Below are 52804 nucleotides of genomic sequence, written 5' to 3'. Positions count from 1 at the left end.
TCCATTCCGGATGGGTGCCGGTGTCGTAGAGCACGCGGGCCTCGCCGGTGTCGACCAGCTTGGCCGCCGTCGAGTCGGTCTCGACGATGGCATCGATGTCACCGCGCAGCAGTGCCGGCCCTGACGCCTCGAAGGGCAGGTTCAGCCCTTCGACGTCGCTCGTCGTCAGGCCGACGCTGTTCAGTGCCTTGCTGAAATTCGAATGCCGTACGGTGCCGGTGAGATAGGCGACCTTCTTGCCCCTGAGATCCTGCAACGTCCTTAGTGGCGAGTCGGCCTTGACGATGATGGAGGAGCCGCCAGCCTTCACATAGCTCGACAGGCCGATCAGCTTGACGTCGGCCCCAGAGGCCGCGACGCGCAGCGCTGGATTGTTGCCGGTATAGGTGACCTCGATCGCCCCGGTCGCCAGCGCTGTCGTCGCCTCGGAACCGCCATTGAAGGTCACCAATTCGACCTTGATGCCGTCCTTGGCGAATTCCTTCTCCCACCAGCCGTCCTGCTGGGCGAGGATGAATTTGAGGTGCCCGGGCGCTGTGCTGCCGATCCGGATGACCTCGGGCTTGTCCTGCGCAAAGGCGGGGACGCCACCGAGCCCGACGATCACGGCGATGGCGCCCTGCAAGAGCAACCTGCGAATTGCATCGAACGGTATTCTGGACATCTGAAATTCCTTCCGATTGGGATGAATGGCTGGCTTATTAAATGAGAGAGCTCTCCGACTGGCCCTTCCAGGCAGTTGCCCAGCGCTCGAACCAGACGAGCAGGTAGTTGACGGCAAGGCCGATGACGGTGAGGGTCAGGATGCCGGCATACATATCGGCCGTTTCCATCATCAGTTGCGAGTTTTGGATGAGGAAGCCGAGGCCGGATTTGGCGGCCAGCATCTCGGCGCCGATCACCGCGAACAACGAGGATTTCACGCCGAGCCGCGCGCCGGCGACGATCGAGGGAATACTGGCCGGCAGGATGATTTTCCGGAACAGGTCGAAGTCGGACGTGCCCATCGAGCGCGCCGCCTTGATCAGCAGCGGATCGACCGACTTAACGCCGCTGATCGTGTTTACGAGGAGGAAAAACACCGAGGAATAGAAGGTGATCGCCACCTTCGATTCCTCACCGATACCGAGCAGAAGGATGAACACCGGCAGCAGCGCGAACTGCGAGGTGTTGCGCAGCGTCTGCACCAAAAGGTCGGAGACCTTCTCGAACAGCGAATAGCGCCCCATCAGCAGGCCGAGCGGGATGGCCACGACCACGCCAAGCGCGAAGCCTATGGCCGCGCGCTGCAGGCTGATGCCGATATGCTCGACCAGCACGCCCGAGGCGAGCATATTCCACCACGCGACCAGCACCTCACTCAGCGGCGGGAAGAAGATGCGGTTCAGCCAGCCGAGCCGCGGCGCGATTTCCCAGGCGAGGAAGAACAGACCGAGCAGCGGCAGGCCATAGATGAAGGTGCCGAAGCTTGCTCCTCGCCTGCGCCTGACGGCGGGTGTAGCGCTTCGGGCCTTGATTGCCGGAACCCTGGCGGCTACCACCGCCTCACCGGCTCCGGCAAACGGATGAACGCCGCCGGCGGGGCCGAACTTTTCGGTCAGATAGGCCATGCCAAAAACTCCCTCAGTGGCTGAACGCCGGCGACAGCGTCCAATCCTTCTGCGCCTTGTTGACTTCGTCGCGCAGCACGTCCCAGACACGGGCGCGGTGATTGTTGAAGGCAGCACTGGCGCGGATGTCGCCGTCGCGCGGCCGCGGCAGGTCGATGTCGATGATCTCCTTCACCGTGCCCGGACGCGCGGTCATCACCACCACCCGGTCGGCCAGGAAAATCGCCTCGTCTATCGAATGAGTGACGAAGATCACCGTCGTCTTGATCTTACCCCAGATCCTGAGCAGTTCGCCTTGCAGGATTTCGCGGGTCTGCTGGTCGAGGGCAGCGAACGGCTCGTCCATCAGCAGCACTTCGGGATTGCTGGCCAGCGCCCGTGCGATCGCCACGCGCTGCTGCATGCCGCCGGAAAGCTGGTTGGGGAAGCGGTCCTCGAAACCGGCAAGGCCGAACAGCGCCAGAAGATGGCGGGCCGTGGCGGTGCGTTCGGCTTTGGCGACGCCACGCACTTCCAGCGCATATTCGATGTTGGCCAGCGCCGTGCGCCAGGGAAACAGCGCATATTGCTGGAACACGTAGCCGGTCTTGGGGTCGGGTCGGGTAATCCGGCTGCCGTCGAGCTGGACGCCGCCGCTGGTCACCTGCGTCAGCCCGCCGATAATGTCGAGCAGCACCGACTTGCCCGACCCGCTCGGCCCGACCAGAGTGATGAACTCGCCCGTGCGGATGGCGAGATCGACGCCGTCTAGCACGGTAACGCGGTCGGTCGCCTCGCCGTCGACGGTGACGAACTGTCCCGGCTTGAGCTGAAAGGTCTTCCTGATGTCGTTGACGACGATGCGGTCCATGCCTGTCTCCGATCGCTTTATTGCGCCACGCGGATGCGGTGCGTCGGGTCGAACTCGGAGCCGCCGGCCTTGCCGCGCTGCCAGCCGAGCGCGCGGGCATAGCTGCCGAACAGATGGCGCGCTTCGACCTCCATCTCGCTGATGCCGGTCGGCCCTTCGGCGACCTCGGCCACATAGAGCGCGTCGGTCGGGCAGTAGATCTCGCAGAGGAAACAGGTCTGGCAGTCCTCTTGGCGGGCGATTATCGGCGCGCCGTCTGTCGCGTCGAAGACATTGGCCGGGCAGACCTTGACGCAGATGTCGCATTCGACGCAGCGCGTGGCCGAGACGATCTCGATCATGACGCCAGCTCCGCCAGCCGCTCGGGCGCCCCGGCGACGCGGAAATCATCGACGCCGGTGATGACCAGCCGGTGCGCGAAGGCCGGGTTCTTGCCCGGACGATCCGTGCGGCGATGCATGCCGCGGCTCTCGCTGCGATGCAGCGCAGCCGCCACCGACCAGCGCCCGGCAGCAGCGATAGACGCCGCCTCGCGGGTGCGTATCCGCTCCAGCCCCTCGCCTTGCAGATGGTCGCGCACGTCGCGCCAAACGCTCTGCAGCCGCTCGCCGCTTTTTTCGAGACCTGCACTGCTGCGGAAGAAATTCTTGTCCAACGGCACGACTTCCGCGCGCACCGTCTCGATGATCTCGTTGGTGTCGATATCGGCACGCGGCGAAGCCGCCGGCCGCAGGCCGGCTTGGCCGAGCGGCTGGACCTCGCTGCGGAACGCCTTGCCGGCGCGGCGCCTGGCATGGGTCGAAGCGCCTTTGCCGGCCCACCAGCCGCTGGCCAGCGCCCAGGACGAATTGACGGCGCCGCCGCCCGAAACCGCGCCGGTCATGATCTCGCGGCTGGCGGCGTCGCCGGCGGCGTAAAGACCAGGCACGCCGGTGGCGCAGTCGTCGGACACGATGTCAATGCCGCCAGTACCACGCACAGTGCCTTCGGCGCGCAGCGTGACGCGGAACAAATCGTTGAAGGGGTCGATACCGGCGCGGTCATAGGGCATGAAGCAGTTCGGCTGGCCTTGGCGCAGCCAGCCTTGCAGCGCGAGCTCGGCCTGGTCGAGCCGCGCATAGACCGGCCCCTCGATCAGCGCGCGCGCCACTTCCTCCTCGCGGTCGCCGATGCCGTTGCGCAGCGGCTCGCCGGTCGGGCCGAGGATCGGCGAACCGTCCTCGCGGTGGAACGACGCCCAGCGGAACGGCAGGCCCTTGTTCAGCGACGAGCCATGCGGTGCCAGCGTGTACTTGCCGGTGAACTCCATGCCCGACAGGCTGGCGCCGGCTTCCGCCGCCATCAGATAGCCGTCACCGGTCAGCCCGGTCGAGCCGAGGATGCGTTCGCGGAAGGCGCAGCCGCCGGTCGCCAGCACGATCGCCTTGGCATTGACCCGCCAGTCGCGCTCGACCTGGCGGCCGACGCCGGCAGCACCGACGACCGCATCGCCGTCCGACAGAAGTTCGAGCGCAGGATGATGGTCGAGCACGGTGACGCCGGCCAGAAGCACCCGGCGGCGCATGAAGCGCATATAGTCCGGCCCGCGCAGATTGGCGATGTAGAGCCGCCCGTCATCCTCGCTCGGAAACGGATAGCCCCATTCGGAAAGTTGCAGCAGGTTGCGGTAGGCGGTGTCGACGCAGCGCAGCATCCAGCGCTGGTCGGCGAGTTCGCCGGTACGCTGCCAGCGGCGCTCGACCACCGCATGCCTGTTGTCGCCCGGCGGCACGCACCAGGTGCCGGTATTCGACGGTGCGGTAGCGCCGCTGGTGCCGAGATAACCCTTGTCGGCCAGCACCACGCTCGCGCCGTTTTCAGCCGCCGCGACGGCCGCCCAGGCGGCTGACGGACCACCTCCCAGCACCAGCACATCGGCATTGAGGTGCAGCGTTTCGGGCGCGGCGCGGACGGCTGTGACAATCTTCGGCATGAGCACTCGCGGAAAGGGGAATTAGCAGCTGCGACGGGTCAGGCCGCCTTGGAGAACCACACCGGCTCATTGCCGGCGCTCCACTTGATATTGCAGCCGATCGACGGCACCTGCTCGGCGGCCGGCGCCTCGCCCTTCAGCACCGTGTCGACCGCGGCGCGCAGATCCACCCCCGTCACCGGCCTGCCGTTGCCCGGCCGGGCATCGTCGAACTGGCCGTGATAGGCCAGCCGCCGATCGGCGCCGAACAGGAAGAAATCGGGCGTGCAAGCCGCGCCATAGGCTTTCGCCGTCTGCTGCGAAGCGTCCTTGAGATAGGGGAAGGTATAGCCGAATTCTTCGGCCTGCTCGCCGATGCGGGCCAGCGTCTCCTCGGGATGTGCTTCATGGTTGTTGGCGTTGATCGCCACCACCTGCAGGCCCTTGTCGGCATAGTCCCTGGCGAAGTCGGCGAACGCCCCGCGGATCAGCACCACGAACGGGCAACGGTTGGAGATGAAGGCGACCAGCAACGCCGGCTTGGCATCGAGATCGGCAAGCTTGTGCAACACGCCTTGCGCGTCGGGCAACAGGAAATCGGCGGCCTTGGTTCCGAGGTCGATCGGGTTGGATTCGGTTTTCGGCATCGACGCGCTCCCTTTGTGCCTTGGTTCTCTCGCAGTCCAGCCGCAAACGTCAACGCGTTTGCAGTTAGTCTATGAATTTAGTAGAATTATAGGCTGAAGACGCCGTTCGCGGTCAAGCTGGCGGGATAGAATATCGTGCCAATGTTTGTGCCGGTCCGGCAACTTTGTTTGGCCGGAAAGCGCCTCTGAGAAAAGAGCGCGCCGGCCGGGTAAGGGCAATCGGCGTGGCCTTCGTCGAGATCGCCGACGATGGCGAACGGCAGGTCATCGACAACGCGACCGGTATTGAGCTGCACTGGCTGCCGAGAAATGGCGTGCAGGCCGGCATCGACGACAGGCTGGCGCGCGCCATCCAGTCGGTCGCATGGCCGACCGGTTCGGCATTCGGCTGGTTCGCGGCCGAAGCAGCCGCCGCCAGGACGGTGCGCGAACACTGGCGCGGTACACCGGCGCTCGGCCGCAACGAGACACTGGCGGCAGCCGACTGGCGGCGGGGCGCGGCGGGACTGATGGCCGGCTAGAGCTTGCTCACCATCGCTTGCGCATCTTCGCCCAGACCGATTGCAATCCGGTCGCCGGAGACAATGCCTGACATGCCGCAGACGACCAGCGGCATGCTGATTTCGTAGAGGAATTCGGCAACGATGGCGCCGACGGCAAGGATCGGGTCCGGCCGCGCCAGGATAATGCCGGCCGGCGCCGTGCCTCTGCGGATCGCTTCGGCCAGAACCGAAGACGAGGACGACGACCCTCGCCCGCTCGGCATTATCAGGATCTTGCCAGCGATATTGCCGCCCAGGTCCGGATGCGAATGGTCGATGATGTCGCCCGTTTCGACGTCGATCCCGCCCCAGAAGCTGAGCGCCTGCGAAAGCACCAGCGCCGGGCCTTGTGCCGAGCCGGAAAGGTGGAATGTACCGGTTCTGGCCGGCGCCTTCATGGCGCGGCTCGCACGACGCGGCCGGCCGCAGCCGAGCGGACGCAGTCCTCCATGTCACCGAAGGCCACCGACACACCGATAATGCCAGGTGCGTAATGCGCCCATTTGCCCGAATTGGTCATCACCACGCCGTCGAGACGCTCGAGGATCGACGTGACATAGGTGCAAGTGTCGGTGACCGGAACGAGGCCGAAGGCTTCCATGCCGGCCAGTGCGCCTTCGTCCTGCAGCCGCGTCAGCGTCGCGCGCCCTGTGTTGACATAGATTGGGACGCCCTTGCCTGGACCGACTTCGCGCAGCAGCGGCAACAGGCGCATCCACTCGTCATAGGAGAAATGCGGCGTGCCTAACGACACGGCCGCCAAAGGCGCACCGTCAGCTACGCTCGACAACCTAGCCAGCGCATCGTCGAGGTCGGCACGCGTGATGCGGATTGTTTCCTCTGGCCCCATGCCATGAAACGCCTCTTCAAGCGTGTTCGCTTCCGGCGTGATACCAACCGCATGGAACAGCGCAACGGCCCCGGTCGTCGCGGCGGCGGCGCCTAGCGCTTTCAGCTGATCCTCATCGCGCGGTCTTGGCAGGCCCGAGATCACGGGGATGCGATCGCTGCTTGCTTGCCCGATGATAAGCCCGACGGCAACGAACAGGCTGTCGCTCGGTTCTGGGTCAGAACCGACCAGCTCGAACAGAACCTGGCCGCGCCGGTTTTCGCTCAAGTGCAGCCCCCAAGCCGGCGCGCGCCCGGTGATGGCGCAGCACAAATCGATGAAATCGCCATAGCGGTTGGTCCGCGCTCCGATCACCGAATTGGCAAAGACGATGGCGTTGGACTCACCCCAGGCGATCTGCTCGCCGAACCCTGGCCGGAACCGAGTCTGATAGGGTGCGCAGGTGAAGGTCGCCTGGCAGCCGAGTTCCAGATGGGCCTTCATTAGACGGCGCCCCGGTACTTCTTCGGCGGCCGGCATCTTCACCAATCCGGGATGGATCAGATCGAACGAGCCGACATTGAGCGTCGTCGGCACCCGAACGCGACCGCCGCCCTCGATCAGCCTTTCGACGAAATCGAGGCTGGCCTGGCCGTGATAGAGGCAGCCGTCGATATGGGCACCGGCAATATCCAACAATTTGTGCGCGCCGACCGCTTTCGAAAAGGCAACCAGGATCTTCATCGCAGCGGCCACGGCCGGACCCTGCTCGCCCTGCAGCATCGACTGGTCGCCCGCATTCAATTCAAGCGACATCGAGTATTCCGCTCACGCTTTGCCCGACCATGCTTTCCCCGATTGCGGACCGCCTGGCAAGACTGAAGGATTGGATCTGCTAGCTCGCGTCGATCAGCACCGTACTCTCCGACGACCAGCGCAGCACCACCTGTTGTCCTTCCGCCAGCTTTTCGATGCCGGTGTTCTGCACGATGACCTTGATTGTCTGGCCATCGCGATCGACAAAATACGTGCTGTTGTTGCCGGCGAAGATACGCTTGGAGACCCGCCCCGTGAGCATGTTGGCATGGGCTCGGTCCGGAACGCCGGCATTGGTGGCGATGCGGATCCGTTCGGGCCGCACGGCGCAGCTCGCCTTCATGCCGGCGACAAGCGTAGCCCCCGCGCCTGCGGCAATCCCTGTTCCGTCAGGCAGCCGGATGCCCGTACCAGTGGCGTTGCCGCGAAGGATGTTGGCGTCGCCCAGGAAGGTGGCGGCAAACTCACTCTTCGGCCGATCGTAGATCTCCTCGGGCGGACCTTCCTGCACCAGCTTGCCGTCGCGCAGAATGCCGATACGGTCGCTCATCGTCAGCGCTTCTTCTTGGTCGTGGGTGACGAAGATGGTGGTGATGCCGATCTCGCGCTGGATGCGCTTGAGCTCGATCTGCATGTCGACGCGCAGCGCCTTATCCAGCGCGCCGAGTGGCTCGTCGAGCAACAGCACGCGCGGGCGGATGACGATCGCGCGAGCGAGCGCCACCCGTTGGCGCTGGCCGCCGGACAGCTGGTGCGGCCGGCGGCCGCCGAGCCTGCTGAGCTGCACGAGGTCGAGTGCGCGCTGCACCTCGCTGGCAATCACCGCCTTGGGCTCGCCGCGCACCGACAAGCCGAAGGCGACATTGTCGGAGACGCTCATATTGGGAAACAGCGCGTAGTTCTGGAACACCATGCCGATGCGCCGCTTCTCCACCGGCACCCGCTCGACACTTTCGCCGCCTATGGAGATGCGGCCAGAGTCGGGAAAGTCGAAGCCGGCGATCTGGCGCAGCAGCGTGGTCTTGCCGCTGCCGGAAGGACCGAGCAGGGCGTAGAACCCGCCGTCGGGGAAATCGATCGAGACATCGTCCAGCGCCTTATGCGTGCCAAAACTGCGCGATACATTCGATACCTGCACGCCCGCCATTATTTCTCTCCGCCGAATTTGAAGAAACGCGCCGTCAGCAGCATCAGCGCCATCGACACGACAATGATGATCGTTGAGACAGCATTGATCTCGGGCGTGAAACCCTTGCGGATCGCGGCGTAGATTTCGACTGGCAGCGTCGTTTGGCCGGGCGTCGACAGAAAGTAGGAGACGACGAACTGGTCGAAGGACACGGCGAAGGCGAACAGCCCACCGGCAATGACGCCCGGCATGATCCAGGGCAGCGTGACGCGGTTCGTCACCTGCCATTGATTGGCGCCGAGCGAGCGCGCCGCCTCTTCCAACTCGGGCGCGAAGGTCTGCAGCCGGGCCGATACGACGACGATGACATAGGGCAGTGCAAGCGCGACGTGGCCGAGCAGGATGGCGAACAGGCCGCGCCCAATGCCGACGCCGAAGAAGAAGATCAACATCGCCGTGCCGGTGATCAGCCACGGAATGGCGATTGGCGGAAACAGCAGCACCTGCAGGAATTTCTTGCCGCGAAACTCATACCGGTAGAGCGCCAGTGACGCCGCCGAACCAAGCAAGACGCAGATGATGGTGGTGATGACTGCGATTTCGACGCTGTTCCAAGTGGCTGCGATAAGCTCGTCGTTCTGCCACAACGAGGCGTACCATTCCGTCGTCCATGCGAACGGCAGCTGGTAGAAGGGCGAAACGTTGAAAGACATCAGCGCCATGATGATGATGGGCACATAGAGGAAGGCGAGCAACAGCCAGATGTACAGTCGGCCGAGCCATTCGAGGACACGTGTCGTCGCCATCACGTAGCCCTACGCAGCACCGGCGAGGCAACCGCCAGGATGACGAGCACGACGGCCAACAGGATAAAGGAGAGCGCAGCACCCAGCGGCCAGTTGAACACAGCGACGAACTGGTCCTCGATGACAGTGCCATAAAAGGTGCCGGTACGGCCGCCGAGGATGCGCGGTTCCATGAACGAGCCAACGACCGGCACGAAGATGAGTGCTGCGCCCGCCACTAGGCCCGGCATCGACAGCGGAATGATGACCCGCTTCAGCACCTGCAGCCGCGAGGCGCCGAGCGAGCGCCCGGCCTCGATCAGCGAGTCATCGATGGCCTGCAGGGTCAGATAGCAGGTCAGCACCATGTAAGGCACGTAGGAGTGCACCAGCCCGATGATGACGGCCGGATAGGAATACATGAGATCAATGTTGATCTTGAATGGCAGCACGGCGTTGAGCGCGGTGTCGAGAATGCCCCCTTCACGCAGCACCATCGCCCAGGAGAAGATGCGCACCAGCCCGTTCGACCAGAACGGCAGGATGACAAGCAGGAAAATCGCCTCGCGGCTTCGCCCTTTCAGCACCTTGGCCAGCACATAAGCGGCGGGATAACCGATGACGATGCACCACAGCGTCACCTCGAGGCCGAGGCGCAGTGAGGCCACAAGCAATGTCAGGTAAAGGCTTTGTGAAAAGAAGGCGGCATAGTTTTCGAGCGTGAATGCCCACGGCTTTCCCGACAGCGGCAGGTCGGTCATGAAGGAAAAGAACACCATTGCAGAGAGCGGCAGGAAAATTGCAACCGTCAGCCAGAGATAGGCAGGCGCCAGCAGCGGCAGGGCCGATCTCAGCTCGTTGCGCGACGCGGCTGCAACCTGTACTGCCATGACAATCTCCTCCCAGGACGGGAAGGATCAGCCGACACGATGGTCGGCTGATCGCGGCTTTTGCTGTTACTTCACGTCGACCTTGAGCTGCTGCCAGAGCGACAGATAGGCTTCGCGCTGGGCGTCTGTGATCGGCGCCTGGAACTGGATGCGCTTGGCGACTGCCGGGTCACCCATCACCTTGCGGTTGAACGCATCCGAGGGAAGTGCTTCCACAGCCTTGGTGTTGGCGGATACGGGGGCTCCGACCTTGGTGACCCATTCGACATAGAACTTCGGGTCGATCATGTAGTTGATGAAGGCCTCGGCGCCGGCGACATTCTTGGATCCGACCGGAATGGAGAAGGCGTCGAGCCAGGCGACGGCGCCCTCCTGCGGGATCACGAGCGCGACCGGCAGCTTGAAATGGGTCTTGGCGCGGTCGGCCGAGCCGCTCCAATAGGTGCCGATGTCGATCTGGTTAGAGGCAGCCATCTGGTTCCAGTCGTTCTCCGAGCTCCAGAACGTCTTGATCTGCGGCATCAGCGAAGTGAGCTTCGCCTTGACCGCCTCCATATCCTTGATGTCGTTGATGTTCTGGCCGGTGGCAATGGCGCCGAACTGCACCGCCTCGACGGCATCATCACGGATGGTGACGCGGCCCTTGTGATCGGGATCCCACATTTCGGCGATGCTGGTCGGCGGCTTGTCGAAGGATTTTTCGTTGATGGCGAGCGCCGTCAGTCCCCAGACCCAAGGTACCCCATAGACCTTGCCGTCATGGACGAGCATCGGCGAACTCGCCTTGTCCTTGCTGATGTCGGCATAGTTCGGCAGCTTGGATGTGTCGATCGGCTGGATCAGCTTTTCCGCCATTGCCTGGTCGTTGAAGGCGGCGTTGATCATAACGACGTCGTAGAGGCCGGGATTGGTCCTGAGCTTGGTCAGCATTTCCTGTTCGGAATTGAAGAAGTCGTTGACGACCTTGTTGCCGGTCGCCTTCTCGAACGCCTCGACGGCCCACGGCTCGTCGGCGCCGTAGCCCTTCCAGTTGAGTACGTGCACCTCGTCGGCCTTGGCGGCAAATGCGAGTGCGGAGGTGAAGACGGCGGCCGCCGTCAGCAGGGCAGTCAAGTGGGGCATGCGCATGTTCGTTCCTCTCTGTGTTTGCCCGCTTCCCGGGCTTTGTCAGGCTGTCGGGCGTTTGGCCTCTTGCTTCCGGCCATGGAGGCCGATCGGCGGACCGCCGGCATGGCTTAGGAATGTCCGGATGTCGCAGTCGGTCGGCGCTGATGAACCACCGTGGCGGGTGACGGAAATGGCCGCCGCCGCATTGGCGTAGCGCGCTGCCTCAAAAGGCGGCATGCCGCGCGCCAGCGCGCTGACGAAGGCGCCGATATGGGTATCCCCGGCGCCGTTGGTGTCGATGGCATCGACCTGGAAGCCGGCAATCGTTTTCGCCGAGCCATCGGCCAGCCGCACGTGGCAGCCTTTCGCCCCGGCGCGAATGACGACGCCGACGGCCTTCGGGGAGTGGTCTCTTAGAAGCCGTGACGCGAGTGTCTCGACACCGCCCGGACCGGCAATCGCGGTCGCTTCCGTCGTGTTGCAGCTCAACCAGGTGGTGCGGGCGAGTATCCGCGACAGGATATGGCGAGGAATGTCGGTGATAACAGGTGTTGGGTCGAGGACAAGCGGTGTGTCGGCCGGAAGTGCCTCGATCCAGTCAACAATCGCGTCTCGGCTTCCCGGGTAGCTAAGCGTATAGCCGGAGGTGAACACCCAATCCCCCGGTGCGACCGAGACGGGCGCCATCATGTCAAGGCTCAGCACACTCTCCGCACCAGGCCATGAGACGAAGGTGCGCTCGGCATCGCTGCTGATCATGGCGACGCAATTGCCACTGTCCATAACCGACGATGGCGGCGTGAGTGTCTCGATTCCCTCAGTTGCTAAGGCCGTGCGCAGGAAGTCGCCATTGGGTCCGCTGCCGAGCTGGCCGCCGAACACCACCTTCATGCCGGTGCGGCTGGCTGCGACCATCATGTTGAAGCCGCCGCCGGCGACTTGTGCATAGCTCGACGCGGTCTTCTCCGTGCCCGGTGCCGGCAAGGCATCGATATGGTAGACATAGTCGACCACCGCGCTGCCGACATGGACGAGACGCCCCTTCATGCCGCCGCATCCTTGCCGGTGCTGGTCTTGTCCGCACGGCCCCTAGACGTCCGCGCCGCAACAAGGTCGGCGGCGAGCGCGCTAACCTCCGTCATGTCGATACCCTTGAGGTCTGCAATGCGGTTCTGAGGCAATCGGGAAAGGCCGGTGCAGGCACCGGCCATGCCGGCCGCGATGGCGCCGATCGTGTCGGTGTCGCCACCGAGATTGGCGCTGATGACTGCCGCCTGCCAGGGATCGCCACGGGCGACTTCCAGCACCGCGAATGCAGCCGGAACGGATTCCTGACTGGCGACACCGGTGCCGACCAGATCGGTGATCAGCCGGATCGCGTCCTTCGTCGCCTTGCCGCGTACGAGCTCCTGCGCCCACCCAATACGCGCGGCGATGTCACCGCCGGTCACCCAATTGCCGAGCGTCGCTCCTCGTCTCGCTGCCGCGATGGCGCTGTCGGAAGCGGCGCGCCAGTCACCGCCAGCGATGCCGCGACTGATGGCGGCAGCGACCGCTGCCGCCGAAGCGATTGCGATTGACGTGTTGTGCGTCGCCCTGCAAGTTTCGGCCACTTTGCCGACCAGTGCGTCAAGCGGCTCTGGCGGCATCATGATGCCGACTGGCGCGATGCGCATGGCTGCACCATTTGTGTCGCCGCTGCGTCCCGCTTCCTCGGCTGGCATACCGTTATTGATGGCGTCGATGGCGCGTTTGGTCGATGGTCCCAGCAGATCGTAGCTGCCGCGCGCCTTGACATCGCGTTCCCAGTCGAGCAGCGCGTTGACCCACCGCGCATGGTCGAACCGATTACCGGATTCGACCAGGATACGGCCAAGCAGAAGTGCCTGTTCTGTGTCGTCGGTGATCGTTCCGGCCGGGAGTCCCTTCGACACCGGATGGTCGGCGAAAGGAGCAATGAAGTCCTCGACATGACCGTAGAGTTCGGCAATCCGCGCCGGCGACAAAAGCTGCGTCGGCATTCCCAGCGCATCTCCCAGTGCCCCGCCCACAAGCGCTCCCATGGCCCGATCGGTTATGCTCCCGGTGTCGTCCGGCATCACTCAGAACCTCATATGCAGCGCAAAATGCGCCGGGTTGAGCAGGCTGGTCACATATTCGATCGGCCGGTCATCGGCGGCGCGGGTCAACCGACGACCGCGCAGGAACGGCGTGCCTTGCGGGCAGCCGAGGATTGCGGCGTCCTCTGGGTTGAGCATTTCGATGCCGACCCATTCCTCGCCATGGTCGGGAATGAGGCCGGCGCCGCGAAGCGTCTGGTGCAGGGAACCTTCGCGCAGGCCGCGCAACGGCACGTCCTCCAGTTCGGGTGACAATGGCAGGCGGCTGCGCTCGATTGAGATAGCGTGGCCGTCGCTGGCATTGGTTCGCACCCGATCGACAGCGATGAAAAACGGGTTTTCTATTCCAAGCAGTGCGGCAAGATCGGGGTCCTCGATCACCTCGAGCCGCAGTGTCCGCGTTTCGGCATTGGCGCCGGCGTTGGCGAGCGCCCGCGACCAGCCGATTGAGTCATCAACGGGCTTGCCATCGAAGGTGACGAAAGAGCCGATGCCGACCTTGGTGGTGATCAGCCCGCGGCTGGAAAGTTCCTCGAGGCCCTTGCGGACGGTGTTGCGGCTGACGGAGAAACGCTGGACGAGCTCGTTCTCGCTTTGCAGCCGGTCGCCGAAGCCGAGGACACCGGAGCGGATTTCCTGTTCGAGAACGGTGGCGATCTGTTCGGGCTTGCCCGTGCCGGGAGACGATGGAACCACGCGGCGGACCATAGGCATACCTGTTCATTGCACCTGTATAGTCCTGTGCAATGTATCTGCAAAGCCAGCTCTGTCAACCGACGGCGGAGGGGCCACACAGATAAACCAAGCTGCTTGATGATACCCTGTGGCCGTGAAGGCCATGCGAGGTGCGGCGGGCGAACGGGGTCGCTGGAGATGTCACTGTTCGCTGCTGGAAGACCCCTCGACTACCCCGTCACCATCTGCAGAATGGGGCAGAATGCGGAAGTCGCGCGACTTGGTCCCATGCGCCGCCGTCAGGAAACCATCGGCTGTGAGACCTCGCCTCAAAAGCTCACGTACCGCGGCCGACCGGCTCGGCATGCGCTTGTCGAAGCGCCAGTTCTCCAACGCCGCCAGTTCATCGACGGTCAGCATGATCTGCAATCGTTCCGGGCGTTCCAGTTCGGACATCTCGGCCTCCAGTCATACTAGCCTAAATGCAGCTGAGTTAGTATGTTCCTAATTTTCTGTAGAATTAGGTACGTGAGCAGAATACGTCAAGACCTTCAGATGTGTGAGTCATGCAGAAGTCCGATGAAGCGGATCAAGTATCAAATGGGCAATCAACAAAATACGCTAACTATTTGATATAAAATGGTTTTTTAAGGATTTCGCTTGCCAATCGCGAGCCTTGGGCGCATGGTAGAACCCAAGGGACAAACCGCTCCTGAAGGGAAGGTTTTCCATGCGCTACGGATTTTCGGTTCGCCTGCACGAAGACGTCAGTTCCCGAGTTCGAGCTACATTGCGGTCCGGGATTGCCATCAATCTGACTGCTGTCGCCGAAGCCGTGCGACTGCAGAACCTCGCCGAGAATGTTGCGCGCGAAGACATTGAATGGCTCGTCATGCAAGCCGCCCAACTCCAAGGCGCAGCTATCGAGTTCGACGGCTTCGCGGAAGCCGATCTGGCGGAGTTTGCATGCACTCAGCTGATGCAAAGCAGCCCCGTAGTGGGCGGGGATGCCGTGGAAGACAGAGCGGCCGCTCCGCCGGATCTTGGCCGTCAGACGCATTGAGGCGCAAGCTCTTTCGAGCCCCGCCATGCTCCGCCACGTGCTCGGCAAAAAAGCCCGCCGCCGCAATGGCGGGCTTTGGACTGCTGGAGGTTTGGTGGACGAAGGCCTCTCGGCCCGGTCCGACATTTCATCCGATGTATTCGCCTTAGCGGCGAGCGATCAGCAGGCACAATTGGCGCAGATCGCTGTCGTAAGTGCCTTCGCTGCCGAGCACGTCAACGCAGCGCTTCTTCATCCTGGCCAACTTGTCGCCCGACATGTCGGCAACGACCTGGGGCAAGCTGGGATTGTTGGGGTTGCTGGGATTGGACGGGCTGCTCGGATTGCTTCCACCACCGATCCCGACACCGGCGCCGACATTGATGCCACTGCCGACCCTGACCCCGGCGCCAGCGTTAACGCCGCTGCCTACCGCGGCGCCCGCCGCGATGCCACTGGAACCGCCGATCGTCGCGCCGGCACCGGCGTTGATGCCGCTTCTGGCCCCGACCGATGCGCCGGCGCCCGCGGCGATGCCGCTGGAACCGCCAATCGTTGCGCCGGCACCGGTGTTAATGCCGCCGCTGCCGCCCACCGAGGCACCGAGGCGTGCCTTGATGCCGCCGCTGCCGCCAACCGCTGCGCCGGCACCGGCGGTGATGCCGCCGCGATCGCCAACCGTCGCGCCGGCACCGGCGTTGATGCCGCCGTTGCCGCCGATGGACGTTCCAACGCCAACGGCAATTCCGTTCGCGACATTTACCGGCATCGAGAGCATGAAAAGCACTGCGCTGCCTGCCACCGCACCGGTGATTGTTTTGATCTTGATGGTCATAACATCCTCCTTGCTGTAGTTGCGCTGAGCAGCCCGCGAACTCGCCGGTTGCATTACGCCCTAAGTGCAAGGAAGAAGATCGGTTTCTTTGCCGATCCAATTATTGGCCTCATGGTAAATGTTCAAAGAACAGCCGCGTGAAATTTGTAGTGAAATTTTCCGAAAGTTTTGCTTCGGGATGGCCTCTACCGGTTGAAGCGATGCGAGTGTAAGCTGATGGGCGCCGGGACAGAAGAACGTCGCGCAACCGTCGGCAGCTAAAATAAGGCGAATTCCTAATCTGCAAACAACAACATCAAACCGACCAACGCTAATAGAACAACGGGCCGAGAAGATCCGCGCTGCGCGGGTTTGCTTCACCGTGCTGCGTCATTTTTGCCGGAACCTTTCCATCACCCGTGTTGCTTTCTCTGTAGTCGCCACATGATGATAACCGAACGATGGAGATCAACATGCTTACGAAAATCCTGACAGCCTCCATACTTGCAGCCGGTCTGGCGACCGCAGCGATGGCCCAGAATGCCGGCTCGGACAACAATGCGCCTGGCAGCGAGAAGAGCATCGTCGTCCAGCCCAAGCCGAACGGTATTGACCCTGGCACGACCAGCAGCACGATGGGGACGACGGGTGCCATGAACTCCAATGCGGATGAAAACTGCCCTGCAACCCCGCAAGGAGCTCAACCCGATGCGTCCAACAAGCCTGCCGGGACGGTTTCACCGACTGTCAACGACAACAATTGCGGTAAGTAGTTAGCCGCACCAATCGGGCCTACCATCGCGCGTGGGCTTGCGGCGGCGGGACCGGTCAGGACTGGTTCTGCTGCCGATCACGGAACGACGTGCACGAGCGCCAAGACGATGGGCCCGACCAACCGCGAGATCTAGCGTTGGAATCAAATCCGCTCGAGTTCACGCTTTGCGTGGTCGCGCCTTGGGTTTGGTTCCGTCCTTGGCGGCCGGCGCCGGCTTAGGCTGACGTGCTTTCGGCTTCGGCCGGCTGGCGGTCTCTGTCGTGGCGATTTCTGCGTCGATTTCGGCGGTAGCCTGATCCCAATGCTGCTGATGCGCCCCGTCGGGCCTGCCTGCCTGTTCCCAGATCGCGTGTGCCCGCTGGCGAATCCGTTCCTGCCTGTCCGTCACTGTTGCCTCCGTCGGCTCGGTTCATGCGTAAGCAACTTTGTTCTAGCTGAAATTTCGACCGGCGTCTTGAGCGCTAGGCAACAGCGTCATTGAACCTCTCTGTCACACAGGACGGCGACGCCGAGAAGCGCCGCCTTCTTGATGATCAGCCCTTCAAGGTCGGCGTCCGAGCGCTCGGTTCCGGTGCGTTCGCGCAACAGTGCAATCGCCGCCTTCATCGACAGCAGGCCATCGCCTCGTTCAGCAAGCAGTTTGTCGACGGCGGCGGCCACGTTGACCGGCTCGACATGCGGCAGCATGGGAATGGCTCCTTTCCTTGTTTCGAAACGACAGAGCTCCATCCCGATCGCTCAGGATGGAGCTCTGATTGGTTATTAGACCGTGACCTTTCCCAATCCGGTTCGCGGTTTGGGAACGCCGATCACTCGATGACCTGCACGATCTTGCGAGTGCCTGGGTCGACGAGCACTGTGCGATTGCCGACGACGACGTATCTGTACTGCACGTCGGGAACATCGATCGGTTGCAGCTCGACCGTATCGGGCAACGTGGAACCGATATTGAGCTCCACCCCCAGAAGACTGATCGACGCCAACGGGTGCTTGTGGACGTATTCGCGGATGACCGTCTGCTGTTCGGGCGTGACAATCACCTGGTCCGCGGTGGCCACGCCGACGCCGGCGAGCAACACCAATCCCGCCGCGGCAGGAACAAGGTGGATTTTCATCGTCTACTCCTGTTGTTGCGGGCCTCGCCTTTATGGTTGCGACACGGCATTCCGGTCGAAGCGGCGAACCCTCTACGCAAACGCCCACGCCACCTTGTTGTTCCGTAAGTGGCGGCTAATCGAATGGCGGTGAAGTGCCGTGCGGTGCGGCGAATGGACTGCGGATGAGCTGCGGTGGCCCGCGTCGCAAGACGCGGGCCGATCGGTCTCCCGATCAGCAGCGATACCGGAGGGGGTGATATCGGCTGCGTCTAAAACAACATTTAGGACAAGCTAATGTTCCTAGGCCACTGCAACAAACCTGCCGGCTCGAACGGCGCGGCGTTACCGCCCCGTCGCAGCGCCATGGACAGCCCCTGTGGCAGCAAATGAAGCGGCTACTGCTTGGGCGGCTGTGGCGGCACCTCGCCGGGCTTGATCACCGGGGTCTTGCCGTCATTCGGCGGTGGCGCCGCCATGCCCTGATCGCCCGTTGGCGGCGGCTTCAGCACCCCACCGCATGGCTCGAGCATATCGGACAAATTGTTGCCGGCCGGCTTCTGCTGCTGGCTGTTCTTGTCCGGCGGCTCGACCTTGCAGCGGTCGAATTGCGACTGTTCGCCCGGCTGCGCGGACGCCGGCACCGCCAGTACCAGCGCGCCTAGCATGTACGGCAAGAAAATGAGCGGTCTCATGTCGAGCTCCTTTCGCGCTGACTTGTGAAGCCAGGCAGTCGCGATTGGTTCCGTCGTGCGGCAATGCGCCCGGACCGCAGTGGCCCCGGGAACGGGAACCGGCCGCCAGACTTATGAGTTCAACCACTGAGCCAATTCAGGGCCGCTGACATTATGGAGAACCAGCGATGGAACCGCGCAGGAAAGAACGAACCGACGACGAGACGGAGAGCCCGACCATCCAGCAACAGGACTGGGATGCCATCCGGAGCGGGAGAATTCTCCCAGACGGCGTGCCGCAAAACGGCGACATCCGTTACGACGTCGAGGAAGACGGCGAACTGCCCGAGGAGGACGACGATAACGCTTACCAGGAAAGCGACGAGGCCTTGCCGGACGATACCGATGAACGCGTCATTTCGCGCGATCTCGCACGCGAAGGTGGTCCTTTCGACGAGGAGTGAGCCACCGCCTTTCGCACTCTGCGTCGGCGGCCGGATGAAAGCCCCTGCTTTCAATTCGGGAGATCGAAGACCGGCTCCTGGCAGCGATAGACCAGACATTGACCGTCACGCGTCTTGATATAAGCGGCGCCCGGCACCTGCGGCCAGTCGCATTCGTTGCCGAATTGGCGGACGTATCGGTCGTAGGTGTTCTGTCCGGTGGTCAGCACCACCGAGCGATGCCTCTGGATCAGAAGCTGTGTCTGTTCGCACGTCATCGCGCGGCTGTCCGGCCGGGCATGGGCCGTCGCGGCAAACAGAAGCGCCCCGACTGTCAGGACTGCCGCTTGTGTCAGGACTCTGGCAAGCATGACCACCATCTCCCGTGAAGCCTAACGCGCATCTTGGTCTGGCAAGCGCCGGATCGAGCCGCCCTGTCGCGAAGTAAAGATCGTACAGAATGCGAGGAAAAATGCAAAAAAGCCCGCCGCCCCTTTCGGCGCGGCGGGCTCCAGCTGAACGTCACTATTTCGTCGGGCTTGGGCGGCTTACTCCTCCTTCACCGGCCCGAACCGGCGCACGATCATTTCGAAGACGATGTCCGATAAGGCCGATAGGCGGCAAGCTGGTTAGTGCGGCGCCTCCGGTCCAACTCCGCCAGCAGGCTGAGATATTCCTTCCTTGCCGCCCGGCTGTGCGAGGCCTTTTGCGGGGCCCGGTCTTTCGAGAAACGGCCGGAGGACGGCTTCGAGGCCGCGGATGCGCTGCCTGATTTCGTCATCGCTCAATGCATCCAGATTGTTGATGTTGACACTAAGATCCTTGGGCAGCACCGACAGCACGAGCTTCAGGTACTGGTCGGGCTTTTCGGCGCGCACCTCGGCGATGACGCCGGCGCCATGGGCGCGGAAATCGGCGCGGATCGCTTCGAGGAAGCCGTCGGCCAGCGTCTTCTTCGCCCGCTTGGTTCGGCCGGACTTGCCGGGTGCCTGATCGTGCGGCAGCGGATCGCCGGCGGAAGGAGCCTTGGCCATGCCCTACTCCGCCGTCCCGGCGGAGATCGCCGGCTTCTTGTTGCCTGGCCGCACGATGCGCCTGCGCGGCTTCGCCTTCTTGCCGGCGCGTGCCGACTTCGGCTTCCGCAGCTGGCTTGCCGGTTTCGCATCAGTCGCCGTGCCAGGCCTCATCGCACCGGCGTCAGGCAAGGCACTCAGCCTTGCCCTGAGAATTGCCGCCGCCTTGCCGTCGAGTGCTCCCAACGGGAAGCCGAAGCCGCCGACCGCATCGACGGTACCGCCACGCACCATGCCGATCCGCACGCCGGCGGCAACCTGCTCGAAGCGGCCATGGCGTGCATAGGGTGCGGCGCCGGCGAACTCGCCAATGGCGCTGACGACCTCTCGGCCGTCATCGTCGGTGATGATGGTGGCGTAACGGTTGGGCATGGGGGCTTCTCTGGGATGGGCGAGCGCGTTGCGGGATTCATGGTTGGTGATTTCGCGGTTCCGACGATCGTCAGGTCGCGTTCCTTCGCGCCCCTCTCTGTCCTGCCGACTTCACAGAAGGCAGCTCACGTAACGTTTGGGTCGAAAGGGAGCCTGAAACAAAAAACCCGCCTTGGCGGGCGGGTCGTTGGAGCCAATTAGCACCATACCCAGATTAGTACCATAGCTGCCGGCACAAAGCAAGAACAAAATGTGGCATCGGCGGAAAAGAATGCACTGACGACCTCGCACCTCGTCGGTGAACGGCGCGAAAAGGCGGGGCATTGCGTGAGACTTGCGTTGATGGGATGGTGGTTGCGCTTGAGGGGAACGCGTCATGGGCAATGTCACCAGTCACTACGGCAGCGACGGCATCGTGGATCGCATATTGGCCGCGATCCCGGACGCCGACCCGGCCGAAAAACTCGCGGCCGCGCAACTCTATCCATTCGATCAGCTCCATGGCCGCGAACTGATCGCCACGCGGGAGCATGCGGCCCGTCTTGCTCCTTCGCCGACAGATCGGATCCTGGATATCGGCAGTGGCATTGGCGGGCCGGCAAGGTTTCTGGCCTCGACCTATGGCTGCCAGGTCGACGGCATCGACCTGACACCGGCCTTTGTCGCCGCATCGAGCCGACTGACCGCACTCAGCGGATTGTCTGACAAGGTTAGCTTCCATCAAGCCGACGCGACGAAACTGCCTTTTGGCGACAGCACCTTCGATGCGGCGATCTGCTTCTATGTCGGCATGAACATCGAGAACAAGGCCGCGGTCATCGACGAGGCCCGGCGTGTGCTGAAACCCCGAGGCAGGCTGATCTGGACCGAAGCCGTGCTCGCGGGTGGCGAGCCATACTATCCCATGCCCTGGGCGGTTTCGCCGGCGACCAGTCACCTCGCCGATCGGGAAAAATTGAAAGCCCTGTTTGTCGATGCCGGATTCCGCATCGACGAGATCGTCGACGAAACCGGCGAACATGTTGAGCTGGCGCTGAAGAGAGCCAATTCCGGCATCGTGCCCTCGCCGGCCCAGCAGCAGGCAAATGAAGTCGTCATGGGCACGGAATTCCTGCAGCGCCGCCGTAACTACATCCGAAGCCTGAGTGACGGAAAGCTCGCCTCGCTCGCCGTGATCGTCTCCAAACCGGCCTGAAACAAAAACCCCGCCTCGGCGGGCGGGTCGTTGGAGCCAATTAGCACCATACCCAAATTAGTAGCATAGCTGCCGGCACAAAGCAAGAACAAAATTCACCTGAGACGCGAAAAAATGTGAGAATACCCTCGCCTAAGCCACCGCCGCCCGACCGGTCCTAGACCTGCCTGCCGCCCCACACTGGATCGCAACGCGCGCTGACGCGTTTGAACCCTAGCCAATGGGAGCAAAAGCCATGAACGTCGCCAATCTGCAACTCGAAGGCCTGCTGATGGCCATCGCATCGATCAATCAGGTCCTGGTCCGCAAGGGCGTGCTCTCCGTCGAGGAGATAGACATCGCATTGCGCAAGGCCGAAGCCAGCGAGACCAACGAGGAAAGGTCCGAAGGCATGTCGGCGTCAAGCCGCGACGCCGTCAACTTCCCGATCCGACTGCTGGAGTTGGCCAATCAATGTCAGCCGGAGACGGACATGCCGTCTTTCTCGAAACTGGCGCGCATGGTCGGTCAGATCAAGGAACCTTACAACGACCAGATGTGACGCGGCGATCATAACTGACGCAGCGATCGGAGTTGACACAGCGATAACGGCTGCCGTGCCGGGCTGGCGGCGACTGCTAGCGGCCCTGCAGGATCTTGATCAACTTGCTGCTGTCGGCCCCCGGCGAGGAAAGCCTGCGGTAGTCCGCGTAAGTCAGCCTGCCATTTGCAACGGCATTAAAGAGCCGGTTACAAAAAGCGCTGTCGTATTTTGCGACACTGACATTCATGATTGCTGCGTAAGTCTTTCTTTCGTTGAGCGGCGTGGACCTCTCGCGTGCAATGCATTCGTTGATCGCCACGCGCTTGGTGACAGGGCTGCCTTCAAGCGTGGCATGCATTGTGTTGAATTCGCCTTCGGTCAACGTGGTGCAGCCGGCAAGCAGTGACGCGCCGATCATGGCGGCAGCAAAACGCGTGGCGATGTTCATGAATTCCCCCTCAAGACCCGTGTCTTGCTTAGCCCGCCGAAAGTTGGAAGTACAGAGGGAATGCAGGCGCATCTACAAAAAGCATAAACCTCGAACGCTCGTACTTTAGCTCTCGCTTTTATTTCACTCGACCTGTGATGCCTTGAATGACGGTATCCGGCCGTTCTCGATCGTCACGACGATGCTGGTACGGATTGTGCTGCCGATCTGGCCCTGGTCGCGGTCATAGACCCGACCGCCATTGTCGCAGCCACCCTTCTGAGCGCCTTTACGAGAACGCCGGATCCGAGATTGGGGATCACCCCCTGCCAAGCTTCAGCGCCAGGACGCTGCCCGGCCCGTGCACGGCGGCAAACAGCAGCCCGGCCAGGAAGGTGAAGTGATCGACGAAGAAGCCGAACTCCGCCTGGTTGCCGGCCCAGTGCGACGGCCCGTGGAAGGCGAAGCCCAGGAACAGCACATAGGCGCCGGCGACGAGTGCTGCCCATGAGAAGAAGGCGCCAGTCAGGAAGCATAGAACGAGGACGACCTCGAGCAGGGCTGCACACCAGGCCAAGAACAGCGGGAATGGAAAGCCGGCCGCCGCGATATAGCCGGCGGTGGCGCCGATATCGATAAATTTGAAGATCACGGCCATCAGGAAGACGGCGGCAAAGATCAGGCGGGCGATAAGGATTGCCGCGGTCTGCCACGGCGACTGAACGGTTGATTGAGCGGTTTCCAAGGTCATGATGTCCTCCCAAGAGTTGCGATGGTTGTGCCCCAAGGACGCACCACCAGCCGCAAGCCCGACATCATCCGCCAAAAAGCCTGCGAGATACAAGCGCGGGGCGAGAAGGCCTTACAGGACCAGGGTTCCTCGCCCTCACGAAGTGGGGGAGAGGTGGCGCGGCGAAGCCGCGACGGAGAGGGGGCCTTCGCCTGCATGGAGCAAACGCCCCGCTCGGGCCGCTGCGCGCCCACCTCTCCCCCCGCTGCGCGCGGGGCGAGGAACCAGGTTCAGGACTACCCCACCTTGGCCCCCGGCTGGCTGATCGGCTCCCGTACCGTTCCATACTGGCTGCCCCAGCGGTCGGTCATCGCCCAGCGTATGTCCCAGAGTTCCGGGAAGAAGCGGTGGCGGGCGCCGGCCTCCAGCAATTCGACCGGCCGGCCCTTCAGCGATTTCGCGCCGAGGCCGATCGTGCGGTGAATGAGGTAGAGGTGGTTGGCGCGGAATTTCTGGAACAGCTCGTCGAACTCGACCAGCGCTTCGGCAACGACATAGCTGTCGCCGTGATCGTAGCCGGTATCGTAGACGTCCTCGACCGAGAGACCGCGGCCGTCGAGGTATGACGCCTTGAAGGCCCGCCACAGATCGGGCGGCAGCCGCAACAGCTGCTTGAAGCCCGGTGATTCCTGGCCGCTGCCATTGCCGAGCTGCAGCCGGATCTGCTGGTACTCCTTGGGCGACATGGTTTCGAGCAGGTCGAGCTGCGCCGTCATCAGCCGCATCAGCCGGTGCACGCGCCCCATCAGCGTGACGATGCGATACGTGTCCTGCCTTTCCAGGAAATCGACGACATCGACCAGCGTGTAGGCGATGAGCTTCATCCACAGCTCCTCGACCTGGTGCACGATCTGGAACTGCAGCTCGTCGGCATTGACCATCTCGGCCAGCGGCTTCTGGCAGGCGAGCAGCCTGTCGCATTTGAGGTAGACGCCATAGTCGCGCATCTCAGGCGTTTCGATGCGGGCATAGTAGTCCTGCTTGTCCATGGCCATGCTCCTTGCCGCGGCCCCTCCGGGCGCGGGCGCTGTTGGGTCCCGATCCCCTGAGTCTAATCGCTTTCTTGCCGAACATTGTCCCCTTCTGTTATTCGATTAGCGGTAAACGAAGGACGAAAATTGTCTCTTAAGCAGATTGGAAGAACGAATGATGCTGGATGCGGTCGATCGGAAGATCGTCGCGGCGCTCGAACGCGAGGCCCGCATCTCCTTTGCCGCGCTCGCCGATGAGGTCGGCTTGAGCAAGACGCCGTGCTGGAAGCGGGTCAAGGCGCTTGAGGACGCCGGCGTCATCCGCGGCTACTCGACCCGCATTGACCCGGCAAAGCTCGGCTTCGGCATCGAGGCCTTCATCCAGGTGTCGATCGATTTCGAGCTGTCGGACGCCTTCGAGGCGGCGGTCAAAAAGCATCCGCTGATCCGCCGCTGCCACGCCACGACAGGCGAGGCCGACTATCTGCTGCAGATCGTCACCGTCGACATGATGGCGCTCGACAGGATGCTGCGCGAGGAGCTCAGCCGGCTGCCCGGCGTGCGGCGCACCATCACCTCGATGGCGATGCGCGAGATCAAGGGCGGCATCTCGTTCGCCAATGCCGTCGGGCATACGCAGACCAAGCGATAGACCGGTCAGGCCCTGGTCATCAATTCGCGTCCCAGCCGCTTCGGTTGCTCGGCGCGCAGAACCACATTTGTCGTCACCGTGCCGTAATGGCCGATGCTGTCGACGATGCTTTCAAGATCGGGCGGTGACGGGACCACGACCTTGACCAGAAAACAGTCCTCGCCGGTCACCCGCAGCACCTCGACCACCTCCGGCAACTGGGCGAACTTCTTCAGGCAGGCCTGGATATGCTCATGCGTGGTGCGCAGGCGGATGACCGCCATGGTGCCGAGCCCGAGCGCTGCCGAATCGATCACCGCCTTGTAGCCGGTGATGACGCCGCGCTCCTCCAGCCGCGTCACCCGTTCCGAGGTGGCGGGCTGGGACAGGCCGACGCGGCGGCCAAGCTCGGAGATGCCAATACGGCCATCCTCCTGCATGATCTCGATGATCGCCAGATCGGTGGGGTCGAGCCTTGGCCGATAATCGCTGTTCCGCATGATCGCCTTTAATCCATCGGATTTCTTCGCCGCTTTCCGATGATCTCTCATTCCGCCGCCCGGGAGAAGACCTAGAATTGCGCGCGTTGCATCAGGAGAGAAGGGCTTCGCATGACTGACCTCATCATTGTGCCGGGCATCGGCGGATCCGGCAAAGCCCACTGGCAGACGCATTGGCAGCAGGCAAGGCCCGCGATGCGGCGGTTCAACCCGGCGAGTTGGGACGCGCCGGACTTCGACGACTGGGTGGCTGCGCTGGACACCGCTGTATGCCTGGCAAAGATACCACCGGTGCTCGTCGCCCATAGCCTCGGCTGTCTGCTGGTCGTACACTGGCAGCGGATCTCCCCCCGCGAGATCAGCGGCGCGTTGCTGGTCGCGGTTCCGGACCCTGCGTCGCCGGCTTTCCCGTCCTCCGCCCGGGCCTTCGCCGACGCACCGCAACAACGGCTTCGCTTTCCATCGCTGATTGTCGCCAGCACCAACGATCCCTATGGCTCGCTGGACTATGTCAGGGCGAAATCCGAGCGCTGGGGCAGCGATCTCCATATCGCCGGGCCGCTTGGCCACATCAATGGCGACAGCGGGCTCGGCGACTGGCCGGCGGGAATGGAGCTGCTGACGGCTTTTCTCGGGCAAACGCAGGCAATCGCCCGAGGCGCTGTGCTTCAGCCGTGACAGCACTGGAACGGCTACCGCGCCGCCGCCCTGATCTGGTTTGCGCCGCGGCGCCGCGCCTCAGTTCGATGCTGTGGCAGGCGTGCTGAGTTCGAGGAACGGCACTGTCGAACCCGGGATCATCGACTTCGGCAATTCGCCGTTCCATCTCTCCGCCTTGGTCAGTTCGACCAGCAGCGGATTGTTGGCGATTGCGGCGGCGCGAGCCTTGATGGCGCCCGCGGTCGCATCGCCTTCGACCCTGGTCTTGTAGGCGCTGGCCTCGGCTTCGGCCTTGACGCTGTCGGCGCGGCCCTTGGCCTGGGTGACGGCGATGTCGGCCTTGATCTTTTCCTGCTGCAGGTTCTGTTCCTGCTTCTGCACCTCGACCTGCGCCGTCATCCTGGCTTCGACCGCCTGCTCGTAGGCGTCGGAGAAGTCGATGTTCTCGACCTGCACGCTGTCGATCATCACCGGGCCGTCGGTTACCGCCGCAATGGCGTCGGCGACGTCCTTGTTGAACTTCGCCCGGTTCTGGATCACCGACACCGCGTCGTACTGGCCGAACACCGTCTTGATCTCCTGCGGTGCTTTCCTGGCGATGACACGGTCGGCCAGTGCCTCGATCGATCCATAATTGGTGTAGACGTTGCTGACCTCGGCTGCCGGCACGTGGAAGTTGACGGTGACGCGCATGTCGGCCGGCTGCTGGTCGCGCGAATAGGCCTGCATGGCCGGCAGGCCGCTGCAATCGTTCTGGTTCTCGCAGCCCCATTTGAGCACCTGCTGGCGCAGGCTGATCTTCTCGACGCGCTGCAACCACGGCAGCTTGAAATGCAGTCCGGGATCGACGACCGAACTCAGCGCTCCGTTGGTCAAGAGCACGCCGCGGTCGCCCTGGTCGATCGTGTACCAGGATCCAAACAGCGCAAAGACGCCGAGCGCCACGATGAGGAGTGCGATCAGGCCGGAACCGATCGACCCCGATGCCGTCCCCGGCTTGCCCTGCGGACGGCCTGAACTGCCTTGCGTTTCGGTCATTGCCCCACCCCAACCTGATTGCCCGTGCTGCTTTTGCCCACAATAGTGGCGGCATTGCAATCCTCTGGACATGGAAGGACCTTCGCGCCGGCCTGTCGGACCGGCGGGGTGGTTCAGGCTGGCTAGCGGATTTCCCCTGCAGCCGCAGCGCCGGGTTGGTAGGCGTTGCCTGGCGTCTGCTTCTGCCGTTCGGCATCGCTTTTGCGCTTCGGGCAATCCTCGTAGTCGTGGTCGCGCCCGCCGCAGTAGGAGCAGCATTTTGCCGGCGCGTCGGAGCGAAGCATCGTTGGCATGCACAAGCATGCACGAAACCCGACAGATTGCGAAGGCTTGCGCACCGGCAACGTCGTTTTTCGCCACGGAACCGCTGCCGCCGCATGAAAGTTATCTGCTCATTGCAACCGGAGCACAGGACATGGCCGACGACCCGAACCGCTACGAGACCGGAGCGAGGAAATATCCGGCAAAGACGAGCCCCGACGCGGCCGACGAATTCTCGCAGGATGCGGCCGGCAACAAGCCACCTCCCGGCGGCATGGGATTGACTAGGCCGGCTGACGATTTCGACGACAAGACCCGGCATTCGGAGGGCCAGAACCCGCCGCGCGCAGCGATCCGGCCAGACGACAAAGCTACGGTCAAGAAGCCCGGCAAGGACGCAAGACGATGAACGTCGCCAATCTCCAGTCGAAGGACTGATGATGGCGATCGCGGCCGTCAACAACGCGCTGGTCCACAAGGGCCTGTTATCGGTCGACGAGGTCGACATGGCGTTGCGCCGGGCCGAGGCGGCGATGACCAGCGACGAGCGTCTCTATGAAGACATGTCGCCGTCCAACCGCGACGCCGTCTGCTTTCCGCTCAGGCTGCTGCAGGCGGCCAACAATGCCCGGGGTGAAACCGGCGTGCCATCCTTTGGCGAACTGGCCAGGATGGTCGGCCGGACCAAGGAGCCCTATAACGACCAGATGTGATGGAGGACGCCATGGCCGACGACAAATCCAAGACCAAGCAGGATCGCAAACTGGTCTCCGGCGAAGAGCCTTACGAGGTCGCTGCCTTTGCCCGCAAATACGGCATACCGCAAAGCGAGGCCGCAACCATCATCAAGCGGTACGGCCCCTCGAGGAGGAAGCTCGACGCGCATATGGCGAGCCGCAACGCCTGATCCACGTTTGGCAGCCGCCGCCGTTCAGAAGCGTCCCTGCCCTGCCGCCTTGTCGAGAGTATCTGCACCGTCGGTCGTGCCCTGTCGGGTTCGCCCTGCAGGATTCAACGCCTGGTTTTGACAGCCGCGGAATACTCTCGCGGCGCAACAACTCATTTACCTCGACGCTGTACCAGTCCGGTGAGCAAAGCCGGGGGTCGGATGCAGGAACAATTATTGCGCTACGAATGTGTCATGGAGCCGAACGGCCGATGGATGGTGTGGGACATCGTTCACGATCTGCCGGCGCAATTTTCGGAAATCGCGCTGATCGGCCTGAGCCGTCGTGAAGCGGTTTCGCTCTGCCGGCTGCTCAACGAGACGAGCCGTTCCGAGACGCGGCAGAGCCGGGCCTCCTGAGAAGCGCGTGCGTCTCAGGCCTGCCCAGGCTCAGGGGATTTTTACATGCGATCGACAATATTCGGTCTGATCCTGTTGCTGCCGGCCGCCGCCCTGGCGGAGCCGATCGAGACCCAGAAGATCATCACGGCGGCGACCGGCGACTGGAACGGCGATGGCGCCGCCGATCTGGCGATGATCGTCCAGACCGAGCCCGGCCATCCCATGGACCTGCATTTGTTCCTCAGGGATCGCGACGGCAATTTTCTCAGACCTGCCGGGGTCGTGCATGAACAGATCTACGGCGAATGGAAGGATTACGACCGGCCGGGCCCCGCCACATCCGACACCGAGCCCGAACTCACCGCGCTCCCCAACGGCTCGATCAAGCTCTATATTCCGGCGATGGAGATCGGCAGCGAGCGGACCAACAAGACGCTGACGCTCGCCTGGCGCAACGGCACGTTCGTCGTCGCCGGTTTCGCCTACGAGTATTGGGATTACATGGACGACAATGTTGCCGGCGACTGCGACTACAATGTGCTGACCGGCAAGGGCAAAAGCAGCAAGAAGCTGGCAGACGGCACCACCAGGCAAGCGACCGTATCGGTCGAAGGTAAGGTCATCCCATTCGCGGAATGGACCCCAGGCACTGGCTTCAGCGCTTGCGGAGAGTGAGGGGTTTCGGTTGCCTCACTGCAGCGGCGGCTTCCACAGCAGGCTGTTGCGATCGGCGGACTTGACGCGCAGCCAGGTTTCGCGGCCATCGCGCAGCACCCGGAGCGGGATCTCGGCACCCGCCGGGCCGCTCTTCCAAAGCTTGCGATAAAAATCGGCAAGCCCGTCGACCGCCGTGTCGCGGACATCCGAGATGACGTCGCCTTGGCGAAGGCCCGCCTGGGCGGCCGGACCGCCCTCGGCAACGCTCATCACCACGACCTTGCCGTCGCTCTCGGCCGAGAAGGCGCCGAGCCAGGGCCGCGGCGGCCTGGCGACCTGCCCGCGGGTCAGCAGATCGTCGAGGATGGGCGGCAGAAGATCGATCGGCACCACCATGTTGATGTCGGCGACCTCGCCGTTGCGGCTCATCTGCAGGCGCAGCGAACCGATGCCCAGCAGCCTGCCATCCGCGCCGATCAGGCCGGCGCCGCCCCATGAGGGGTGAGCCGGCGCCGTGAAGATCGCCTCGTCGAGCAGATATTCCCAATAGCCGGCGAATTCCTGCTTGGTGACGATCCGCGCCCGCACGGAGCGGCCGACGCCGTCGGCGAGCACGACGGGATCACCGATCTTCGCCCTGGACGCATCGCCGAGCGCAATGGCGGGAAGCCCGAGCGGCGCCAGCGCCTGCACCAGGCCGAAGCCCGATTCCTGGTCGTAGGCGAGCGCATGGGCGGGAACCACGCGCCCGTCCTGGTCGGCCAGCCAGACCTCCTCGGCCTCGGTGATGAGATAGCCGATGGTGAGCACCAGCCCGTCGCCGCGGATGACCACGCCGCTGCCTTCGCGGCGGGTGCCCAGCGCGTCTGCCGTGAAGGCGTCCTCCGGCACGGTGGCTCGGACGGCCACGATGGATCGCAAAAGGGGTTCGATATTCATGCTTTGGTTCCTGGCGATGTTCGCAGGCTGATATGGGCTATAGGTATGGCGCAGGTGATCAGGCGCAAGAGGCGGCGCCGGCTTTAGCGTGGACCGGCGCCGCGCCGTTCGCGCCGGGTTTTTGCAACTGCGCCGGCAGCCCTATCTGTACCTACGGCTATCCGAAGCTGCCCTATGCAAAGTTCCTCCGCCATTACCCAAGTTGATACCTGATATCCTCCCCAATCCTCCCAACCCAATCTTTCCAAAGGCCTCCCAAATGAACGACTACACAACGGACCAATACACGCCGCCAAAAGTCTGGACCTGGAACAAGGCAAACGGCGGCGCTTTCGCCAGCATCAACCGGCCGATCGCCGGCCCGACGCATGACAAGGAGCTGCCGGTCGGCAAGCATCCGCTGCAGCTTTATTCGCTGGCGACACCGAACGGCGTCAAGGTGACGATCATGCTGGAGGAGCTTCTGGCGCTCGGCCACAGCGGCGCCGAATACGACGCCTGGCTTATCAGGATCAACGACGGCGACCAGTTCGGCAGCGGCTTCGTCGAGGTCAACCCCAACTCCAAGATCCCGGCCATGATGGACCGCAGCGGGAAAAAGCCTGTCCGCATCTTCGAATCCGGTTCGATCCTGCTCTATCTCGCCGAAAAATTCAGCGAATTCCTGCCGACAGAGCAGCCGGCTCGCGCCGAGACCCTGTCATGGCTGTTCTGGCAGATGGGCTCGGCGCCCTATCTCGGCGGCGGCTTCGGCCATTTCTACGTCTATGCGCCAACGAAGATCGAATATGCCATCGACCGCTTCGCCATGGAGACCAAGCGGCAGATGGACGTGCTCGACCGGCGCTTGGCCGAAAGCGAGTATCTCGGCGGCAGCGACTACACGATTGCCGACATTGCGGTGTGGCCCTGGTATGGCGGGCTGGCCAAGGGCCGCATGTACGAAGATTCCGGCGAGTTCCTGCAGGTTGAGCAGTACAAGAACGTGCAGCGCTGGGCCGACGCCATCGACGCGCGCCCGGCGGTCAAGCGCGGCCGCATGGTCAACCGCACCTTCGGCGAGCCTTCGATGCAGCTGCACGAGCGCCATGACGCCAGCGATTTCGAGACGAAGACGCAGGACAAGCTCGAGGCGGCCAAAAGCTAAGCCGACGACGCGCCGATCTCCCGCCTTGTAGGGGAGATCGGCAGCTTCGGCCGACTGCTCAGGCTCGCCTCCACCGCCGCCATCCGCAGCCGGTCGATATTGGCCAGGAATTTCTCGTCGAGCTTGTCGAGGTGCTTCCAGTACATGCCGTCCTCGAAGAAATAGCCGAGTTCCTTCTCCATCCTGTCGGCCTCCTCCGCCCGATCGAGCCGCAGCCGGGCAAGCATCTCCGCCTTCATTTCCGAAAGTTGCGAGGAAGAAAGCGCGCCGAGTTCGTCGAGCGTCAGCCGCGGGAAGATCAGCCGGCTGCTCGGCAGATCGGATAGATTGACGCACAGGCAGCCGCGCCGGAGCGCATGGATGAGCAGGCGGGCCGACTTCGCCTCGAGGTTGCGCAGCGTCACGTCGTTGCGCAAAGGGTCGGCCCGGCCGACGCCGTAAAAATGCGTGTTGCCGGGCTGATCGTAGATCATGTCGCAGCCAAGGAATGCCAGCACGTCCGGCTTCTGGCTGTGGATCGTCCAGTAGGCCGCCGTCATCGACATGGTGCCGCCGGCATAGACGAAGCCGCCAAAGCTGTTTTGCGCCGGCACGTAATGCGAGGCGCTGAATATCTGCGCCTGCTGCAGGGGATCGCCTTGCGGCATCCGCTCCGCCGGGAAATCGCCGGCATGGACGAGGAAATGCCAGTCGGGGCGCACGCGCCAGGCATTGTTGATGGCGACAATCTTGCCGAAGGCCTGCTTGGGCCAGGCCGCGCAGCGCACCACATCGGGCGCGCTGCCGATCAGCAAAATCATGTTTGGCGTTCCGTCGGTGGCCATCATCCCCTCTTCGACCGGCCGACGCGCACCTCGATGCCGCACGGTTGAACAGCTTTATAGCCCTCAACGCCCCATCGAAAACACCAGCCGGATTCACAGGCCGACCAGCAAAGGACCGTTGCCCGCCGATTGTAAACTGTCGCCTCAGGCACAATCGTACAAGCGGCAGCCAGGTTTTCCCGCTAGCCCAAAACCGACGATATGAGTTGGGCGATATATATTAGTTGACTAAACTAGCGGAACGTCCAATGCACATTCCCAGAACCGAACATGTCCTGTCTAGACCATGATATCTATATGGGACATTACTGCCTAAGCTGAACGCGACCTCGACGGTTCGGCGGCACAGCCCTCAGACGCCGCGGCTTTGCCGCCGCGTTTTTCGCCCCGGATCCGTAGATCAACCGGACGACGAATAGGAAATATCCAACTTGCATGACGATCAAGGTCAAGATCGTCCAGGCCAGCGTCTTCCAGATTGAACCCGTCGCAAAGTAAGCCGAGATCGCAACGATGGACGATGTGGTGGTCAGCCCCACCAGGAACTGTGGAAAGTTCATGACTTTTCTGCGCCGCCCCGGAACTCGCAACAGCCGGGACGAACTCCCCTAACCCATTACCCCGAACCAACGTTTTCACCATTTTAGCAATTGCGCAAGCACCAAATAGAGCAGCAGTTAACGCATGCTTCCGTGATTAAGGGCCGCATGTCACGTCATCAAGGTGGGCTGGCTTGGACGGCGGCTGCGCGTCCCCTCCTCCCCAACCAGCTCTCCATACTCCCTCACCGCCCCATCAAGCCCACGTATTCGCCACGTCTCCCCTTCCCGCGCCTCAAGATGGGACGGGCCGAGCGGCACTTTCCCTCCGCCGTCCGGCAGGTCCAGCACGTAGACGGGATTGCAGATGCCCGACAGGCGCGCCCGCAAGGCGCTGGCCAGCGCCTGGCCCTCGGCGATCGTGGTGCGCCGGTGCGCCATGCCGCGCGCGAGGTCGCCGTGGTGCAGGTAATAGGGTTTGACGCCGAGGCGGTACATCAGCTCCCGGCACAGTTCCTCCAGCACCTCGACCGTATCGTTCACGTCTTTCAGCAGAACGCTCTGGTTCATCAGCACGAAGCCGCCCTGCCTTAAAGTACGGCAGGCCCGCTCGGTCGCCTCAGTGATCTCCCGCGGATGGTTGAAATGGGTGACGACCGTGACCATCAGCCGACCCTGCAGGGCTTGAACCAGCCCGCCGGTGACGCGCGACGGCAGCGCGACGGGCACGCGGGTATGAATGCGCAACAGCCGCACATGCTGGATCGCCTCGACTCGGGCTCGGATTTCCGCCAGCGCTTTGTCCGGCAGGGACAGCGGATCGCCGCCGGTCAGGATCACCTCGCGGATTTCCGGACGGGACTCGATATAGGCGAAGGCCGGCTCCAGCGCCTCGCGCGAAAAACCCCGGCCGATCGACGTCAGCGACTCCTTACGAAAGCAGAACCGGCAATAGACCGCGCATTGATAGGTCGGGAACAGCAGAACCCGGTCGGCATGGCGATGCGTCAATCGCGGTACCGGACTGAAGGCGTGGTCGGCGATCGGATCGTCGAGTTCGCCCTCCTGCTCCCCCAGTTCATCGGGCGACGGGATGACCTGAAGCCGTATCGGATCGGCGGGGTCGTTCCAGTCGATCAGGTCGAGATAGGCCTTGGGAATGCGAACCTTGTGGCGCGTGGCCGCGGCTTCGGCCGCCGCGCGCTCGGCTGGCGACAGCGGCAGCGAATCCAGATCGCCTATATGCCGCACGCCCTCGCGAACATCGTCCTGCCATGCGGCATCCGCCTCGCGTGCGCGCTCGTCATCGGCTGTCATGCCGGCCGCATCAACCGCCATGCCGGCGTCGGGGATGTCGGGATGTGAGGTCATCGAGGCTCCTTGAAGTTCGGGCCGGGGTACAGCATTGGAGCCTGGACGTGAAGGCAATAAGCGGTGCTGGGCCGGTTGGAGTGCGCGGCCAGGAGCGGCGGCCGTCCACTGATCAGAAACCAACGTCCCGCATCGCTCACGCAAAACATTAGCTTGCTCTTATATTAGCTTGAGCGTATACACATAAACGGCCGGTAATCTACCCCCCACCGGTTAGGCTCGGCGCCAGTTCCCTCCCTACCCCTCAGGTCAACGACGCCGGGCCGCTCGGGGTCCGCCCGGTCGCCCGCGGTCGAGACCGGATCGTCGACCTCTTCGATGTCGATCATTCCCCCCTCCTCAACCAGTACCCAAAACACCAGCTGAACACATCGGCAATGCCCGCGCCTCTCGGCCTTCCCGTCGCCGGCCGCGGTCGCTAATCTCGGATCGCGAAAAGCTGGAGAAGCGGAAATGGCGAACGATTTGTCGCCAAGGCTTTTGGCGATCATCAATGCGCTGCCCCTGCGGCCGGGCATGCGAGTGCTGGAGATCGGCTGCGGACCGGGTGCTGCAGCGCGCGAGATGGCGCGCCGGATCGGCGGCGGGCACGTGCTGGCGATCGACCGCTCGGCCAAGGCCATTGCGCAGGCCGGGGCCGCTTCGCGCGCCGAGATTGCGGCAGGCCGGCTGAGCCTTCGCCAGATCGCCATCGAGGATTTCGAGTTGGAGGCCGACGAGAAGCACTTCGACATTGCCGTTGCGGTGCGCGTCGGCGCGCTGGACGGGCGTCATCCCGAAGCAGGAAAAATTGCCCTGCAACGGCTCAAGGCGGCGTTGACCGCGCAAGGCCGGCTGTTCATCGATGGCGGCGATCCGCTGCGCGAAATTGCGATACACGGCTGAGCAGAGCTCGATCGAACGCCACGCGCTTTAGGCGACGGGGAGTGGCAGAGCCGAATCTGTGTCTCAGCTCCGCAGCCCCGGCGCCTCCTGCCCGGTGCGCTCGACATATTCGGTATAGCCGCCGCCATAGGTTTGGATGCCCTCGGGCGTCAGTTCCAGCACCCGGTTCGACAGCGCCGCCAGGAAATGGCGGTCATGCGAGACGAACAGCATGGTCCCCTCGTACTGCGACAGTGCCGTGATCAGCATCTCCTTGGTGGCGATGTCGAGGTGGTTGGTCGGCTCGTCCAGCACCAGCAAATTGGGCGGGTCGAACAGCATCAGCGCCATCACCAGCCGCGCCTTCTCGCCGCCCGACAGCACGCGGCATTTCTTCTCGATCTCGTCGCCGGAAAAGCCGAAGCAGCCGGCCAGCGCCCTAAGCGGCGCCTGGCCGGCCTGCGGAAACGCATCTTCCAGTGTCTGGAACACGGTGCGCTCGCCCTCCAGCACTTCCATGGCGTGCTGGGCGAAATAGCCCATCTTGACGCTCGGGCCGCGCGCCACCGTGCCATTGTCCGGCTCGGAAGCGCCAGCCACCAGCTTAAGCAGCGTCGACTTGCCGGCGCCGTTGACGCCCATGATGCACCAGCGCTCGCGGCGGCGCACCTGAAAATCCAATCCCTCGTAGACCGAGCGGCTGCCATAGCCCTTGTGCACGTTCTTCAGCGTCACCACGTCCTCGCCGCAGCGCGGCGCCGGCTGGAAATCGAACGACACCTTCTGGCGGCGCTTGGGCGGCTCGACACGGTCGATCTTGTCCAGCTTTTTCACCCGACTCTGCACCTGGGCGGCATGCGAGGCACGTGCCTTGAAGCGCTCGATGAAGGCGATCTCCTTGGCCAGCATCGCCTGCTGGCGCTCGAACTGCGCCTGCTGCTGCCGGTCGGCAATCGCCCGCTGCTGCTGGTAGAATTCGTAGTTGCCGGAGTAGGCAGTCAGCGAGCCGCCGTCGATCTCGACGACCTTGTTGACGATGCGGTTCATGAACTCGCGGTCGTGCGAGGTCATCAGCAGCGCACCGTCATAATTCTTCAGGAACTGCTCCAGCCAGATCAGGCTTTCCAGGTCGAGATGGTTGCTCGGTTCGTCGAGCAGCATGGCGTCGGGCCGCATCAAAAGGATCCTGGCCAGCGCCACGCGCATCTTCCAGCCGCCGGACAGCTTGCCGACGTCGCCGTCCATCATCTCCTGGCTGAAGCCAAGGCCGTCCAGCACCTCGCGAGCACGCCCATCCAGCGCATAGCCGTCGAGTTCCTCGAAGCGGTGCTGCGCCTCGCCGTAGCGGGCGATGATCTCGTCCATCTCACCGGCGCGATCGGGGTCGCCCATGGCGTGCTCGAGCTTGCGCATCTCGGCCGCCACTTCGCTCACCGGCCCGGCGCCGTCCATCACTTCGGCAACGGCGCTGCGGCCTTCCATGTCGCCGACATCCTGGCTGAAATAACCGATGGTGACGCCGCGATCGACCGAGACCTGGCCCTCGTCAGGCTGCTCCTCGCCGTTGATCATGCGAAACAGCGTCGTCTTGCCGGCGCCGTTAGGCCCGACCAGCCCGACCTTCTCGCCCTTCTGCAAGGCGGCGGAGGCTTCAATGAAGACAATCTGCCGGCCGTTCTGCTTGCTGATGCTTTCGAGACGAATCATGGTTTCCCGGGAAAGGCCAAAGGAGAGGTCCCGCGCCAATACGCGATAGGCCGCGCTTGCGGAAGCCCGCAAGTGGCGAGGCGCCGCGCGCCAAATTGTCTGAACCCGCCAGTTTCTTCCCGGCTGGATCAGGCTTTGACGGCGTAGGGATGAGCCGGCGAATCAGCTATCGGTAAGGGCCTTTGTCGTCGCCAGCTTGACCCCGGCGGCGGCAAATGCCGCATTGTGCCGGGCGATGATCTCCGCGGCGGTCTCGCTGGTGGTGTCGAGCGTGCTGTGAGCGTCGGAAATCACGGTGACGCCCAGGCCCGCTGCAAAGGCGCCCTTCACCGTGGCCGCCACGCAAAAATCGGTCTGCGCGCCGATCAGAACGACCTCGCCGGCGCCCTGCCCGACCACCCATTCTGCAAGCGCGGCATTGCTGAACGCGTCGCCGACACGCTTGGCGAAAGTCGGCTCGTCCTCGGCCTGGCCGAGCGCCGGCCACACCGGCCAGCCCGGCTCACCCGGCGCCAGAGGATCGCCCTGCGGGCCGTCATGCCTGATGAAGGCGATCTTGCGCCCGCTGCGCCGTGCCCATTCGATCAGCGCGCGGGTGCGGGCAACCATGCCATCGGCATCATGGATCGGCGGTTCGGCGACACCGTCGAACATGCCGGTCTGAAGATCGATCACGATGAGCGGCGCAGTGGCCGCGGGGCTGGTCCCTGACATGGGTGCGAACATAGCGTGGGTGGTAGGCGGGTCAAGGATACTCGGCGCCGACGCTGAAGCCACCGATCTCCCCCCTTGTGGGGGAGATGTCCGGCAGGACAGAGGGGGGCGTGAAGGATCGCGGCCCTTCGCAAAGTAGCCGGCGGCCCCCGGCGCACGATCACACCCGGCCCGATGTCCCATCCTCGCCAAAAATCCCGGTCACCCAGTCGATGAACACGCGTACCCGTGGCGCGAGCTGGCGGTTCTGCGGGTAGAGCGCCGACAGCGGTGTCGGTGACGGCGGGTAATCCGGCAGCACTTCGACAAGCGTGCCGCGTGCGAAATCCCCGGCGAAGCGGTAATGCGGCGCCTGCACAAGGCCGAAGCCGAGACGCGCCAGCTCCGCCATCGTGTCGGAGCCGTTGACCGTCACCCGGTTGGGCAGGCTGACATAGCGCAACGCGCCGCCAACGGTGAATTCGAGCGGCATGACCTCGCCGGTCCGCGACGAGCGGAAGCCGACCATAAGATGGCCTTCGAGATCGTCGGGGGTTGCCGGCATGCCGTGCTTTTCGAGATAGGCGGGGCTGGCGCTGGTGACTTCGCGTAATGTTGCCACCCGCCGCACGATCATGCCGCTGTCGGCCTGTTCGCCGGAACGCAGCACGCAGTCGATGCCCTCGCGCACCAGATCGACCAGCCGGTCGCCGTCGCCGATATGCAAGTCGATCCCGGGGTAGCGGTCGAGGAATTCGGAGAGCCGCGGCAGGATGAAATGGCGGGCCATGAAGCCGTGCACGTCGATCCTCAAAAGGCCCTGCGGCTGCGCCGATTGAAAGCCGGCCTCGGCATCCTCGACATCGGCAAGGATGGCGAGGCAGCGCTGGTAATAGGCTTGGCCGTCCAATGTCGGGGTGACATGGCGCGTGGTGCGTTCGAGCAGCCTCACCCCCAGCCGCGCCTCGAGGTCCTTGATCGCGTCGGTGGCAGTCGATCGCGACATCGAGAGATCGGCGGCCGCCGCGGTGAAGCTGCCGCGCTCGATCACGCGGGCAAGCAGGCGCATCCGGTCGAGACTGTCCATCGCCATTGTTCGCCATATCCGAATGGTGTTGGCAAGTGCCGATCGATTATCCCGCAAGATTTATCGCCTATTTTCAGCCGACAAGAATTGGAGAGCTGACATGACTACGCGGAATGGAAAGGTGGCGCTGGTAACCGGCGCCTCGAAGGGCATCGGCGCCGAAATTGCCAGAAGGCTGGCACGCGACGGCTTTTCGGTCGTCGTCAATTATGCCAGGGGCGCTGAAGCCGCCGAAGGCGTGGTGCGCGGGATCGAGGCGGCGGGCGGCACGGCGATCGCCGTCCAGGCCGATGTCGGCGATCCCAAGGGCGTGGCGCATCTGTTCGACGCAGCCGAGCAGGCCTTTGGCGGCCTCGACGTGCTGGTCAACAATGCCGGCATCATGAAGCTCGCGCCGATCGCGCAGATGGACGACGCCGGTTTCGAGCAGCAGATCGCGGTGAATCTCGGTGGCGTCTTCCGCGGCATGCGCGAGGGCGCAAGAAGGCTGCGCGACGGCGGCCGCATCATCAGCTTCTCGTCCAGCGTGGTCGGGCTCTACCAGCCGACCTACGGCGTTTACGCTGCCACCAAGGCCGGCGTCGAGGCCATGACGCATGTGCTGGCCAAGGAACTCGGGCCGCGCGGCATCACCGTCAATGTCGTGGCGCCGGGGCCGGTGGCAACCGAGCTGTTCCTCGGCGGCAAGTCCGAGGCACTGGTCGAGACGATCACCAGGATGATCCCGCTCGGGCGGCTCGGCCAGCCCGCCGACATCGCCGGCGTGGTGTCGTTCCTCGCCGGACCGGACAGCGGCTGGGTCAACGGCCAGGTGCTGCGCGCCAATGGCGGCACGGTCTGACTTTACCTCCAACAACCAACAGGAAATCGACATCATGCCGTTTGCAAATTTCAAGGTGCCTGAGCGCGCGCTGTCCCCCGGACAGAAGGAGGACCTCGTCCACAAGACCACAGCCCTGTTCGTCGAGATGTTCGGCGAAGGCGTGCGCCCCTACACGATGGTGCTGATCGAGGAGGTCGCCGATGGCGGCTACGGCCGCGCCGACGTGGTGTTCACGATCCCTGAGAGAAGGACGTGAAGCTGCCGATCTCCCCCCTTCTGGGACCGTCAAGGGAGAGATTGCAGCTTGGCGGTCGCGCGCTAGATCGCTGGCAGAGCTAACGCGAGGCCAGCGATGGACGATTGGAAGCTACCTTGGGACGGCGGTTGCCTGTGCGGCGGAATACGCTTTCGCATCAGCGCGCCGCCCTTGCTGACGACGGCGTGTCACTGCACCGGCTGCCAGAAGCTGAGCGCCAGCGCGTATTCCCTGACCATCGCCGTGCCCAGCGACGGTTTTGCCATAACGCAAGGCGAGCCGGTGGTCGGCGGCCTGCACGGCCCGCACCGGCAGCTCTATTGCCCGCACTGCAAGAACTGGATGTTCACGCGTCCGCATGGCCTGGACTTTTTCGTCAATGTTCGTGCGACCATGCTGGACGAACATCATTGGTATGCGCCTTTCGTCGAAGTCTTCACGTCGGAAAAGCTGCCCTGGGCTTCGACCGCCGCTACCCACAGTTTCGCTACGCAGCCCGACCTTGAGGGATACGCCCCTTTGATCGAAGCGTTCGCCCGCGAAGCGGCGCGGCCAACCTGACTGGTTGCCGCCCGGAAAGGCGGCGCCAGCTTTCATGCTTCACCGCAACTCCACCCAGACCGGCGCGTGATCGCTGGCGCCGGTCTCGCCGCGCACGTCGCGGTCGATGCCCGCCGCTACCAGCCGGCGCGACAGCTTCTTGCTGAGCAAGATATGGTCGAGCCGCAGGCCGGCGTCGCGCGGCCAGCGATTGCGGCGATAGTCCCAGAATGTGTAGAGCGTCTCCGTCGGATGCTTCTTACGCAGCGCGTCAAGCCAGCCCTGGTCGAGCAGCCGCTGGAACGATGCGCGGCTTTCCGGCTGGACCAGCGCGTTGTCGTCATAGGAGCGGGTCGGGTAGATGTCGCGCGGCTCGGGCACGATGTTGTAGTCGCCGGCCAGCACCACGGGCAGGCCGGTGTCGAGCAACTGCGCCGCATGCGCCTCCAGCCTTTCGTGCCAGGCCAGCTTGTACTGGAACTTCGGGCCGGGCTGCGGGTTGCCGTTCGGCGCGTAGAGCGAGGCGACGACGATGCCGTTGACCGCCGCTTCGATGTAGCGCGCCTGCTGGTCGCTATCGTCGCCGGGCAGCGCGTCGCGGGTCAGAACGGGCTCCGAGCCACGCGAAAGGATGGCGACGCCGTTCCAGGTCGGCTGCCCGACCCACACCGCGCCATAGCCGGCCGCCGCCAGCGCCGTTCGCGGAAACTGCGTCTGCCTGGCCTTAAGCTCCTGCAGGCAGGCGATGTCGGGTTTGGCGGCGGCCAGCCATGCGAGCAGGTTCGGCAGCCGGCCGTTGATGTTGTTGACGTTGAAGGTGGCGATCTTCATCGGCCTGCTTCAGCGCACGATGCGTTCGGTCCACGCCTTCACCGCATCAGCGAGCGTCTTCAGATGATCGGCGGTGGAGAAGCCGGAGATGTTTTTGCGCGGCTTCAGATCATGGTCGCCGTCTTCCAGCCAGAAGATCTCGATTGCGTCGGACAGAGCATAGGTCGCGACCTCGTCTTTGGTCCCGAACTCGTCGCGCGTGCCCTGGAAGATCAATGTCGGCGTCTTGAGATCGGCGAGGTGTTTTGTCCGAAGCTGCGTCGGTTTGTCCGGCGGATGGAAGGGATAGCCGAGACACAGCAGCCCTGAAATCTCGCCCTTCGAAAACATCTGGTCGGCGATCATCGAAGCGACGCGTCCGCCCATCGACTTGCCGCCGATGATGAGCGGACCCGTCACGCCCTTCGCCCGGAGGTCGGCGATCGCCTTGACGTATTCCGGGTTAACCGTCTCGGCGCGCGGCGGCGGCTTGCGGTGGCCGTAGCGGCGGGCCGCCATGTAGTGGAATTCAAAGCGCGCGACGCGGAAGCCGGCCGCGGCGAGCGCTTTTGCCGTGGCGGTCATCGAGGGCGAGTCCATAGGAGCGCCTGCGCCATGCGCCAGCAGGATAGTGATGGCAGCGGTGTCGGGACCGTCGAAGAGGAAGGTGGTCATAGGGTGGCCCACTTATGGAGGCCGCGTTCCGTCCCACCCCCCTCTGGCCTGCCGGCCATCTCCCCCGCAAGGGGGGAGATTGGATGTCGCCATCGCTTTCGCCAATCACCAACGTTGGAAGGCGGGCGGTAAGGAGAAGCTGCCGATCTCCCCCCTTGCGGGGGAGATGTCCGGCAGGACAGAGGGGGGTGTTCAAGCGCAGGCATTGGATTACCTCACCCTGCCGACATCCGCGCCAGCTGCAAATCGACGAACTGGACGCCCTTGGCCGCCATACGCGCCCATTCGGAGCTGGCGTCGAGTTCAAGATAGCGCACCCAGCTCCGCCGCGCCTCGGCGAGATTGCCGGCGTCGAACTCCAGCCTCGCAAGGTTGAACACCGCATCGGCGTACTTCGCATCCAGCGCGATCGCCTTGAGCAAATGGCGGCGCGCCGAGGCTACCCGCCCCTCTTCGCTCATCAGCCCGGCGAGATTGAACCAGGCCTCGACGAACCCGGGATCGAGCTTTATCGCGCGGGCATAGTCGTGCGCCGCCTCCGCCGCGTGGCCGGCGGCGCGCAGGCAGTTGGCGCGGTTGAAGGCGGCGATGGCGTCGCTCGGGTCTATGGCCAGGCAGCGCTGGTAGAGTGCCGCGGCCTGCTCGTGGTCGTCAGCCTCTTCCGCCGCCTCGGCATCGGCAAACAGCTCTTCCAGCGTATCGTCATCCTGCGTTCCCAGATCGAACAGCAACTGGCCGTCGAGCTCGCTCTGGCCGCCTTCGAGATAGATGGCGTCGGCCCGCCCATGCAGCGAGCCGACGGCGAGCGACTTGGCGGTGAGCGAGGCGACCGGGCCGGAGCGGTGCACCGAGCGCGCAATCGCACCCCATGAGGCGCCGCCGGCAACCAGGCCGGCATATTTGCGGGCGAGGATCAGGTCGCGAAAGGAGTAAGGTTCGGCGTCGTGCTCGAAGGCATCGAACAGCGACAAACGGTCGAGATCCGCGCCGGTCAGCCGCGATTGGTCGACCAGCGACTGCCGCGACAGCGCCGAAGCCTCCGGCGCCTTCATCAGCCCGAGCAGGCGCAGGAAGCCGTTCTCACTGACCAGCTTGCGCCCGGCCGCGCGCTCGGTGACGACGCGGCGCTCAATCTCGGCATCATCGGCCTTGGCGAGGAACGTCCGCCCGAACACGACATGGGTGGTCCGTCTGGTGACTCCGCGCCGCAATTGGCCCTGCCGGCGCGCGACCTCGCGCGCCGCCATGCGAAGCGGAAACGCCGCGAGCGCGCCGATAGTGCCGAAGATCGTGCCAGTGGGCGCCGTCACCCTTTGCTCTTACCGACGGCCTGCAGCAGATTGGCCTTGAGCGGGTTTTCCTTGGCGCCGCCCTTGGCGGACTTTGCTTTGGCTGCCGGTTTCGCCGCGTCGTCGGCCTTGCTCTTCGACTTGGCCGGCGGTTTGGCCGATTGGGACAGGCTCGCCTTCAACGCATCCATCAGGTTGATGACATTGCCGCGCTCAGGCGCCGCCGCGATGATAGGCTTGTGGCCCTTGAGCTTCTCTCGGATCATCGTCATCAGCGCGATCTCGTAGCGGTCCTCGTAATTCTTTGGATCGAAGGTGGTTTCCTTCTGCTTGATCAGCGCTTCGGCCAACTGCAGCATTTCGGGATCGGGGTTTCCGGCCGGGATATTGCCGAAATATTCAGCCGTGCCACGCACTTCGTTCGGATTTCTCAAGGTGCAGACGAACATGCCGTTCTCGCGCGCGCCGATCGTCACCACGCGCTCGCGGCTGGACAGCACCAGGCGGGCGATCGCCAGCTTGCCGGATTTGCGCATCGCTTCGCGCAGCACGGCGAAGGTCTCCTCGGCCATTGCGCCGTCCGGCGCCAGGTAGTAGGGCGCATCCTGATAGATGACGTCGACCGAATGCTCGTCGACAAAGGCCTCGATGTTCATCGTATGATTGGATTCGATACGCACCGCATCGAGATCGGCGTCCTCGATGATGATGTATTGCTTGTCCTCGTATTCGTAGCCCTTGACCAGGTCCGAGCGCTCGACCAGCCCGAGTTCGGGGTCGACCGGTTTCATGTTGATGCGGTTGTGCGTCTTCTTGTGCAGCTGGTTGAAGCTGATGCGCTCGCTGGCGCTGGTCGCCGGATAGAGCCGGACCGGACAGCTGACCAGACTGAGCTTGAGGTAACCTTTCCAACTTGCCCTGGGCGCCATGAAATACTCCTACGCGGACTTGTGCTGTCGAACTGTTCGCAGCGTTCATTCGTCCGGAGGACGAACGGGGCTGCCGAAATCCTACATTGCCCCTTACAATACCGGCAAATTCCTAGCGAAATCTTCCTCCGCTGAGAGCCGCCTGCAGGCAAGAGGTCCGTGGCGAAGAATAATTCAAATTTTCCGGAGCGTCGATGGAGTCTGGGGCCGCGCCCGCAGGACTACCTCGCGGTGCCTATCACCGGCAAATCCCGGGCGAAATCTTCCATGTCGGCCCAGGGATCGCCCGACGTCGCCAGAAGGCCCGGCAGCGAGGAATAATTCAGATCCTGCGGAGCGTCGATGGATTCCAGATCGCTCCAGCTCACCGGCGTCGAGGCCGGCAAGTTGGTGCGGGCGCGCAACGAATAGGGAGCCGCCGAGGTGTGGCCGCGCGCATTGCGGTGATAATCGATGAAGATACGCCGCTTGCGGTTGTCCTTGCCCATGGTGGTGGTGAAAGTGTCGGGCGCGGTGGCGGCAAGATGCGTGGAGACGGCGCTGGTCGCCTGGTGCAGTTTCTTCCAGTTCTGCTTTTGTGTCACCGGCACGGTGATGTGGATGCCGTGCCCGCCGGAGGTCTTGGCGAACGGCACCAGCCCTAGCGCTTCCAGCTCGCCCTTAATGTGCACCGCCGCCTCAACCACCTCGCGCCAGGCGATCCCTTCGCCCGGGTCGAGGTCGAAGACGATCAGGTCCGGCTTGTCGAGCCGCGTGCGATGGGTGCCCCAGGTGTGGAACTCGACGACGCCGAACTGCGCCAGCGCCAGATAGCCCTTGGCGTCTTCCACCGAGAGATAGGATTTGGTCTCGCCCTCCGAATTGGTCGCCTCGAAGGTCGCCACCGAGGACGGCATGCCGGTGAAGGCATGGCGCTGGAAGAAACAGTCCTGCGGTCTGCCGGTCGGGCAGCGCACCAGCGACACCGGCCGGCCAAGGATATGCGGCAGCATGAAATCGCCGACCAGCGCGTAATAGACGGCGATATCGAGCTTGGTCGGGCCGGTCTTGCCGAACAGCCGCCGCGTCGGGTTGGTCACCCAGATTGTGGCGAGGTCGGCCTCGGCGATCAGCCGCTTGCGCTTGGCCGAAACCGGCGTCGACAGCCCGACGTCACGCAGGCCGCGGAACACGGCATGACGCAGCGCATTGTCGGTGGTCCGGTTGGCGTAGTGGATATGCGCCGAAAGCAGCGGCCGCACCCAGTTCATCTCGCGCATGATTTCGCGGGGAACCCCTTCGGGCGCGGATGCACCGGCCCGCAATGGCTCCAGCCGCGCCAGCAATTCGCCTGCTGTCGCGGCATCGAAGCCGGTGCCGACCTTGCCGCGATAATGCAGTTCGCCGTCTTCGAATTCACCGAGGCCGAGTGCTGCCAACCCCTCTGCCGCATCGGAGACGGTGTAGCCGGCGATGACGAAGTCGCCGGTCTGGAGCGCCTTGGTCTTGGTCCAGGTCTTGGTGCGGCCGCTCTGGTAGACCGCCGTGGCGCGCTTGGAGACGACACCCTCGAGCCCCATCTCGGATGCCTGGTCATAGAGCGCCTGGCCGTCGCCTTCGACATGATCGCTGAGCTGGATGGCCGAATTGGCACCGAGACCGGACAGCAATTGCGAAAGCAGCGCCTTGCGCCGGCGGAGCGGCGCTTGTCTCAGGTACCAGCCGTCGAGATACAGAAGATCGAAGGCGTAGAAATGGAGCTTGTTGCCGGCGCCTTCGGCCAGCGCGTCCTGCAAAAGGGCAAAGCGGCTGATGCCCTTGGCGTCGAGCGCGACGACCTCGCCATCGATGATCGCCTCGCGGCACGGCAGCCTGGCGAATGCAAGCGGAAGGTCGCCATAGCGCTTCGTCCAGTCGAGGCCGGCGCGGGTGATCAGCCTGACTGCGCCGTTGGCGAGATGCGCCATGGTGCGGTAGCCGTCGAATTTGATCTCGTGCAGCCAGACTTCGCCCGTTCGGGCCGCGGGGTCATCTCCGCCCGGCGGCTTCGGAACCTGCGTAGCCAGCTGCGGCTCGATCCGGGGAGGCGGCGGCGTCTTGACGGCGCCCGGCAAAGCGCCGGGTTTCAGCACCACCGGCCTGGCAGGTTTGGCGGCAGGCTTCGGCGCTGCCACCAGTTCCTCGATGAGGCGTCCGGATTTGACGCTTTCCGGGCGGGCTTCCAGTATGTCGAGCGTGGTGTCGGCGGCGAGATCACGCTCCTTGAACAGCAGCCAGTTCTTCTTGCCCTCATCCTCGCCGGGCTTCGGTTTCAGCCGCGTCAGCATCCAGCCGCCATTCAGCTTTTCGCCGGCCAGCCGGAACTTGAAGGAGCCGGTGCGCAGGCTCTTCTCGACATCGTCCATCGGCGCCCAGACGCCGGTATCCCAGACGATCATCGGCCCGCCGCCATATTCGCCTTCGGGAATGACACCTTCGAAGTCGATATATTCGAGCGGATGGTCCTCGGTCTCGACCGCCAGCCTTTTGTCGGCCGGGTTCAGCGACGGGCCGCGCGGCACCGCCCAGCTCTTCAGCACGTCGCCGACCTGCAGGCGCAGATCGTAGTGATCGGCGGTGGCGTGATGCTTGTGGACGACGAAACGATTGCCCTCACCGGCAACCAGACCGCCGGCCGGTTCCGGCGTCCTCGTGAACTCGCGCTTGGCGCGATAGGCCTTGAGCTTTGGTGGGGCGGTCATGGACTAGGCGCGGGTGGTGGGCAAAAGCAACGAGCGCAGCATCAAAATCCCATCGCAGCGGCGCTCCAATGTAACGGCATGGATCCCAGGGTCTCCGCGACGTCGCTTCGCTCCTGCACCGCCCTGGGATGACGAAGGATGGGAGGTCACGCCGCTCAATCGTCGGTGGCCGGCGTCAATTCGAGTTCGGCCGGCGACAGGCCCTGCTGCAGCTGGCTGAGCCGGAATTCGTCGACCCAATAGGCCTCGCCATCGACCAGCACGCGCGCGCTGTAGCTGCCGGCCGAAAAACGTTGCGCGGTGATGTAGACCTTGTGGCGGTCGAGCGCCTTGCGCACCGCGGCGCGCTTGGATTTTTGGCTGGTAGCGGAACTGGCCATGCAATTTGCTCATACACGCAGAGCCGCAAGACAAGACGGCCAGCTCAAGGATGGCTGAGACGGGGTGTCGTGTCAATTTCGGCGAGCGAGCGTCCCACGACCGCCGGCGCATAGTGCCCGACGTCCATATATCAGGACGTGACACTTCCCCGGACTGGATGAAGCATCCCTCGAATGGATGAAGCTAAAAGCTCGAATTTACTCGAATGGATGAAGCTAAAAGCTCGAATTTATGCGTAGGCTCGTGGTGCACGTCTTCCAATTGGCGTCGCGGGATAGCAAGCCCCCGACCGAGGTCGCTCTTTTGACGAACGGAAAACGGACAGACATTGGCCTCAAAGCTGCGGTTCCACCTGCAAGCGGCGCCGAGTTGCTGAAATCCAGGGGCTGGTTTCGTGTCAACTGGCAAAAAATACTCTTGGCTAGTATGTTGATCGTCGGCGCGACAATTACGCTCTCGACTGCGTCCGCAGTTGAGATCGAAAAGCTGCGGCAACAGGCGACCGCCGATCACACGGAGCTGGTGAGCGAAGCCGCCCAGGCGGCTTCGACGGATGCCGCCCCGCTCGATCGCCAGCTGGCCGAGCTCGCGGCTGAGATCGAAAAGCTGCGGCAGGACGCGACGATCGACCGCGCGACCATGGCGCAACTGCGGACGCAGGTGAGCGAAGCCGCCCGGGCGCCGCCACCGGATGCGGCTACGCTCGATCGCCAGCTGACCGAACTTTTGGGTCAGATCGAAAAATTGCAGCAGGTGGCGGCGGGCGACAGCACGAACCTCCCCCAGTTGGTCGAAAAGCTGCGGCAGGACGCGACCGCCGACCGCGCGGCAGTGGCGCAGCTGCGGACGCAGGTAAGAGAAGCCGCCCGGGCACCGCCACCGGATGCGGTTACGCTCGACCGCCAGCGGACTGAACTCGCGGCCGAGATCGAAAAGTTGCGGCAGGGGGCGACCGCCGACCGCGCGGAGCTGGCGCAGTTGCGAGCGCAGGTGAGCGAAGCCGCCCGGGCGCCTCCGCCGGATGCGGTTGCGCTCGATCGCCAGCGGGCAGAGCTCGCGGCCGAGATCGAAAAGCTGCGGCAGGCGGCGACCGCCGACCGTGCGGCCGTGGCGCAGCTGCGGATGCAGGTGAGCGAAGCCGCCCGAGCGCCTCCGCCGGATGCGCTCGACCGCCAGCGGACCGAGCTCGCGGCCGAGATCGAAAAGCTGCGGCAGGACGCGACCGCCGACCGCGCGGAGCTGGCGCAGCTGCGGACGCAGGTGAGCGAAGCCGCCCGGGCGCCTCCGCCGGATGCGCTCGATCGCCAGCGGACCGAGCTCGTGGCCGAGATCGAAAAGCTGCGGCAGGACGCGACCGCCGACCGTGCGGCCGTGGCGCAGCTGCGGACGCAGGTAAGAGAAGCCGCCCGGGCACCGCCACCGGATGCGGTTACGCTCGATCGCCAGCGGGCAGAGCTCGTGGCTCAGATCGAGAAGCTGCGGCAGGCGGCGACCGCCGACCGCACGGAGCTGGCGCAGTTGCGAGCGCAGGTGAGCGACATCGCTCGGGCACCGTCACCGGATGCGGCCGCACTCGATCGCCAGCGGTCCGAGCTCGTGGCTCAGATCGAAAAGCTGCGGCAGGCGGCGACCGCCGACCGTGCGGCCCTGGCGCAGCTGCGGACACAGGTGAGAGAAGCCGCCCGGGCACCGTCACCGGATGCGGTTACGCTCGATCGCCAGCGGGCAGAGCTCGTGGCCGAGATCGAAAAGCTGCGGCAGGACGCGACCGCCGATCGCACGGAGCTGGCGCAGTTGCGAGCGCAGGTGAGCGACGTCGCCCGGGCGCCGTCGCCGGATGCGGCCGCACTCGATCGCCAGCGGTCCGAGCTCGTGGCTCAGATCGAGAAATTGCGGCGGCAGGCGACGGACAATCATGCCGGCATGGATCGCCTTGAAAAGCAGATGGATCGCCTTGAAAAGCAGTTTGCTGAAGCATTTCAGCCTCAAGAGTCGTCTCAGCCTCAGTCTACCGCAACCATCGGCACATCGCCTGATATCGTTCTGCCCCCAGATACAACTCCACGAGTCATTCTGCGCTTTGCGCGTAACCGCGATTCCGCGCGGACACGAGCGGCGACCCTTGAGCGGAGTCTGCGAGCCCAGGGGCTCGACGTCGTAAAATCTGGCAATTCACCCACAAGCTCTCGGGCAAACGAAGTCATGTACTTTTATAATGAAGATCGACCAAGCGCAGAGCGTATAGCGGCTGGGCTTGTGGAAGCTGCACTCATCCAGCGCGCATTTGCGGACGATGGTTCACTCCCCCGCCCCGGAACTATCGAAGTGGCAATTGGGCGGTAACTAGTAAGGTAGCGCAAAACAGGAGTCTGATATGAACCTCAGTTGCTTTGTTCGCCATCTCGCCTTTATTGTCCTGTTGGGAAGCACATCTGCTTTCGCGCAAACAGATCCGCCTTCGCCCGCGACGCCGGAAAGCGCGAAACCACAAAGTGGACCGGCCCCATTGGTCATCCATTTCGGCACCGGCAGCAGCACAATTCTTCCCAAGGACAGAGAAGTCCTCGATCAAGCGTCTCGCGCCTTCAACGAGGGCAAGCCGCAAGTCATGATCGTTACTGGCAGTGCCGATCGTGTCGGAACACCAGCGCGGAACCTCTTGCTTTCTCAGCGCAGGGCGACAGCGGTGCTGAAAGCTTTGCTCGATCGCGGACTTCCGGTCGACCGGTTCCAGGTCCTGGCGAAAGGCGAAACAGAACTCGCGGTTCCGACCGAAGAGGGTATTGCCGAACCTGAAAACCGTCGTGTCGAGATCACCTGGCGCTAACGCCGTGCGCCGCTTCGTGACCGCGGCCAGTCTATTGCTCGCGTTCGCACAGTCGGTGACGCCGGCTAGCGCCGAGGATCCGAGTGCTTTGTTTCGCGAGGCATTGCGACAAGACTTGATGGGCGGGCCGACAGGTGCTCGGCTCGCCTTCGACATGTACCGCCGTGCTGCAGAAGCGGGTCTGCCCGAAGCACAATTCAATGTTGCCATCATGCTTGACAGCGGCCGCGGCGTGTCCCCGGATATGGCGCAAGCCGCCACATGGTACGCGCGTGCGGCCTCTCATGGCATTCGAAGAGCGGCATATAATCTCGGCCAGCTTTACGAGGCAGGGCAAGGCGTTCCGCAAAACGTCGATCTCGCCCGTGCGTGGTTCAAAGCATCCGGTCTCCCGGCTGCTCGCGCGCGCCTGACTGCCATTCGCTCTGATGGCGCAAAGGCCGCGACGCTTTCCGCTCCAATACTCATCGCGCCTACATATGGCGAGTTGATTGGCTCCAGCGCAAATAGTGTCGAGCTCGTGTGGACGGCACGCCAGCAACCAGAGGGAGTGCGCTTCTTCGTGGAGTTGCTCGCACTTGTGCCATCTGGTTCAAGTGAGATCTATTCCGGCTTTGTCGATATTTCGAGCCTGAACGTGGCTCTCTCAAGTCATAAGGGAGCCTTCGCATGGCGCGTGCTCGCCGTGGCACGAAGGGGTGGCCGCTACGCTGCCAGCGATTGGTCTTATATGCGCACCGCTGCCAACTGATGGTGTGATTGGTGGCGATCGCATCAATCAAGGCCACGGGTGGTCCGAAGCTAGCTGCTTCTGGCCTTTCCGGCCCGGACCACCCGCCTCCTTGCGCCTTCCCAAGACAGCGGACACTGTAAGCGCATCGATGCGGCGCACTTTGACCTGGATTCAAATGGCCGGTCAGCTATCGGCTGTGGAAACCCAACCGGCGCGCTATATGGGATATGGCGGCTTGGACTGCGACACCGACCCCGGAGAACCTCAGATGACATTGACAAAGCGCAAACTCGGCAGCCAGGGGCTGCAAGTCTCGGCAATTGGTCTCGGCTGCATGGGCATGAGCCAGTCATACGGTCCGGCCGACGAGGCGGAGTCGATCGCCACGCTGCACCGCGCCATCGAGCTCGGCTGCACGTTTTTCGACACGGCGGAGGTCTATGGGCCGTTCGCCAACGAGGAACTGCTCGGCCGCGCGCTGAAGGGCCGGCGCGACGCGGTGACGATCGCCACAAAGTTCGGCTTCCGCATCGAAAACGGCAAGCAGATCGGCACCGAGCGCGACAGCCGGCCAGAGCATATCCGCGAGGCTGTCGAGGGCTCGCTCAGCCGGCTCGCCACCGACCATATCGACCTTTTGTACCAACACCGCGTCGATCCGGCCGTGCCGATCGAAGACGTCGCCGGTGTGGTCGGCCGACTGATCGCTGAGGGCAAGGTCCGCTTCTTCGGCCTGTCGGAAGCCGGTGCCACCAATATCCGCCTGGCACATGCGGCGCATCCGGTATCGGCGGTGCAGAGCGAATATTCGCTTTGGGAGCGTAATCTGGAGCCGGAAATCATTCCCCTGCTGAAGCAGCTCGGCATCGGCCTGGTGCCGTTCTCGCCGCTCGGCCGCGGCTTTCTCACGGGCGATGTCAGGCGTGCAGAAGACTATTCGGAGGGCGATTACCGGCGCGGCGACCCGCGCTACCAGGGTGCCAACTATGACGCCAACATGCAGGCGGCGGCCACTGTCCTTGAATTTGCCGCGGCGAAGCGCGTCAAGCCAGGTCAGATCGCGCTGGCCTGGCTGCTCCACAAGGGGAGCGGCTTCGGCGTCGACATCGTGCCGATCCCCGGCACCAAGCGCAGAAAATACCTCGAGGAGAACGTCGCCGCGGCTTCGATCAGGCTCGACGCCGCCGAGATGCAGGTGCTCGACGACGCGCTGGCGCCCGGCAAGGTCGCCGGTCCGCGCTACGGCGAGCGCACCATGGTGATGATCGATCGGTAGGTCTTGCCTTCTCCCGTTCTTGCGCAAAGCTCCCGCCTTGGCTAGCATCCGCGTGCCGGCGCCGAGCGGAGGAGAAAACGTCGCGGTGGACCGGTTGGAGCGCCGTTGCGTCCCCTCATTCAAAGCGAGTTGGGCGCTCAAAGGACACTCCATATTTTGGATCGACGCAGGAACTTGCCGGAAACCCATTCCGGTTTTGGGGCTCGTGCGCTTATGTGGAGGAGACTACATTGATCAACAGACGTGAATTCCTGCTGTCGTCCGCGGCGATGGGCGCCTTGGCGCTGGCCGCTCCGCAATTGGCTTTTGCCCAGGACAAGCTGACCATCCTTGGTTCGGTGCCGAGCCTCGGCTTTCCGTTCTTCGTGCACATGCTGAACCAGATCAAGGCTGAGGCGCAGGCGCAAGGCGTCAACCTGGTCGAGAGCGACGGCCAGAATTCGGCGCCCAAGCAGACCGCCGATATCGAAGCGGCACTCGTGCAGAAGGTCAACGCCATCGTCATCTCGCCGCTCGACGTCAACGCGCTGGCCCCAGCTATCGAGGAAGCGGTCAAGGCCGGCGTTCCCGTCGTCACCATCGACCGCCGCGTCGAGGGCGTCGAAGGCATCCTCGCCCATGTCGGCGCCGACAATGTCAAGGGCGGCGAGGCCGAAGCGCAGGCCATGGTGGCGGCGTTCCCGAACGGCGCCAAGATCTTCCATCTGCAGGGTCAGCCCGGCGCCGGCCCGGCGATCGACCGTAACAAGGGTGTCCACAACGTCCTGGATCCCATGAAGGACAAGTACCAGATCATCTTCGAGCAGACCGCAAACTTCGCCCGCGCCGAGGCGCTGTCCGTCACCGAGGCAGGCCTTGCCGCCAACGGCAAGCCCGACGCGATCATCTGCGCCAATGACGACATGGCGCTTGGCGCGGTTGAAGCCTGCGCGGCGCGCAACTTCACCGACGTCAAGATCTATGGCTTCGACGCGCTTCCCGAAGCGCTGGTCGCCGTGCGCGACGGCAAACTGGCCGGCACGGTCGAGCAATTCCCCGGCGAACAATCGCGCACCGCCGTGCAGATCGCGGTCGCGTACGCCAGGGACAAGACCGAGCCGAAGGAAAAGCTGGTGCTTTTGACGCCGATCGTCATCGGCAAGGACAATCTCGACAAGGCGGAAAGGCTGGGCGAGACGAAGTAGGCAAAGCCGGC

At 63.7% G+C, this 52804-nt stretch carries 66 protein-coding genes and 1 pseudogene (1 of these 67 cut by a window edge); 23 read left to right on the top strand and 44 right to left on the bottom strand.

Features of this window, described 5'->3' with window-relative positions:
* The 6 genes in view from NKH23_RS29460 to NKH23_RS29435 are tightly spaced (at most 38 nt apart) and all read right to left on the bottom strand, a layout consistent with a single transcriptional unit that may run on beyond the window.
* A protein-coding gene (locus NKH23_RS29460; protein WP_352912665.1) for an aliphatic sulfonate ABC transporter substrate-binding protein crosses the window boundary here: on the bottom strand, positions 1-664 show its 5' portion. 356 nt of this gene lie to the left of the window's left edge; the window shows 664 of its 1020 coding nt (coding positions 1-664); it begins with the start codon at positions 662-664; its stop codon lies off the left edge, out of view.
* Positions 665-701: 37 nt separating this feature from the next.
* Positions 702-1610: an ABC transporter permease gene (locus tag NKH23_RS29455; RefSeq protein ID WP_352912664.1), complete on the bottom strand. Its 909-nt coding sequence runs from the start codon at positions 1608-1610 to the stop codon at positions 702-704.
* Between the two features lie 13 nt (positions 1611-1623).
* Positions 1624-2460 carry an ABC transporter ATP-binding protein gene (locus tag NKH23_RS29450; protein ID WP_352912663.1) on the bottom strand — a complete coding sequence of 279 codons (837 nt, stop codon included), beginning with the start codon at positions 2458-2460 and terminating at the stop codon, positions 1624-1626.
* Positions 2461-2477: 17 nt separating this feature from the next.
* Complete coding sequence (locus NKH23_RS29445; protein WP_352912662.1) at positions 2478-2801, bottom strand: 4Fe-4S dicluster domain-containing protein; 324 nt, start codon at positions 2799-2801, stop codon at positions 2478-2480.
* Positions 2798-4432 carry an FAD-binding protein gene (locus NKH23_RS29440; protein ID WP_352912661.1) on the bottom strand — a complete coding sequence of 545 codons (1635 nt, stop codon included), beginning with the start codon at positions 4430-4432 and terminating at the stop codon, positions 2798-2800. Before NKH23_RS29440 ends, NKH23_RS29445 begins: the two co-directional genes overlap by 4 nt.
* Positions 4433-4470: 38 nt before the next feature.
* A complete protein-coding gene (locus NKH23_RS29435; RefSeq protein WP_352912660.1) occupies positions 4471-5058 on the bottom strand; it encodes a thioredoxin family protein in 588 nt (195 codons plus the stop codon).
* A 224-nt stretch (positions 5059-5282) separates the two neighbouring features.
* On the opposite strand from NKH23_RS29435, the gene NKH23_RS29430 reads away from it, so the two are divergent.
* On the top strand, positions 5283-5579 hold the full coding sequence (locus NKH23_RS29430; RefSeq protein WP_353036019.1) for an SIP domain-containing protein: 297 nt from the start codon (positions 5283-5285) through the stop codon (positions 5577-5579).
* On the opposite strand, the gene NKH23_RS29425 is transcribed toward NKH23_RS29430, so the two are convergent.
* From NKH23_RS29425 to NKH23_RS29380, 10 genes are all read right to left on the bottom strand, one after another.
* Entirely contained in the window at positions 5576-5998 is a 423-nt protein-coding gene (locus tag NKH23_RS29425; RefSeq protein WP_352717027.1) for an aconitase X swivel domain-containing protein, read from the bottom strand. The genes NKH23_RS29430 and NKH23_RS29425 overlap by 4 nt on opposite strands.
* Entirely contained in the window at positions 5995-7245 is a 1251-nt protein-coding gene (locus NKH23_RS29420; RefSeq protein ID WP_352912659.1) for an aconitase X, read from the bottom strand. Before NKH23_RS29420 ends, NKH23_RS29425 begins: the two co-directional genes overlap by 4 nt.
* 79 nt (positions 7246-7324) lie before the next feature.
* The gene (locus tag NKH23_RS29415) at positions 7325-8392 is read right to left on the bottom strand and encodes an ABC transporter ATP-binding protein (protein ID WP_352912658.1); all 1068 of its coding nucleotides are present in this window, start codon (positions 8390-8392) and stop codon (positions 7325-7327) included.
* Positions 8392-9180 (bottom strand): ABC transporter permease, encoded by a 789-nt coding sequence (locus tag NKH23_RS29410; RefSeq protein WP_352912657.1) that lies wholly within the window; start codon positions 9178-9180, stop codon positions 8392-8394. The genes NKH23_RS29415 and NKH23_RS29410 overlap by 1 nt, the downstream gene beginning before the upstream one ends.
* A complete protein-coding gene (locus tag NKH23_RS29405) occupies positions 9180-10049 on the bottom strand; it encodes an ABC transporter permease (RefSeq protein WP_352912656.1) in 870 nt (289 codons plus the stop codon). Before NKH23_RS29405 ends, NKH23_RS29410 begins: the two co-directional genes overlap by 1 nt.
* 66 nt (positions 10050-10115) lie before the next feature.
* Positions 10116-11177, bottom strand: coding sequence for an ABC transporter substrate-binding protein (locus NKH23_RS29400; protein ID WP_352912655.1), 1062 nt, complete (start codon positions 11175-11177; stop codon positions 10116-10118).
* A gap of 39 nt (positions 11178-11216) precedes the next feature.
* Positions 11217-12203 carry a PfkB family carbohydrate kinase gene (locus NKH23_RS29395; protein WP_352717035.1) on the bottom strand — a complete coding sequence of 329 codons (987 nt, stop codon included), beginning with the start codon at positions 12201-12203 and terminating at the stop codon, positions 11217-11219.
* Positions 12200-13255, bottom strand: coding sequence for an ADP-ribosylglycohydrolase family protein (locus NKH23_RS29390; protein ID WP_352912654.1), 1056 nt, complete (start codon positions 13253-13255; stop codon positions 12200-12202). The genes NKH23_RS29395 and NKH23_RS29390 overlap by 4 nt, the downstream gene beginning before the upstream one ends.
* Positions 13256-13258: 3 nt before the next feature.
* On the bottom strand, positions 13259-13984 hold the full coding sequence (locus NKH23_RS29385; protein WP_352912836.1) for a GntR family transcriptional regulator: 726 nt from the start codon (positions 13982-13984) through the stop codon (positions 13259-13261).
* Positions 13985-14152: 168 nt separating this feature from the next.
* Positions 14153-14407: a hypothetical protein gene (locus NKH23_RS29380; RefSeq protein ID WP_353036017.1), complete on the bottom strand. Its 255-nt coding sequence runs from the start codon at positions 14405-14407 to the stop codon at positions 14153-14155.
* A 274-nt stretch (positions 14408-14681) separates the two neighbouring features.
* Between NKH23_RS29380 and NKH23_RS29375 the strand changes: the two genes are divergently transcribed.
* A complete protein-coding gene (locus NKH23_RS29375; RefSeq protein WP_352912652.1) occupies positions 14682-15014 on the top strand; it encodes a hypothetical protein in 333 nt (110 codons plus the stop codon).
* A 145-nt stretch (positions 15015-15159) separates the two neighbouring features.
* Here the strand turns inward: NKH23_RS29375 and NKH23_RS29370 are convergent, their stop codons facing one another.
* The gene (locus NKH23_RS29370; protein WP_353036015.1) at positions 15160-15828 is read right to left on the bottom strand and encodes a hypothetical protein; all 669 of its coding nucleotides are present in this window, start codon (positions 15826-15828) and stop codon (positions 15160-15162) included.
* Positions 15829-16268: 440 nt separating this feature from the next.
* On the opposite strand from NKH23_RS29370, the gene NKH23_RS29365 reads away from it, so the two are divergent.
* Entirely contained in the window at positions 16269-16580 is a 312-nt protein-coding gene (locus tag NKH23_RS29365; RefSeq protein WP_352912650.1) for a hypothetical protein, read from the top strand.
* A 159-nt stretch (positions 16581-16739) separates the two neighbouring features.
* On the opposite strand, the gene NKH23_RS29360 is transcribed toward NKH23_RS29365, so the two are convergent.
* From NKH23_RS29360 to NKH23_RS29345, 4 genes are all read right to left on the bottom strand, one after another.
* Entirely contained in the window at positions 16740-16970 is a 231-nt protein-coding gene (locus tag NKH23_RS29360) for a DUF2934 domain-containing protein (protein WP_352717044.1), read from the bottom strand.
* An 86-nt stretch (positions 16971-17056) separates the two neighbouring features.
* Positions 17057-17269, bottom strand: coding sequence for a hypothetical protein (locus NKH23_RS29355; RefSeq protein ID WP_352452715.1), 213 nt, complete (start codon positions 17267-17269; stop codon positions 17057-17059).
* A gap of 122 nt (positions 17270-17391) precedes the next feature.
* Complete coding sequence (locus tag NKH23_RS29350; protein WP_352717046.1) at positions 17392-17697, bottom strand: DUF1236 domain-containing protein; 306 nt, start codon at positions 17695-17697, stop codon at positions 17392-17394.
* A 377-nt stretch (positions 17698-18074) separates the two neighbouring features.
* Positions 18075-18371 carry a hypothetical protein gene (locus tag NKH23_RS29345; protein WP_352912649.1) on the bottom strand — a complete coding sequence of 99 codons (297 nt, stop codon included), beginning with the start codon at positions 18369-18371 and terminating at the stop codon, positions 18075-18077.
* A 167-nt stretch (positions 18372-18538) separates the two neighbouring features.
* Between NKH23_RS29345 and NKH23_RS29340 the strand changes: the two genes are divergently transcribed.
* Positions 18539-18814, top strand: a complete 276-nt coding sequence (locus tag NKH23_RS29340; protein ID WP_352979356.1) for a hypothetical protein — start codon at positions 18539-18541, stop codon at positions 18812-18814.
* A gap of 50 nt (positions 18815-18864) precedes the next feature.
* On the opposite strand, the gene NKH23_RS29335 is transcribed toward NKH23_RS29340, so the two are convergent.
* From NKH23_RS29335 to NKH23_RS29325, 3 genes are all read right to left on the bottom strand, one after another.
* On the bottom strand, positions 18865-19164 hold the full coding sequence (locus tag NKH23_RS29335; RefSeq protein ID WP_352465306.1) for a hypothetical protein: 300 nt from the start codon (positions 19162-19164) through the stop codon (positions 18865-18867).
* Between the two features lie 258 nt (positions 19165-19422).
* Complete coding sequence (locus NKH23_RS29330) at positions 19423-19827, bottom strand: hypothetical protein (RefSeq protein ID WP_352717050.1); 405 nt, start codon at positions 19825-19827, stop codon at positions 19423-19425.
* 3 nt (positions 19828-19830) lie between these two features.
* Entirely contained in the window at positions 19831-20238 is a 408-nt protein-coding gene (locus tag NKH23_RS29325; protein WP_352717051.1) for a hypothetical protein, read from the bottom strand.
* A 376-nt stretch (positions 20239-20614) separates the two neighbouring features.
* Here NKH23_RS29325 and NKH23_RS29320 point away from each other — a divergent pair, with 376 nt between their 5' ends.
* Both NKH23_RS29320 and NKH23_RS29315 read left to right on the top strand, forming a co-directional pair.
* Positions 20615-21433: a class I SAM-dependent methyltransferase gene (locus NKH23_RS29320; protein ID WP_352717053.1), complete on the top strand. Its 819-nt coding sequence runs from the start codon at positions 20615-20617 to the stop codon at positions 21431-21433.
* A 235-nt stretch (positions 21434-21668) separates the two neighbouring features.
* On the top strand, positions 21669-21974 hold the full coding sequence (locus tag NKH23_RS29315) for a hypothetical protein (RefSeq protein WP_023675713.1): 306 nt from the start codon (positions 21669-21671) through the stop codon (positions 21972-21974).
* Between the two features lie 76 nt (positions 21975-22050).
* On the opposite strand, the gene NKH23_RS29310 is transcribed toward NKH23_RS29315, so the two are convergent.
* From NKH23_RS29310 to NKH23_RS29300, 3 genes are all read right to left on the bottom strand, one after another.
* Positions 22051-22404: a hypothetical protein gene (locus tag NKH23_RS29310; protein WP_352516633.1), complete on the bottom strand. Its 354-nt coding sequence runs from the start codon at positions 22402-22404 to the stop codon at positions 22051-22053.
* Between the two features lie 298 nt (positions 22405-22702).
* Entirely contained in the window at positions 22703-23134 is a 432-nt protein-coding gene (locus tag NKH23_RS29305; protein ID WP_352912647.1) for a DoxX family protein, read from the bottom strand.
* A 275-nt stretch (positions 23135-23409) separates the two neighbouring features.
* Positions 23410-24162 carry a tryptophan 2,3-dioxygenase family protein gene (locus tag NKH23_RS29300; RefSeq protein ID WP_352717055.1) on the bottom strand — a complete coding sequence of 251 codons (753 nt, stop codon included), beginning with the start codon at positions 24160-24162 and terminating at the stop codon, positions 23410-23412.
* A 157-nt stretch (positions 24163-24319) separates the two neighbouring features.
* Here NKH23_RS29300 and NKH23_RS29295 point away from each other — a divergent pair, with 157 nt between their 5' ends.
* Positions 24320-24796, top strand: a complete 477-nt coding sequence (locus NKH23_RS29295; RefSeq protein WP_245274655.1) for an Lrp/AsnC family transcriptional regulator — start codon at positions 24320-24322, stop codon at positions 24794-24796.
* A 5-nt stretch (positions 24797-24801) separates the two neighbouring features.
* Here NKH23_RS29295 and NKH23_RS29290 read toward each other — a convergent pair whose 3' ends face one another.
* Entirely contained in the window at positions 24802-25275 is a 474-nt protein-coding gene (locus NKH23_RS29290; protein ID WP_353036012.1) for an Lrp/AsnC family transcriptional regulator, read from the bottom strand.
* 111 nt (positions 25276-25386) lie between these two features.
* On the opposite strand from NKH23_RS29290, the gene NKH23_RS29285 reads away from it, so the two are divergent.
* The gene (locus tag NKH23_RS29285; RefSeq protein WP_352717057.1) at positions 25387-25953 is read left to right on the top strand and encodes an RBBP9/YdeN family alpha/beta hydrolase; all 567 of its coding nucleotides are present in this window, start codon (positions 25387-25389) and stop codon (positions 25951-25953) included.
* Positions 25954-26013: 60 nt separating this feature from the next.
* On the opposite strand, the gene NKH23_RS29280 is transcribed toward NKH23_RS29285, so the two are convergent.
* Positions 26014-26973: a prohibitin family protein gene (locus NKH23_RS29280; protein ID WP_352912646.1), complete on the bottom strand. Its 960-nt coding sequence runs from the start codon at positions 26971-26973 to the stop codon at positions 26014-26016.
* Between the two features lie 122 nt (positions 26974-27095).
* Positions 27096-27266 (bottom strand): hypothetical protein, encoded by a 171-nt coding sequence (locus tag NKH23_RS29275; protein WP_352912645.1) that lies wholly within the window; start codon positions 27264-27266, stop codon positions 27096-27098.
* Positions 27267-27388: 122 nt separating this feature from the next.
* Here NKH23_RS29275 and NKH23_RS29270 point away from each other — a divergent pair, with 122 nt between their 5' ends.
* The 5 genes and pseudogenes from NKH23_RS29270 (at position 27389) to NKH23_RS29250 (ending at position 29197) form a co-directional block, all read left to right on the top strand.
* Entirely contained in the window at positions 27389-27643 is a 255-nt protein-coding gene (locus tag NKH23_RS29270) for a hypothetical protein (RefSeq protein WP_352717063.1), read from the top strand.
* Positions 27640-27947: pseudogene (locus NKH23_RS29265) on the top strand (hypothetical protein). Before NKH23_RS29270 ends, NKH23_RS29265 begins: the two are co-directional and overlap by 4 nt.
* Before the next feature lie 11 nt (positions 27948-27958).
* Positions 27959-28141 carry a DUF3606 domain-containing protein gene (locus tag NKH23_RS29260; protein ID WP_023675702.1) on the top strand — a complete coding sequence of 61 codons (183 nt, stop codon included), beginning with the start codon at positions 27959-27961 and terminating at the stop codon, positions 28139-28141.
* A gap of 201 nt (positions 28142-28342) precedes the next feature.
* A complete protein-coding gene (locus NKH23_RS29255; RefSeq protein ID WP_031211486.1) occupies positions 28343-28540 on the top strand; it encodes a hypothetical protein in 198 nt (65 codons plus the stop codon).
* 45 nt (positions 28541-28585) lie between these two features.
* Positions 28586-29197, top strand: coding sequence for a hypothetical protein (locus tag NKH23_RS29250; protein ID WP_352717064.1), 612 nt, complete (start codon positions 28586-28588; stop codon positions 29195-29197).
* 15 nt (positions 29198-29212) lie between these two features.
* Here the strand turns inward: NKH23_RS29250 and NKH23_RS29245 are convergent, their stop codons facing one another.
* Positions 29213-30118, bottom strand: coding sequence for a S1C family serine protease (locus NKH23_RS29245; protein ID WP_352465364.1), 906 nt, complete (start codon positions 30116-30118; stop codon positions 29213-29215).
* A 259-nt stretch (positions 30119-30377) separates the two neighbouring features.
* Between NKH23_RS29245 and yghU the strand changes: the two genes are divergently transcribed.
* Positions 30378-31265 (top strand): glutathione-dependent disulfide-bond oxidoreductase, encoded by an 888-nt coding sequence (gene yghU / locus NKH23_RS29240; RefSeq protein ID WP_352717067.1) that lies wholly within the window; start codon positions 30378-30380, stop codon positions 31263-31265.
* On the opposite strand, the gene NKH23_RS29235 is transcribed toward yghU, so the two are convergent.
* The 4 genes from NKH23_RS29235 to NKH23_RS29220 form a co-directional block, all read right to left on the bottom strand.
* Positions 31262-32065 (bottom strand): hypothetical protein, encoded by an 804-nt coding sequence (locus NKH23_RS29235; RefSeq protein WP_353036010.1) that lies wholly within the window; start codon positions 32063-32065, stop codon positions 31262-31264. The two genes, yghU and NKH23_RS29235, sit on opposite strands and share 4 nt — an antisense overlap.
* 329 nt (positions 32066-32394) lie before the next feature.
* Positions 32395-32649, bottom strand: coding sequence for an exopolysaccharide production repressor protein (locus NKH23_RS29230; protein ID WP_352717071.1), 255 nt, complete (start codon positions 32647-32649; stop codon positions 32395-32397).
* 150 nt (positions 32650-32799) lie between these two features.
* Positions 32800-33945 (bottom strand): KamA family radical SAM protein, encoded by a 1146-nt coding sequence (locus tag NKH23_RS29225; protein WP_352717107.1) that lies wholly within the window; start codon positions 33943-33945, stop codon positions 32800-32802.
* Positions 33946-34163: 218 nt separating this feature from the next.
* Positions 34164-34328 carry a hypothetical protein gene (locus tag NKH23_RS29220; protein WP_352912643.1) on the bottom strand — a complete coding sequence of 55 codons (165 nt, stop codon included), beginning with the start codon at positions 34326-34328 and terminating at the stop codon, positions 34164-34166.
* A 124-nt stretch (positions 34329-34452) separates the two neighbouring features.
* On the opposite strand from NKH23_RS29220, the gene NKH23_RS29215 reads away from it, so the two are divergent.
* Entirely contained in the window at positions 34453-34884 is a 432-nt protein-coding gene (locus NKH23_RS29215) for an SAM-dependent methyltransferase (protein WP_352717075.1), read from the top strand.
* Positions 34885-34947: 63 nt separating this feature from the next.
* Here NKH23_RS29215 and NKH23_RS29210 read toward each other — a convergent pair whose 3' ends face one another.
* The 3 genes from NKH23_RS29210 to NKH23_RS29200 form a co-directional block, all read right to left on the bottom strand.
* Positions 34948-36570, bottom strand: coding sequence for an ABC-F family ATP-binding cassette domain-containing protein (locus NKH23_RS29210; RefSeq protein ID WP_352717076.1), 1623 nt, complete (start codon positions 36568-36570; stop codon positions 34948-34950).
* A 162-nt stretch (positions 36571-36732) separates the two neighbouring features.
* On the bottom strand, positions 36733-37284 hold the full coding sequence (locus NKH23_RS29205; protein WP_352717078.1) for an isochorismatase family protein: 552 nt from the start codon (positions 37282-37284) through the stop codon (positions 36733-36735).
* A 160-nt stretch (positions 37285-37444) separates the two neighbouring features.
* A complete protein-coding gene (locus NKH23_RS29200; RefSeq protein ID WP_352979396.1) occupies positions 37445-38350 on the bottom strand; it encodes a LysR family transcriptional regulator in 906 nt (301 codons plus the stop codon).
* A 100-nt stretch (positions 38351-38450) separates the two neighbouring features.
* On the opposite strand from NKH23_RS29200, the gene NKH23_RS29195 reads away from it, so the two are divergent.
* The 3 genes from NKH23_RS29195 (at position 38451) to NKH23_RS29185 (ending at position 39990) form a co-directional block, all read left to right on the top strand.
* Positions 38451-39191: an SDR family oxidoreductase gene (locus tag NKH23_RS29195; RefSeq protein WP_352912641.1), complete on the top strand. Its 741-nt coding sequence runs from the start codon at positions 38451-38453 to the stop codon at positions 39189-39191.
* Positions 39192-39225: 34 nt separating this feature from the next.
* A complete protein-coding gene (locus NKH23_RS29190) occupies positions 39226-39429 on the top strand; it encodes a tautomerase family protein (protein ID WP_353036007.1) in 204 nt (67 codons plus the stop codon).
* 96 nt (positions 39430-39525) lie between these two features.
* Positions 39526-39990: a GFA family protein gene (locus tag NKH23_RS29185; protein WP_352912639.1), complete on the top strand. Its 465-nt coding sequence runs from the start codon at positions 39526-39528 to the stop codon at positions 39988-39990.
* Between the two features lie 39 nt (positions 39991-40029).
* Here NKH23_RS29185 and NKH23_RS29180 read toward each other — a convergent pair whose 3' ends face one another.
* The 6 genes from NKH23_RS29180 to NKH23_RS29155 form a co-directional block, all read right to left on the bottom strand.
* Positions 40030-40800: an exodeoxyribonuclease III gene (locus NKH23_RS29180; protein ID WP_352912638.1), complete on the bottom strand. Its 771-nt coding sequence runs from the start codon at positions 40798-40800 to the stop codon at positions 40030-40032.
* Between the two features lie 9 nt (positions 40801-40809).
* A complete protein-coding gene (locus tag NKH23_RS29175) occupies positions 40810-41454 on the bottom strand; it encodes an alpha/beta hydrolase family protein (RefSeq protein ID WP_352912637.1) in 645 nt (214 codons plus the stop codon).
* Between the two features lie 215 nt (positions 41455-41669).
* Positions 41670-42701 carry a tetratricopeptide repeat protein gene (locus NKH23_RS29170; protein WP_352912834.1) on the bottom strand — a complete coding sequence of 344 codons (1032 nt, stop codon included), beginning with the start codon at positions 42699-42701 and terminating at the stop codon, positions 41670-41672.
* 59 nt (positions 42702-42760) lie between these two features.
* Complete coding sequence (gene ku / locus NKH23_RS29165; protein ID WP_353036005.1) at positions 42761-43672, bottom strand: non-homologous end joining protein Ku; 912 nt, start codon at positions 43670-43672, stop codon at positions 42761-42763.
* A gap of 221 nt (positions 43673-43893) precedes the next feature.
* Entirely contained in the window at positions 43894-46392 is a 2499-nt protein-coding gene (gene ligD / locus NKH23_RS29160; protein ID WP_353036003.1) for a DNA ligase D, read from the bottom strand.
* A 155-nt stretch (positions 46393-46547) separates the two neighbouring features.
* Positions 46548-46772, bottom strand: coding sequence for a hypothetical protein (locus NKH23_RS29155; RefSeq protein ID WP_352799302.1), 225 nt, complete (start codon positions 46770-46772; stop codon positions 46548-46550).
* A 430-nt stretch (positions 46773-47202) separates the two neighbouring features.
* On the opposite strand from NKH23_RS29155, the gene NKH23_RS29150 reads away from it, so the two are divergent.
* From NKH23_RS29150 to NKH23_RS29130, 5 genes are all read left to right on the top strand, one after another.
* Positions 47203-49116 (top strand): coiled-coil domain-containing protein, encoded by a 1914-nt coding sequence (locus NKH23_RS29150; RefSeq protein ID WP_353036001.1) that lies wholly within the window; start codon positions 47203-47205, stop codon positions 49114-49116.
* Positions 49117-49279: 163 nt separating this feature from the next.
* Positions 49280-49600: an OmpA family protein gene (locus NKH23_RS29145; protein WP_353035999.1), complete on the top strand. Its 321-nt coding sequence runs from the start codon at positions 49280-49282 to the stop codon at positions 49598-49600.
* The gene (locus tag NKH23_RS29140; RefSeq protein ID WP_352915699.1) at positions 49557-50351 is read left to right on the top strand and encodes a tetratricopeptide repeat protein; all 795 of its coding nucleotides are present in this window, start codon (positions 49557-49559) and stop codon (positions 50349-50351) included. Before NKH23_RS29145 ends, NKH23_RS29140 begins: the two co-directional genes overlap by 44 nt.
* Before the next feature lie 250 nt (positions 50352-50601).
* The gene (locus NKH23_RS29135; RefSeq protein ID WP_352915698.1) at positions 50602-51609 is read left to right on the top strand and encodes an aldo/keto reductase; all 1008 of its coding nucleotides are present in this window, start codon (positions 50602-50604) and stop codon (positions 51607-51609) included.
* Positions 51610-51842: 233 nt separating this feature from the next.
* Positions 51843-52793: a substrate-binding domain-containing protein gene (locus NKH23_RS29130; RefSeq protein ID WP_352915710.1), complete on the top strand. Its 951-nt coding sequence runs from the start codon at positions 51843-51845 to the stop codon at positions 52791-52793.
* Positions 52794-52804 lie beyond the last annotated feature (11 nt).

This window comes from Mesorhizobium sp. M1328 (assembly GCF_040318075.1).
Lineage (GTDB): Bacteria > Pseudomonadota > Alphaproteobacteria > Rhizobiales > Rhizobiaceae > Mesorhizobium.
Note: the sequence above shows the minus strand (reverse complement) of the source record. Positions and strands in the feature narration are given on the sequence as shown.

Coding starts and splice junctions, on each gene's coding strand:
- NKH23_RS29455 (WP_352912664.1), bottom strand. CDS start 1,610: ATGGCCTATCTGACCGAAAAGTTCGGCCCCGCCGGCGGCGTTCATCCG.
- NKH23_RS29450 (WP_352912663.1), bottom strand. CDS start 2,460: ATGGACCGCATCGTCGTCAACGACATCAGGAAGACCTTTCAGCTCAAG.
- NKH23_RS29445 (WP_352912662.1), bottom strand. CDS start 2,801: ATGATCGAGATCGTCTCGGCCACGCGCTGCGTCGAATGCGACATCTGC.
- NKH23_RS29440 (WP_352912661.1), bottom strand. CDS start 4,432: ATGCCGAAGATTGTCACAGCCGTCCGCGCCGCGCCCGAAACGCTGCAC.
- NKH23_RS29435 (WP_352912660.1), bottom strand. CDS start 5,058: ATGCCGAAAACCGAATCCAACCCGATCGACCTCGGAACCAAGGCCGCC.
- NKH23_RS29425 (WP_352717027.1), bottom strand. CDS start 5,998: ATGAAGGCGCCGGCCAGAACCGGTACATTCCACCTTTCCGGCTCGGCA.
- NKH23_RS29420 (WP_352912659.1), bottom strand. CDS start 7,245: ATGTCGCTTGAATTGAATGCGGGCGACCAGTCGATGCTGCAGGGCGAG.
- NKH23_RS29415 (WP_352912658.1), bottom strand. CDS start 8,392: ATGGCGGGCGTGCAGGTATCGAATGTATCGCGCAGTTTTGGCACGCAT.
- NKH23_RS29410 (WP_352912657.1), bottom strand. CDS start 9,180: ATGGCGACGACACGTGTCCTCGAATGGCTCGGCCGACTGTACATCTGG.
- NKH23_RS29405 (WP_352912656.1), bottom strand. CDS start 10,049: ATGGCAGTACAGGTTGCAGCCGCGTCGCGCAACGAGCTGAGATCGGCC.
- NKH23_RS29400 (WP_352912655.1), bottom strand. CDS start 11,177: ATGCGCATGCCCCACTTGACTGCCCTGCTGACGGCGGCCGCCGTCTTC.
- NKH23_RS29395 (WP_352717035.1), bottom strand. CDS start 12,203: ATGAAGGGGCGTCTCGTCCATGTCGGCAGCGCGGTGGTCGACTATGTC.
- NKH23_RS29390 (WP_352912654.1), bottom strand. CDS start 13,255: ATGCCGGACGACACCGGGAGCATAACCGATCGGGCCATGGGAGCGCTT.
- NKH23_RS29385 (WP_352912836.1), bottom strand. CDS start 13,984: ATGGTCCGCCGCGTGGTTCCATCGTCTCCCGGCACGGGCAAGCCCGAA.
- NKH23_RS29380 (WP_353036017.1), bottom strand. CDS start 14,407: ATGTCCGAACTGGAACGCCCGGAACGATTGCAGATCATGCTGACCGTC.
- NKH23_RS29375 (WP_352912652.1), top strand. CDS start 14,682: ATGCGCTACGGATTTTCGGTTCGCCTGCACGAAGACGTCAGTTCCCGA.
- NKH23_RS29370 (WP_353036015.1), bottom strand. CDS start 15,828: ATGACCATCAAGATCAAAACAATCACCGGTGCGGTGGCAGGCAGCGCA.
- NKH23_RS29365 (WP_352912650.1), top strand. CDS start 16,269: ATGGAGATCAACATGCTTACGAAAATCCTGACAGCCTCCATACTTGCA.
- NKH23_RS29355 (WP_352452715.1), bottom strand. CDS start 17,269: ATGCTGCCGCATGTCGAGCCGGTCAACGTGGCCGCCGCCGTCGACAAA.
- NKH23_RS29350 (WP_352717046.1), bottom strand. CDS start 17,697: ATGAAAATCCACCTTGTTCCTGCCGCGGCGGGATTGGTGTTGCTCGCC.
- NKH23_RS29345 (WP_352912649.1), bottom strand. CDS start 18,371: ATGAGACCGCTCATTTTCTTGCCGTACATGCTAGGCGCGCTGGTACTG.
- NKH23_RS29340 (WP_352979356.1), top strand. CDS start 18,539: ATGGAACCGCGCAGGAAAGAACGAACCGACGACGAGACGGAGAGCCCG.
- NKH23_RS29335 (WP_352465306.1), bottom strand. CDS start 19,164: ATGCTTGCCAGAGTCCTGACACAAGCGGCAGTCCTGACAGTCGGGGCG.
- NKH23_RS29330 (WP_352717050.1), bottom strand. CDS start 19,827: ATGGCCAAGGCTCCTTCCGCCGGCGATCCGCTGCCGCACGATCAGGCA.
- NKH23_RS29325 (WP_352717051.1), bottom strand. CDS start 20,238: ATGCCCAACCGTTACGCCACCATCATCACCGACGATGACGGCCGAGAG.
- NKH23_RS29320 (WP_352717053.1), top strand. CDS start 20,615: ATGGGCAATGTCACCAGTCACTACGGCAGCGACGGCATCGTGGATCGC.
- NKH23_RS29315 (WP_023675713.1), top strand. CDS start 21,669: ATGAACGTCGCCAATCTGCAACTCGAAGGCCTGCTGATGGCCATCGCA.
- NKH23_RS29310 (WP_352516633.1), bottom strand. CDS start 22,404: ATGAACATCGCCACGCGTTTTGCTGCCGCCATGATCGGCGCGTCACTG.
- NKH23_RS29305 (WP_352912647.1), bottom strand. CDS start 23,134: ATGACCTTGGAAACCGCTCAATCAACCGTTCAGTCGCCGTGGCAGACC.
- NKH23_RS29300 (WP_352717055.1), bottom strand. CDS start 24,162: ATGGACAAGCAGGACTACTATGCCCGCATCGAAACGCCTGAGATGCGC.
- NKH23_RS29295 (WP_245274655.1), top strand. CDS start 24,320: ATGATGCTGGATGCGGTCGATCGGAAGATCGTCGCGGCGCTCGAACGC.
- NKH23_RS29290 (WP_353036012.1), bottom strand. CDS start 25,275: ATGCGGAACAGCGATTATCGGCCAAGGCTCGACCCCACCGATCTGGCG.
- NKH23_RS29285 (WP_352717057.1), top strand. CDS start 25,387: ATGACTGACCTCATCATTGTGCCGGGCATCGGCGGATCCGGCAAAGCC.
- NKH23_RS29280 (WP_352912646.1), bottom strand. CDS start 26,973: ATGACCGAAACGCAAGGCAGTTCAGGCCGTCCGCAGGGCAAGCCGGGG.
- NKH23_RS29275 (WP_352912645.1), bottom strand. CDS start 27,266: ATGCCAACGATGCTTCGCTCCGACGCGCCGGCAAAATGCTGCTCCTAC.
- NKH23_RS29270 (WP_352717063.1), top strand. CDS start 27,389: ATGGCCGACGACCCGAACCGCTACGAGACCGGAGCGAGGAAATATCCG.
- NKH23_RS29260 (WP_023675702.1), top strand. CDS start 27,959: ATGGCCGACGACAAATCCAAGACCAAGCAGGATCGCAAACTGGTCTCC.
- NKH23_RS29255 (WP_031211486.1), top strand. CDS start 28,343: ATGCAGGAACAATTATTGCGCTACGAATGTGTCATGGAGCCGAACGGC.
- NKH23_RS29250 (WP_352717064.1), top strand. CDS start 28,586: ATGCGATCGACAATATTCGGTCTGATCCTGTTGCTGCCGGCCGCCGCC.
- NKH23_RS29245 (WP_352465364.1), bottom strand. CDS start 30,118: ATGAATATCGAACCCCTTTTGCGATCCATCGTGGCCGTCCGAGCCACC.
- yghU (WP_352717067.1), top strand. CDS start 30,378: ATGAACGACTACACAACGGACCAATACACGCCGCCAAAAGTCTGGACC.
- NKH23_RS29235 (WP_353036010.1), bottom strand. CDS start 32,065: ATGATTTTGCTGATCGGCAGCGCGCCCGATGTGGTGCGCTGCGCGGCC.
- NKH23_RS29230 (WP_352717071.1), bottom strand. CDS start 32,649: ATGAACTTTCCACAGTTCCTGGTGGGGCTGACCACCACATCGTCCATC.
- NKH23_RS29225 (WP_352717107.1), bottom strand. CDS start 33,945: ATGACAGCCGATGACGAGCGCGCACGCGAGGCGGATGCCGCATGGCAG.
- NKH23_RS29220 (WP_352912643.1), bottom strand. CDS start 34,328: ATGATCGACATCGAAGAGGTCGACGATCCGGTCTCGACCGCGGGCGAC.
- NKH23_RS29215 (WP_352717075.1), top strand. CDS start 34,453: ATGGCGAACGATTTGTCGCCAAGGCTTTTGGCGATCATCAATGCGCTG.
- NKH23_RS29210 (WP_352717076.1), bottom strand. CDS start 36,570: ATGATTCGTCTCGAAAGCATCAGCAAGCAGAACGGCCGGCAGATTGTC.
- NKH23_RS29205 (WP_352717078.1), bottom strand. CDS start 37,284: ATGTCAGGGACCAGCCCCGCGGCCACTGCGCCGCTCATCGTGATCGAT.
- NKH23_RS29200 (WP_352979396.1), bottom strand. CDS start 38,350: ATGGACAGTCTCGACCGGATGCGCCTGCTTGCCCGCGTGATCGAGCGC.
- NKH23_RS29195 (WP_352912641.1), top strand. CDS start 38,451: ATGACTACGCGGAATGGAAAGGTGGCGCTGGTAACCGGCGCCTCGAAG.
- NKH23_RS29190 (WP_353036007.1), top strand. CDS start 39,226: ATGCCGTTTGCAAATTTCAAGGTGCCTGAGCGCGCGCTGTCCCCCGGA.
- NKH23_RS29185 (WP_352912639.1), top strand. CDS start 39,526: ATGGACGATTGGAAGCTACCTTGGGACGGCGGTTGCCTGTGCGGCGGA.
- NKH23_RS29180 (WP_352912638.1), bottom strand. CDS start 40,800: ATGAAGATCGCCACCTTCAACGTCAACAACATCAACGGCCGGCTGCCG.
- NKH23_RS29175 (WP_352912637.1), bottom strand. CDS start 41,454: ATGACCACCTTCCTCTTCGACGGTCCCGACACCGCTGCCATCACTATC.
- NKH23_RS29170 (WP_352912834.1), bottom strand. CDS start 42,701: ATGGCGGCGCGCGAGGTCGCGCGCCGGCAGGGCCAATTGCGGCGCGGA.
- ku (WP_353036005.1), bottom strand. CDS start 43,672: ATGGCGCCCAGGGCAAGTTGGAAAGGTTACCTCAAGCTCAGTCTGGTC.
- ligD (WP_353036003.1), bottom strand. CDS start 46,392: ATGACCGCCCCACCAAAGCTCAAGGCCTATCGCGCCAAGCGCGAGTTC.
- NKH23_RS29155 (WP_352799302.1), bottom strand. CDS start 46,772: ATGGCCAGTTCCGCTACCAGCCAAAAATCCAAGCGCGCCGCGGTGCGC.
- NKH23_RS29135 (WP_352915698.1), top strand. CDS start 50,602: ATGACATTGACAAAGCGCAAACTCGGCAGCCAGGGGCTGCAAGTCTCG.